This window comes from Citrobacter sp. Ce129, from assembly GCF_030334545.1.
Lineage (GTDB): Bacteria > Pseudomonadota > Gammaproteobacteria > Enterobacterales > Enterobacteriaceae > Citrobacter > Citrobacter europaeus.
Window position 1 is genome coordinate 519,042 of sequence record NZ_JAOWDS010000051.1, and the last position, 57,671, is coordinate 576,712.

The 57,671-nt window shown below is 53.7% G+C and carries 55 protein-coding genes (1 of these 55 only partly in view); 17 read left to right on the top strand and 38 right to left on the bottom strand.

The features are described 5' to 3' along the window. Positions 1–5 precede the first annotated feature (5 nt). Positions 6–1,058, top strand: a complete 1,053-nt coding sequence (locus OGV77_RS04475) for a hypothetical protein (RefSeq protein WP_087051635.1) — start codon at positions 6–8, stop codon at positions 1,056–1,058. A 65-nt stretch (positions 1,059–1,123) separates the two neighbouring features. Here OGV77_RS04475 and thiI read toward each other — a convergent pair whose 3' ends face one another. Then, positions 1,124–2,572: a tRNA uracil 4-sulfurtransferase ThiI gene (thiI, locus tag OGV77_RS04480; RefSeq protein WP_003021587.1), complete on the bottom strand. Its 1,449-nt coding sequence runs from the start codon at positions 2,570–2,572 to the stop codon at positions 1,124–1,126. 208 nt (positions 2,573–2,780) lie between these two features. On the opposite strand from thiI, the gene xseB reads away from it, so the two are divergent. From xseB to yajO, 4 genes are read left to right on the top strand one after another with little or no spacing between them, the layout of a single operon-like run. After that, positions 2,781–3,023 (top strand): exodeoxyribonuclease VII small subunit, encoded by a 243-nt coding sequence (gene xseB, locus OGV77_RS04485; protein ID WP_038638224.1) that lies wholly within the window; start codon positions 2,781–2,783, stop codon positions 3,021–3,023. Continuing rightward, positions 3,024–3,923: a (2E,6E)-farnesyl diphosphate synthase gene (gene ispA, locus OGV77_RS04490; RefSeq protein ID WP_043015390.1), complete on the top strand. Its 900-nt coding sequence runs from the start codon at positions 3,024–3,026 to the stop codon at positions 3,921–3,923. It begins immediately after the preceding gene. Positions 3,924–3,947: 24 nt separating this feature from the next. Next, positions 3,948–5,810 (top strand): 1-deoxy-D-xylulose-5-phosphate synthase, encoded by a 1,863-nt coding sequence (dxs, locus tag OGV77_RS04495; protein ID WP_043015389.1) that lies wholly within the window; start codon positions 3,948–3,950, stop codon positions 5,808–5,810. A gap of 56 nt (positions 5,811–5,866) precedes the next feature. Continuing rightward, a complete protein-coding gene (gene yajO, locus OGV77_RS04500) occupies positions 5,867–6,841 on the top strand; it encodes a 1-deoxyxylulose-5-phosphate synthase YajO (RefSeq protein ID WP_043015388.1) in 975 nt (324 codons plus the stop codon). Between the two features lie 57 nt (positions 6,842–6,898). On the opposite strand, the gene pgpA is transcribed toward yajO, so the two are convergent. From pgpA to nrdR, 6 genes are all read right to left on the bottom strand, one after another. Continuing rightward, positions 6,899–7,417 (bottom strand): phosphatidylglycerophosphatase A, encoded by a 519-nt coding sequence (gene pgpA, locus OGV77_RS04505; protein ID WP_003021578.1) that lies wholly within the window; start codon positions 7,415–7,417, stop codon positions 6,899–6,901. Beyond that, positions 7,395–8,372 carry a thiamine-phosphate kinase gene (gene thiL, locus OGV77_RS04510; RefSeq protein WP_043015387.1) on the bottom strand — a complete coding sequence of 326 codons (978 nt, stop codon included), beginning with the start codon at positions 8,370–8,372 and terminating at the stop codon, positions 7,395–7,397. The genes pgpA and thiL overlap by 23 nt, the downstream gene beginning before the upstream one ends. Positions 8,373–8,449: 77 nt before the next feature. Continuing rightward, positions 8,450–8,869: a transcription antitermination factor NusB gene (gene nusB / locus OGV77_RS04515; RefSeq protein WP_000801129.1), complete on the bottom strand. Its 420-nt coding sequence runs from the start codon at positions 8,867–8,869 to the stop codon at positions 8,450–8,452. A 19-nt stretch (positions 8,870–8,888) separates the two neighbouring features. After that, positions 8,889–9,359, bottom strand: coding sequence for a 6,7-dimethyl-8-ribityllumazine synthase (ribH, locus tag OGV77_RS04520; protein WP_043015386.1), 471 nt, complete (start codon positions 9,357–9,359; stop codon positions 8,889–8,891). A 90-nt stretch (positions 9,360–9,449) separates the two neighbouring features. After that, the gene (gene ribD, locus OGV77_RS04525; RefSeq protein WP_043015385.1) at positions 9,450–10,553 is read right to left on the bottom strand and encodes a bifunctional diaminohydroxyphosphoribosylaminopyrimidine deaminase/5-amino-6-(5-phosphoribosylamino)uracil reductase RibD; all 1,104 of its coding nucleotides are present in this window, start codon (positions 10,551–10,553) and stop codon (positions 9,450–9,452) included. A gap of 3 nt (positions 10,554–10,556) precedes the next feature. Further along, the gene (gene nrdR, locus OGV77_RS04530) at positions 10,557–11,006 is read right to left on the bottom strand and encodes a transcriptional regulator NrdR (protein ID WP_016152032.1); all 450 of its coding nucleotides are present in this window, start codon (positions 11,004–11,006) and stop codon (positions 10,557–10,559) included. A gap of 154 nt (positions 11,007–11,160) precedes the next feature. Here nrdR and OGV77_RS04535 point away from each other — a divergent pair, with 154 nt between their 5' ends. Both OGV77_RS04535 and OGV77_RS04540 read left to right on the top strand, forming a co-directional pair. After that, positions 11,161–11,700, top strand: coding sequence for a SadB/YajI family lipoprotein (locus tag OGV77_RS04535; RefSeq protein ID WP_043015384.1), 540 nt, complete (start codon positions 11,161–11,163; stop codon positions 11,698–11,700). 422 nt (positions 11,701–12,122) lie between these two features. Next, positions 12,123–12,986: a nucleoside-specific channel-forming protein Tsx gene (locus OGV77_RS04540; protein WP_003021561.1), complete on the top strand. Its 864-nt coding sequence runs from the start codon at positions 12,123–12,125 to the stop codon at positions 12,984–12,986. Positions 12,987–13,031: 45 nt separating this feature from the next. Here the strand turns inward: OGV77_RS04540 and OGV77_RS04545 are convergent, their stop codons facing one another. The 7 genes from OGV77_RS04545 to queA form a co-directional block, all read right to left on the bottom strand. Next, positions 13,032–13,724 (bottom strand): helix-turn-helix transcriptional regulator, encoded by a 693-nt coding sequence (locus tag OGV77_RS04545; RefSeq protein WP_087051636.1) that lies wholly within the window; start codon positions 13,722–13,724, stop codon positions 13,032–13,034. A gap of 23 nt (positions 13,725–13,747) precedes the next feature. Beyond that, positions 13,748–14,113 carry a VOC family protein gene (locus tag OGV77_RS04550; RefSeq protein ID WP_005125129.1) on the bottom strand — a complete coding sequence of 122 codons (366 nt, stop codon included), beginning with the start codon at positions 14,111–14,113 and terminating at the stop codon, positions 13,748–13,750. Between the two features lie 168 nt (positions 14,114–14,281). Then, positions 14,282–15,253: a protein translocase subunit SecF gene (gene secF, locus OGV77_RS04555; RefSeq protein WP_003021550.1), complete on the bottom strand. Its 972-nt coding sequence runs from the start codon at positions 15,251–15,253 to the stop codon at positions 14,282–14,284. A 10-nt stretch (positions 15,254–15,263) separates the two neighbouring features. Continuing rightward, complete coding sequence (gene secD / locus OGV77_RS04560; protein ID WP_003021547.1) at positions 15,264–17,111, bottom strand: protein translocase subunit SecD; 1,848 nt, start codon at positions 17,109–17,111, stop codon at positions 15,264–15,266. A 27-nt stretch (positions 17,112–17,138) separates the two neighbouring features. After that, positions 17,139–17,471, bottom strand: a complete 333-nt coding sequence (gene yajC / locus OGV77_RS04565) for a preprotein translocase subunit YajC (RefSeq protein WP_043015381.1) — start codon at positions 17,469–17,471, stop codon at positions 17,139–17,141. 22 nt (positions 17,472–17,493) lie between these two features. Continuing rightward, a complete protein-coding gene (gene tgt, locus OGV77_RS04570; protein ID WP_003021535.1) occupies positions 17,494–18,621 on the bottom strand; it encodes a tRNA guanosine(34) transglycosylase Tgt in 1,128 nt (375 codons plus the stop codon). Between the two features lie 207 nt (positions 18,622–18,828). After that, positions 18,829–19,893, bottom strand: a complete 1,065-nt coding sequence (queA, locus tag OGV77_RS04575) for a tRNA preQ1(34) S-adenosylmethionine ribosyltransferase-isomerase QueA (protein WP_043015380.1) — start codon at positions 19,891–19,893, stop codon at positions 18,829–18,831. 90 nt (positions 19,894–19,983) lie between these two features. Here queA and acpH point away from each other — a divergent pair, with 90 nt between their 5' ends. Continuing rightward, positions 19,984–20,565 carry an ACP phosphodiesterase gene (gene acpH, locus OGV77_RS04580; RefSeq protein ID WP_043015379.1) on the top strand — a complete coding sequence of 194 codons (582 nt, stop codon included), beginning with the start codon at positions 19,984–19,986 and terminating at the stop codon, positions 20,563–20,565. Positions 20,566–20,733: 168 nt separating this feature from the next. Then, a complete protein-coding gene (locus tag OGV77_RS04585) occupies positions 20,734–21,336 on the top strand; it encodes a peroxiredoxin (RefSeq protein ID WP_003021524.1) in 603 nt (200 codons plus the stop codon). Positions 21,337–21,384: 48 nt separating this feature from the next. On the opposite strand, the gene OGV77_RS04590 is transcribed toward OGV77_RS04585, so the two are convergent. From OGV77_RS04590 to OGV77_RS04610, 5 genes are all read right to left on the bottom strand, one after another. Continuing rightward, entirely contained in the window at positions 21,385–22,782 is a 1,398-nt protein-coding gene (locus OGV77_RS04590) for a DUF3999 domain-containing protein (RefSeq protein ID WP_087051637.1), read from the bottom strand. Continuing rightward, on the bottom strand, positions 22,779–25,436 hold the full coding sequence (locus tag OGV77_RS04595; RefSeq protein WP_087051638.1) for a DUF2339 domain-containing protein: 2,658 nt from the start codon (positions 25,434–25,436) through the stop codon (positions 22,779–22,781). Before OGV77_RS04595 ends, OGV77_RS04590 begins: the two co-directional genes overlap by 4 nt. A 136-nt stretch (positions 25,437–25,572) precedes the next feature. After that, positions 25,573–27,441: an amidohydrolase gene (locus OGV77_RS04600; protein ID WP_087051639.1), complete on the bottom strand. Its 1,869-nt coding sequence runs from the start codon at positions 27,439–27,441 to the stop codon at positions 25,573–25,575. A 21-nt stretch (positions 27,442–27,462) separates the two neighbouring features. Continuing rightward, the gene (locus OGV77_RS04605) at positions 27,463–28,008 is read right to left on the bottom strand and encodes an antibiotic biosynthesis monooxygenase (RefSeq protein ID WP_087051640.1); all 546 of its coding nucleotides are present in this window, start codon (positions 28,006–28,008) and stop codon (positions 27,463–27,465) included. Between the two features lie 173 nt (positions 28,009–28,181). After that, on the bottom strand, positions 28,182–28,823 hold the full coding sequence (locus tag OGV77_RS04610) for a hydrolase (RefSeq protein ID WP_003021513.1): 642 nt from the start codon (positions 28,821–28,823) through the stop codon (positions 28,182–28,184). Between the two features lie 273 nt (positions 28,824–29,096). Here OGV77_RS04610 and OGV77_RS04615 point away from each other — a divergent pair, with 273 nt between their 5' ends. After that, a complete protein-coding gene (locus tag OGV77_RS04615) occupies positions 29,097–29,999 on the top strand; it encodes a LysR substrate-binding domain-containing protein (protein WP_047413073.1) in 903 nt (300 codons plus the stop codon). Here the strand turns inward: OGV77_RS04615 and malZ are convergent. From malZ to phoB, 5 genes are all read right to left on the bottom strand, one after another. Further along, positions 29,993–31,810 (bottom strand): maltodextrin glucosidase, encoded by a 1,818-nt coding sequence (gene malZ, locus OGV77_RS04620; RefSeq protein ID WP_087051641.1) that lies wholly within the window; start codon positions 31,808–31,810, stop codon positions 29,993–29,995. The genes OGV77_RS04615 and malZ overlap by 7 nt on opposite strands. Before the next feature lie 138 nt (positions 31,811–31,948). Beyond that, entirely contained in the window at positions 31,949–33,322 is a 1,374-nt protein-coding gene (gene proY, locus OGV77_RS04625) for a proline-specific permease ProY (RefSeq protein WP_016152018.1), read from the bottom strand. 81 nt (positions 33,323–33,403) lie between these two features. Further along, positions 33,404–34,723: a branched-chain amino acid transporter carrier protein BrnQ gene (gene brnQ, locus OGV77_RS04630; RefSeq protein ID WP_043015372.1), complete on the bottom strand. Its 1,320-nt coding sequence runs from the start codon at positions 34,721–34,723 to the stop codon at positions 33,404–33,406. Positions 34,724–35,128: 405 nt separating this feature from the next. Next, entirely contained in the window at positions 35,129–36,424 is a 1,296-nt protein-coding gene (phoR, locus tag OGV77_RS04635; RefSeq protein WP_087051642.1) for a phosphate regulon sensor histidine kinase PhoR, read from the bottom strand. Between the two features lie 50 nt (positions 36,425–36,474). After that, on the bottom strand, positions 36,475–37,164 hold the full coding sequence (gene phoB, locus OGV77_RS04640) for a phosphate response regulator transcription factor PhoB (protein WP_003021496.1): 690 nt from the start codon (positions 37,162–37,164) through the stop codon (positions 36,475–36,477). A gap of 190 nt (positions 37,165–37,354) precedes the next feature. Here phoB and sbcD point away from each other — a divergent pair, with 190 nt between their 5' ends. From sbcD to araJ, 3 genes are all read left to right on the top strand, one after another. Further along, positions 37,355–38,557, top strand: coding sequence for an exonuclease subunit SbcD (sbcD, locus tag OGV77_RS04645; RefSeq protein WP_087051643.1), 1,203 nt, complete (start codon positions 37,355–37,357; stop codon positions 38,555–38,557). Further along, positions 38,554–41,697 (top strand): exonuclease subunit SbcC, encoded by a 3,144-nt coding sequence (sbcC, locus tag OGV77_RS04650; protein WP_087051644.1) that lies wholly within the window; start codon positions 38,554–38,556, stop codon positions 41,695–41,697. Before sbcD ends, sbcC begins: the two co-directional genes overlap by 4 nt. A 192-nt stretch (positions 41,698–41,889) precedes the next feature. Next, entirely contained in the window at positions 41,890–43,062 is a 1,173-nt protein-coding gene (gene araJ / locus OGV77_RS04655; RefSeq protein ID WP_087051705.1) for an MFS transporter AraJ, read from the top strand. Between the two features lie 27 nt (positions 43,063–43,089). Here the strand turns inward: araJ and mak are convergent, their stop codons facing one another. Beyond that, positions 43,090–43,998: a fructokinase gene (mak, locus tag OGV77_RS04660; protein ID WP_087051645.1), complete on the bottom strand. Its 909-nt coding sequence runs from the start codon at positions 43,996–43,998 to the stop codon at positions 43,090–43,092. A 91-nt stretch (positions 43,999–44,089) separates the two neighbouring features. Between mak and rdgC the strand changes: the two genes are divergently transcribed. Then, positions 44,090–45,001, top strand: coding sequence for a recombination-associated protein RdgC (gene rdgC / locus OGV77_RS04665; RefSeq protein WP_032940007.1), 912 nt, complete (start codon positions 44,090–44,092; stop codon positions 44,999–45,001). A 49-nt stretch (positions 45,002–45,050) separates the two neighbouring features. Here the strand turns inward: rdgC and ppnP are convergent, their stop codons facing one another. From ppnP to OGV77_RS04690, 5 genes are all read right to left on the bottom strand, one after another. Continuing rightward, positions 45,051–45,335, bottom strand: coding sequence for a pyrimidine/purine nucleoside phosphorylase (ppnP, locus tag OGV77_RS04670; RefSeq protein ID WP_038638136.1), 285 nt, complete (start codon positions 45,333–45,335; stop codon positions 45,051–45,053). Between the two features lie 71 nt (positions 45,336–45,406). Further along, on the bottom strand, positions 45,407–46,084 hold the full coding sequence (locus tag OGV77_RS04675; protein ID WP_087051646.1) for an AroM family protein: 678 nt from the start codon (positions 46,082–46,084) through the stop codon (positions 45,407–45,409). 247 nt (positions 46,085–46,331) lie between these two features. Beyond that, on the bottom strand, positions 46,332–46,523 hold the full coding sequence (yaiA, locus tag OGV77_RS04680) for a protein YaiA (RefSeq protein WP_043015366.1): 192 nt from the start codon (positions 46,521–46,523) through the stop codon (positions 46,332–46,334). A gap of 26 nt (positions 46,524–46,549) precedes the next feature. Beyond that, positions 46,550–47,095, bottom strand: coding sequence for a shikimate kinase AroL (gene aroL / locus OGV77_RS04685; RefSeq protein WP_008783910.1), 546 nt, complete (start codon positions 47,093–47,095; stop codon positions 46,550–46,552). Positions 47,096–47,280: 185 nt separating this feature from the next. Continuing rightward, positions 47,281–47,736, bottom strand: coding sequence for a YaiI/YqxD family protein (locus OGV77_RS04690; RefSeq protein ID WP_043015365.1), 456 nt, complete (start codon positions 47,734–47,736; stop codon positions 47,281–47,283). 148 nt (positions 47,737–47,884) lie between these two features. Between OGV77_RS04690 and proC the strand changes: the two genes are divergently transcribed. After that, the gene (gene proC / locus OGV77_RS04695; protein WP_016152005.1) at positions 47,885–48,694 is read left to right on the top strand and encodes a pyrroline-5-carboxylate reductase; all 810 of its coding nucleotides are present in this window, start codon (positions 47,885–47,887) and stop codon (positions 48,692–48,694) included. A gap of 17 nt (positions 48,695–48,711) precedes the next feature. Here proC and adrA read toward each other — a convergent pair whose 3' ends face one another. The 5 genes from adrA to OGV77_RS04720 all read right to left on the bottom strand — a co-directional run bounded on the left by adrA (position 48,712) and on the right by OGV77_RS04720 (position 53,544). Beyond that, complete coding sequence (adrA, locus tag OGV77_RS04700; protein WP_087051647.1) at positions 48,712–49,827, bottom strand: diguanylate cyclase AdrA; 1,116 nt, start codon at positions 49,825–49,827, stop codon at positions 48,712–48,714. Positions 49,828–49,918: 91 nt separating this feature from the next. Continuing rightward, positions 49,919–50,239, bottom strand: coding sequence for a phosphate starvation-inducible protein PsiF (gene psiF / locus OGV77_RS04705; RefSeq protein ID WP_003830956.1), 321 nt, complete (start codon positions 50,237–50,239; stop codon positions 49,919–49,921). 97 nt (positions 50,240–50,336) lie between these two features. Then, the gene (gene phoA, locus OGV77_RS04710; RefSeq protein WP_043015363.1) at positions 50,337–51,752 is read right to left on the bottom strand and encodes an alkaline phosphatase; all 1,416 of its coding nucleotides are present in this window, start codon (positions 51,750–51,752) and stop codon (positions 50,337–50,339) included. A gap of 104 nt (positions 51,753–51,856) precedes the next feature. Next, a complete protein-coding gene (locus OGV77_RS04715) occupies positions 51,857–52,099 on the bottom strand; it encodes a sigma-S stabilization anti-adapter protein IraP (RefSeq protein WP_043015362.1) in 243 nt (80 codons plus the stop codon). Between the two features lie 248 nt (positions 52,100–52,347). Continuing rightward, positions 52,348–53,544: a multidrug efflux MFS transporter gene (locus tag OGV77_RS04720; RefSeq protein ID WP_043015361.1), complete on the bottom strand. Its 1,197-nt coding sequence runs from the start codon at positions 53,542–53,544 to the stop codon at positions 52,348–52,350. Positions 53,545–53,845: 301 nt separating this feature from the next. Between OGV77_RS04720 and ddlA the strand changes: the two genes are divergently transcribed. Continuing rightward, positions 53,846–54,940, top strand: a complete 1,095-nt coding sequence (ddlA, locus tag OGV77_RS04725; protein ID WP_047413567.1) for a D-alanine--D-alanine ligase — start codon at positions 53,846–53,848, stop codon at positions 54,938–54,940. 25 nt (positions 54,941–54,965) lie between these two features. On the opposite strand, the gene OGV77_RS04730 is transcribed toward ddlA, so the two are convergent. Further along, entirely contained in the window at positions 54,966–55,187 is a 222-nt protein-coding gene (locus OGV77_RS04730; protein ID WP_019076140.1) for a DUF2754 domain-containing protein, read from the bottom strand. Between the two features lie 263 nt (positions 55,188–55,450). Here OGV77_RS04730 and OGV77_RS04735 point away from each other — a divergent pair, with 263 nt between their 5' ends. Beyond that, complete coding sequence (locus OGV77_RS04735; protein ID WP_043015360.1) at positions 55,451–55,774, top strand: DUF2755 family protein; 324 nt, start codon at positions 55,451–55,453, stop codon at positions 55,772–55,774. Here OGV77_RS04735 and OGV77_RS04740 read toward each other — a convergent pair. Then, positions 55,759–56,862 (bottom strand): DUF1615 domain-containing protein, encoded by a 1,104-nt coding sequence (locus OGV77_RS04740; protein ID WP_087051649.1) that lies wholly within the window; start codon positions 56,860–56,862, stop codon positions 55,759–55,761. The two genes, OGV77_RS04735 and OGV77_RS04740, sit on opposite strands and share 16 nt — an antisense overlap. Before the next feature lie 12 nt (positions 56,863–56,874). Continuing rightward, positions 56,875–57,671, bottom strand: the 3' portion of a protein-coding gene (gene sbmA, locus OGV77_RS04745; RefSeq protein WP_043015359.1) for a peptide antibiotic transporter SbmA. 424 nt of this gene lie beyond the right edge of the window; the window shows 797 of its 1,221 coding nt (coding positions 425–1,221); the start codon falls outside the window, past its right edge; its stop codon occupies positions 56,875–56,877.

Genomic DNA, 57,671 nt, shown 5'->3' on the forward strand with positions numbered 1-57,671 from the left:
TTATAATGAAAGGATATCTGAGCACAGTGGCTTTACTGCTCTTTTCTGGTTACGCCTGTGCAACACAGCTTGAAATAAAAAACCTTGAGTATCGCTATCCCGCAAGCACTGAGATGCAGTATCGCGTGCCGTGGTTTACTTCAAAGGAAAGCCCACAGGTTGCAAAACGCATTAACGATTATATTTTCGCCAGCTTTATCAATCAGCTACCGGGAAATAATCCGCAAACGACAGTGAATCAGTTTGCAAATTCAGAGATGAACCCTACCGCAAACCTTGACTACACGATTGAGTATCGCGATGCCAATGTCCTGACCCTGAATATGTTTGTCGAAGGCTGCGGAGCGTATTGCGAGTCATACAATGTGCCGATCAGCTTCGATTTGGCCAGCGGCGCGGCAATTACCCTTAACGATCTTTTTTCCCGCTCCACGATGGCCGAATTAAACACCCGCATCAGAAAAGATATCCGCAGCCAAATTGATACCTTTGTTACGGCACAGAAGGACGGTGGAGATCCTGGCTATGCCGAATTCTACGCCTCATGCGCAACCTACATTGACGGGTTGTACTACATCGACAGATTCTCCCTGCAAAAAGATCATCTGGCTTTCCTGAACGGACGCTGTAGCAACCATGCCAACCGCGCGGGTGACGAGCTGGGCGATTTCACCACGAAAGTCCCTACCGGTGAACTACATAAACAGTTCACGCCATACGGCCAGTATCTGACTGGTGCAAAGAGTACAACACCGGTTGAGCCCACTCCCGGCATTGACGGCAAGGTCATGTACGGCACGTTGGGAAAAAGCATGCGTATTGTGCTGAAGGTGGACTGCAAATACGGTGATTTTTTTGAAGGGGCTTACTTTTACCAGAAATTTGGCGCACCGATTGAATTAACCGGTAAGTGCGACACAGCCGACAATCGACATTATGAACTGAAGACGTCTGCCGCTGAACAATCGGAAGAGAAGATAACGCTGGAGTTAAAAGACGGTGTCTATCAGGGCGTCTGGGAATCGAACGGAAAGACACTACCCGTGCGTTTTGAATAATATCGTTATATTGCCGGATGGCGGCGTAACCGCCTTATCCGGCTTACAACACGGTGTTTAGTCAATTACGGGCGGTACACCTTCACGTTTTCAAAGCCCTGCTCGCGCAGATAAAGCGCCTGCAGGCGGCTCATCACCCCGCGTTCACACCACAGCAGCCAGGTTTTACTCTGGTCCAAATCGCCGAATTTAGTGCTCAGTTTGTAGAATGGCAGAGAAACGACGTCCACACCGTCAACTTTCAGCGGTTTGTCATCCTGTTCATCCACCGAACGGATATCCAGAATCACATCGTTCGGGCCGAAGCCGCTCACGGTTTCAACTTCCACCACGGTCTGCTGTGTCTGCTGAGCGATATCGCGAATATCGATATTGTTGGCTTCTTCAACCACCTTATCGAGGATAGAGAAATCGAAGTTTTCTTCTTCAGCCTCAATCTTCGCTTTAACCGCTTTCACCGTCGGGCTTTTTGAAATCACACCACAGTATTCCGGCATGGTACGGGCAAAGTCCTCGGTACCAATTTCACGCGCCAGATTGATGATGTGCTCTTTATCATGGGAGATAAGCGGGCGCAGGATCAGGGTGTCAGATACGTTATCGATCAGGCGCAGGTTGGTCAGCGTCTGGCTGGACACCTGACCCAGTGCTTCACCGGTGACCAACGCCTGTACGCCGTAGCGCTCAGCGACTTTCGACGCCGCGCGTACCATCATGCGTTTGAGGACCACGCCCATCTGGCCGTCGTCGACTTTCTCCAGGATCTCGCCAACCACCGGCTCAAAGTTGATTGCAACAAAACGCACGCGATGCGAGCTGCCAAAGCGATTCCACAGATAATGCGCCACCTGGCGAACGCCGATTTCATGCGCTGCGCCGCCGAGGTTGAAGAAGCAATAGTGTACGCGGCAGCCGCGACGCATCAGCATGTAGCTGGACACACCGGAGTCGAAACCACCGGAGATCAGCGACAGTACGTCTTCCTGCGTACCAATCGGGAAACCGCCAATACCTTCATAGCGGCCTTTAACCAGCAGCAGACGGTCGTTTTCGATTTCAAGATTAACCGTCACGTCCGGCTTCGTCAGCTTCACTCGTGCGGATTCAATATGCTGGTTCAGTCCACCGCCAACATAGCGTTCCACCTCAATGGAGCTAAACTCATGCTTACCGCGACGCTTAACGCGTACGCAGAAGGTTTTACCTTCCAGTTGATCGCGATACTGCACCAGCGCTTTCTCGAAAATATCGTGCATGTCGGTAAACGGCACGTCTTCTACTTCGAGAATATGGTGGATCCCCGGAATACGGGTCAACGCGTCGCGTATATCCAGGCGCTGGCTTTCATCTTTAGCGCGAACCTCAACGTGATCCCAGTGACGGACAACGGCAAGGTCTTCATCATAATGCTTTAAAACGTTACGAATGTTCCCTGTCAGAATTTTTATAAAGCGCAAACGCACAGATTGGCTTTTGATGGTGATTTCTGGGAACAATTTAATGATAAACTTCATGGCGGCAATGGTTCTTTGGCAAGTCTGAACGACTTGTAATGGAAAAAAATACAGCAGCCCATACCCTGCGGCTGCATCCAGGCGCGCAAGTATACCACTATCATGGTCATCCTGTGCACATCGCCTTACCATTGCGCGTTATTTGCTTATCAGTACGAGTCCGTTACCATAGTCTTGTGCTGCCAATACAGAGAGTCAGACATTCATTATGCCGAAGAAAAATGAAGCGCCAGCCAGTTTTGAAACAGCGCTGAGCGAGCTGGAACAGATTGTTACCCGCCTGGAAAGCGGCGACCTGCCGCTGGAAGAAGCGCTGAACGAATTCGAACGTGGCGTACAGTTGGCGCGTCAGGGACAGGTTAAATTGCAACAGGCTGAACAGCGCGTACAAATCCTGCTGTCAGATACTGAAGACGCCGCCCTTACGCCTTTCACACCGGATAATGAGTAAATGGATTTTACGCAGCAGCTACAGGCATGCGTTGAGCAGGCCAACCAGGCACTGAGCCGTTTTATTGCGCCATTGCCCTTTCAGAACACTCCCGTGGTCGAAACCATGCAATATGGCGCATTATTAGGCGGTAAGCGTCTGCGCCCGTTCCTGGTGTATGCGACCGGTCAGATGTTTGGCGTCAGCCTGAGTACGCTTGATGCTCCCGCTGCCGCCGTCGAGTGCATTCATGCCTATTCGCTAATGCATGATGATTTACCCGCGATGGACGACGATGACCTGCGCCGCGGTCTGCCGACCTGCCACGTAAAATTTGGCGAGGCAAACGCGATCCTGGCCGGAGATGCGCTGCAAACGCTGGCGTTCTCTATTATCAGCGACGCCCCGATGCCGGAAGTGTCCGATCGTGACCGCATCGCGATGATCTCTGAACTGGCCCGGGCCAGCGGTATCGCCGGTATGTGCGGCGGTCAGGCGCTGGATCTGGAAGCTGAAGGTCATCAGGTTGAGCTGGATGCGCTGGAGCGTATTCACCGCCATAAAACCGGGGCACTGATTCGCGCCGCCGTACGTCTGGGAGCATTAAGCGCTGGCGATAAAGGGCGAGAATGCCTGGCAATACTCGACAAATACGCAGAAAGCATCGGTCTGGCCTTCCAGGTTCAGGATGACATCCTGGATGTGGTAGGCGATACTGCAACATTGGGTAAACGTCAGGGTGCTGACCAGCAGCTTGGCAAAAGTACCTATCCTGCACTTCTGGGTCTTGAGCAAGCCCAGAACAAAGCCCGGGATTTAATTGAGGATGCCCGCGAGTCGCTAAGTTTGCTGGCCGCACAGTCACTCGATACCTCGGCACTGGAAGCGCTAGCGGACTATATAATCCAGCGTGATAAATAAACCAACATATCCCATGAGCTTGCGATGAGTTTTGATATAGCCAAATACCCGACCCTGGCGCTGGTCGACTCCACCCAGGAGTTACGCCTGCTGCCAAAAGAGAGTCTGCCAAAGCTTTGCGACGAACTGCGCCGCTATTTGCTCGACAGCGTAAGCCGTTCCAGCGGGCACTTCGCCTCTGGTCTGGGCACGGTGGAACTCACCGTCGCGCTGCACTATGTCTACAACACCCCGTTTGACCAGTTAATCTGGGATGTGGGACATCAGGCTTACCCGCACAAAATTCTGACCGGCCGCCGCGATAAAATCGGCACCATTCGTCAGAAAGGCGGTTTGCATCCGTTCCCGTGGCGCGGTGAGAGCGAGTATGACGTACTGAGCGTTGGGCACTCCTCAACGTCCATCAGCGCCGGTATTGGTATTGCGGTTGCCGCCGAGAAAGAAGGCAAAGATCGTCGTACCGTTTGTGTGATTGGCGACGGCGCTATCACCGCCGGGATGGCGTTTGAAGCGATGAACCACGCGGGTGATATTAAGCCCGACATGCTGGTTATCCTCAACGACAACGAAATGTCGATTTCAGAGAACGTCGGCGCGCTGAACAACCACCTGGCGCAACTGCTCTCTGGCAAACTCTACTCCTCGCTGCGCGAAGGCGGGAAAAAAGTGTTCTCCGGCGTGCCGCCGATTAAAGAGCTGCTCAAGCGTACCGAAGAACACATCAAAGGCATGGTTGTGCCGGGTACGCTGTTTGAAGAGCTGGGCTTTAACTATATTGGTCCGGTAGACGGTCACGACGTGCTGGGGCTTATCACTACGCTGAAGAACATGCGCGACCTTAAAGGTCCGCAGTTCCTGCACATCATGACCAAAAAAGGTCGTGGTTACGAGCCTGCGGAAAAAGATCCGATTACCTTCCACGCGGTACCAAAATTCGATCCGTCCAGCGGATGCCTGCCGAAAAGCAGCGGCGGCCTGCCAAGCTATTCAAAAATCTTCGGTGACTGGCTGTGCGAAACCGCAGCGAAAGACAATAAGCTGATGGCGATCACTCCGGCGATGCGTGAAGGCTCCGGTATGGTGGAGTTCTCACGTAAGTTCCCGGACCGCTACTTCGATGTGGCGATTGCCGAGCAGCACGCGGTGACGTTTGCTGCCGGTCTGGCAATTGGCGGCTATAAGCCGGTCGTGGCTATTTACTCTACCTTCCTGCAACGCGCCTACGATCAGGTGCTGCATGATGTCGCCATTCAGAAACTGCCGGTCCTGTTCGCCGTTGACCGGGCTGGTATTGTTGGCGCAGATGGGCAAACCCACCAGGGGGCGTTCGATCTCTCCTTCCTGCGCTGCATCCCGGAAATGGTCATTATGACCCCGAGCGATGAGAACGAATGTCGCCAGATGCTGTTCACCGGCTATCACTACAACGACGGCCCAACGGTTGTACGCTACCCACGCGGTAACGCGGTGGGCGTTGAGCTGACGCCGCTGGAGCAACTGCCAATTGGGAAAGGCATCGTGAAGCGTCACGGGAAGAAAGTGGCGATACTGAACTTCGGTACCCTAATGCCGGAAGCCGCGCAGGTCGCAGAGTCGCTGAACGCCACGCTGGTTGATATGCGCTTTGTCAAACCGCTGGATGAAACGTTGATTCTGGAAATGGCAGCCCAACACGAGGTGCTGGTCACCCTCGAAGAGAACGCCATTATGGGCGGCGCTGGCAGCGGCGTAAACGAAGTGCTGATGGCCCATCGCAAACCCGTTCCGGTGCTGAACATTGGCCTGCCTGACTTCTTCATCCCGCAGGGGACTCAGGACGAGGCTCGCGCCGATCTGGGTCTTGATGCCGCCGGCATTGAGGCCAAAATCAAGGCCTGGCTGGCATAATCCTCTCTCCGCTCCTGCTATGCTTAACTCATCACGAGCTAAGCAGGAGTGGATTGATGAAATACAACACCTTAGGAAAAACCGACCTTCGGGTCTCCCGCCTTTGCCTGGGTTGCATGACGTTTGGCGAGCCCAATCGCGGCAATCATGCCTGGACGCTACCTGAAGAAAGTAGCCGCCCGATAATCAAACACGCTCTTGAAGGCGGCATTAACTTTTTCGATACCGCCAACAGCTACTCCGCTGGCAGCAGCGAAGAGATTGTCGGCCGCGCGCTGCGTGATTTCGCCCGCCGCGAAGATGTCGTGGTGGCGACCAAGGTTTTTCACCAGGTGGATGATTTAGCGGAAGGTTTATCCCGCGCACAAATCCTGCGCTCAATCGACGACAGCCTCAGACGCCTGGGTATGGACTATGTGGACATCCTGCAAATTCACCGCTGGGATTACAACACGCCGATCGAAGAAACGCTGGAAGCCCTTAACGACGTAGTGAAAGCCGGTAAAGCGCGCTATATCGGCGCCTCATCCATGCACGCTTCACAGTTTGCTCAGGCGCTGGCCTTACAGAAGCAACACGGCTGGGCGCAGTTCGTCAGCATGCAGGATCACTACAACCTGATCTATCGCGAAGAAGAACGCGAAATGCTGCCGCTTTGCTATCAGGAGGGTGTGGCAGTGATCCCATGGAGTCCGCTGGCGCGTGGTCGCCTGACGCGCCCCTGGGGAGAAACGACCGCCCGTCTGGTTTCCGATGAGGTCGGTAAAAATTTGTACAGCGAGAGCGATGAAAACGACGCGCAAATCGCCGAACGGCTGACCGGCGTCAGTGAGGAACTGGGCGTAACCCGTGCGCAGGTCGCGCTGGCCTGGCTGCTGAGCAAACCGGGTGTGGCAGCGCCGATTATCGGCACATCGCGCGAGGAACAGCTGGATGAGTTGCTCAATGCGGTGGATTTAACGCTGAAGCCGGAGCAGATTGCCGAGCTGGAAACGCCGTACAAACAGCATCCGGTGGTGGGATTTAAATAAGCGCGATTGTAGATTGTAGGCCGGATAAGGCATTTACGCCGCCATCCGGCAAACCCGTTAAATGATCCCTACCGGCCAGTGATGGCCAATAAAGTACAGTATCCCAGCGGACAGTATCCCGGCCACGATATCGTCGATCATAATTCCCGTACCGCCATGTACGTTGCGATCGAACCAACGAATCGGCCACGGCTTCCACATATCCAGAATACGGAAAATCACAAATCCGGCGGCAACCCACTGCCAGTCGTTGGTCGGCAGCGCCATCAGGGTTATCCACATCCCGACAAACTCGTCCCAGACAATGCTACCGTGATCGTGCACGCCCATATCTTTCGCCGTTTGATGGCACAGATAAACGCCGATACAGATAGATAACATCACCACCAGTGAATACAGCTGCCACGGCAGAAACGTCATTAAATACCAAAAAGGGATCGCCGCCAGCGATCCCATGGTGCCAGGAACAATTGGGCTCAGCCCGCTGCCAAAACCGGTGGCTAACAGATGCCACGGATTGCGCATACTCAGGCGGCTTTTGGCGACATCTTTTTTAAGGCGCGGCAAAATGGTCATATCCTTTCCAGTCGAACGTGACGGATTTTCCATCGCGCGTAAAGTGAATACCTTCCACGTCCGCGCTCATCTGTCCTATGCAGGTAAACGTTGCGCCGAGATTTCCCAGCGCTACGTCCAGCGCGCCACGATTAATTTCCGGTACGGTAAAGCATAACTCATAATCTTCACCACCCGAGAGTGCCCAGCGCAGGGCCTGTTCCGGCTCCACGTGCCGGGCAAACGCCGCGGAGTAAGGCAGCGCATCAACGTTAACCCGTGCGCCGCAGCCGCTGGCATTAACGATATGCCCCAGATCGGAAATCAGACCGTCGGAGATATCGATAGCCGCACTGGCCAGATCGCGCAGGGCTTGTCCCTGCAAAATACGCGGCGTGGGACGCAGATGGCGTTTCAGCAGATAGTCTGCGTCTTTTACCTCTGCAACCTGCAAGCGATCCTGCAAAATCGCCAGCCCGGCAGCGCTGTCGCCCGGCGTGCCGGTCACATAAATCCAGTCACCCGGTTTCGCACCGGAGCGTTTTAAGGCACGCCCAACGGGAACGTAGCCATGAATACCCAACGTCATCGACAGCGGTCCACGCGTGGTATCACCGCCAATCAGCTGCATATCGTAGTAATTAAGGAGTTCAAACAGGCCATCGCTGAAAGCTTCAAGCCAGGCTTCATCGACGTCAGGTAACGTGAGCGCCAGCGTCAGCCACGCAGGATCGGCTCCCATCGCCGCCAGATCGCTCAAATTCACCGCCAGAGCTTTCCAGGCCAGATCGGTAGGATCAATGTCAGGGAGGAAGTGGTTACCAGCCACCAGCGTATCGGTACTGATCGCCAGCGTCTGTTTTTCAGGGATGTTCAGAAGTGCGCAGTCGTCACCAATACCGGTTTCGACATCAAGACGAGACGTTCTTACGCGGTCAAAATAACGGGCAATCAGGGAAAACTCGCCGCATGCCATACGTTATGCCTCAGCAGAAAAAAAAGAAAAAGCCGGGGACAGCGGAAACAGGTTCCACCATCCAGCCGGCCTCGGGATTACTTTTTGTTGGGGCGAATCACAGGTGCTGCTTTATCCAGTACGCCGTTCACGAACTTGTGGCTGTCTTCAGCGCCGAAGGTTTTCGCCAGTTCAATCGCTTCGTTGATGGCCACTTTGTACGGCACATCACTACGTTTAGACAGTTCAAACAGCGCAATACGCAGCACGGCTTTTTCTACCTGACCCAGCTCTTCCAACAGACGAGACAGGTAAGGCTTCATTAATCCATCCAGGTACGCGCTGTTAGTCGCCACCCCGGACAGCAGTTCACGGAAATACAGAACGTCAACATCTTTCACGTCCTGTTCCGCCAGGAACTGGTATTCAACATCAGCGATGTCGTTCTGGGACAACTGCCAGGAGTAGAGCGCCTGGACGGCACACTCACGGGCGCGGCGACGAGCAGCAGGTTTCACGGATTTCCCCTTACAAAAATCAGGCCTTGATGGCTTTCAATACATTAATCATTTCAAGCGCAGTCAGTGCAGCTTCTGCGCCTTTGTTGCCGGCTTTAGTGCCAGCACGTTCGATGGCTTGTTCAATACTTTCGGTGGTCAGAACACCGAAGGCTACCGGAATGCCACTGTCCTGAGCGACATGCGCCAGGCCATTGCTAGCACCGCCAGCCACATATTCGAAGTGCGCAGTACCGCCACGGATCACCGTACCGAGCGCAATCACCGCGTCGTATCTACCGGTTTTCGCCAGCGCGTCAGCCGCCAGCGGCAGCTCATATGCGCCTGGAACCCAAACGACGGTAATGTTTTCATCTTTTACCTGGCCAATACGTTTCAGGGCGTCAATCGCACCTTCCAGCAGGCTGTCATTGATAAAGTTGTTGAAACGCGCAATGGTGATGGCGACGCGAGCGTCCGGGGTAGCAACGTTAGCTTCAATAATGTTCATATTCTTCCTTCGGGTTCGATTTATGGCCCCGTAAGGGGGGCGGATTTTATCATAATATTCTGTGCGCTGCTTGCTCTAATTCAGAAAGCCTCACGCAGTGGTTAAATGCAGGCAAACGTCCGGGCCCACCTGGCGTATCTCGTTGAATTTGAAATGGGGCGCGTCGGCCAGTTTCTCAAGCCCTGGCAGCACACATAATCCTCGCGCATCACTGCCTAACAGTTTAGGCGCAACATACACGATTAGCTCATCAACCAAACCGGCCTGTAATAACGCGCCCGCAAGCGTAGGGCCAACTTCAACCCAAATGCTGTTAATTTGCTGTTTGCCCAACTGCATCATCAGCACCACCAGATCCAGATGCCCGTTATGTTCCGGCACCTTCAGGCTGCGTACCGCCTCCGGCCAGCTACGAGAATCGTCTTCAGTCCGGACAATCCAGGTTTCTCCTGGCTGTTGCACAATACGATGCTCCGGCGTGACCTGATTCTGGCTATCAAGAACAATGCGGATTGGCTGGCGCAGATTTTCCTGCGGGTAACTCGCCTGGGTTGACTCCCCAAGCTCCGACCAACGCACGGTAAGCAGAGGATCGTCGGCCAGCACCGTCGCGCTGCTGGTTAAGATGGCATGGCTTTGCGCCCGCAGACGTTGCACATCGCGGCGCGCCTGCGGCGAGGTTATCCATTGACTTTCACCACTGGCCATCGCCGTACGCCCATCAAGCGACGCGCCAAGCTTAAGCTGCAGATACGGGAATCCGGTACGCATGCGCTTGAGAAAACCTTTATTAAGCTGCTCAACCTCGCTCATCATCAGCCCGTGGCTGACATCGATACCCGCCTGCTGCAAACGGTAGAGGCCACGACCTGCTACCTGTGGATTGGGATCCTGCATCGCCGCAACCACACGCGTCACACCCGCGGCAATCAACGCATCGCAGCATGGCGGCGTACGACCATGATGGCTGCAGGGTTCAAGCGTGACATAGGCGGTTGCCCCTTGCGCTTTTTCTCCAGCCATCCGCAGGGCATGGACTTCAGCATGCGGTTCGCCCGCGCGGTGATGATATCCTTCACCGACGATCTCCCCATCTTTCACAATCACGCAGCCCACATTGGGATTGGGATGCGTGGTAAAACGTCCGCGCGCAGCAAGCTTCAGCGCGCGCGCCATGTACAATTCATCCTGCATGGCTTAGTCCTGTAGGCGAGCAATCTCTTCGCCAAATTCTTTGATATCTTCGAAGCTCCGGTAAACCGAGGCGAAGCGGATGTAGGCGACTTTATCGAGTTTTTTCAACTGCTCCATCACCAGGTTGCCGATCATCTTGCTCGGCACCTCACGCTCGCCAGTTGCACGCAGTTGTGATTTGATATGGTTCAACGCCATTTCGACGTCATCAGAGCTGACCGGGCGTTTCTCAAGCGCTCTGAGCATGCCGCTGCGCAGCTTATCTTCATTAAAGGGTTCACGCACATCGTTGCTTTTCACAACGCGCGGCATAACAAGTTCAGCCACTTCAAAAGTGGTGAAACGTTCATTACAGACCAGACACTGCCGACGGCGGCGTACTGAGGAGCCCTCGCCTACAAGACGAGAGTCAATTACCTTAGTGTCTACGGCGAAACAGAATGGGCAATGCATACGGCGTCCTGTACCTCAGTGGTTAACAGAAATCTATTTTACCCTGAACTGGCGTGACAACAAAGGCGCAGCGCTTTTGAGACAAAGGATCGATGCCTTCGTGCTCAGTGCGCACTACCATTATGCTATCGCGACAATGAAGGAAGTAATCACAATGACAAGACGTTACCTAAGAATTGTCCTGGTGGGAAGTCTCTTTAGTCTTAGCGCCTGCGCACAGCAAAGCGAAGTACGTCAGATGCATCAAAGCGTTAGCACGTTGAACAAAGAGATGACGCAGCTCAATCAGGAAACGGTAAAAATTACACAACAGAATATGTTGAATGCAAAATCAACCAGCGGCGTCTATCTGTTGCCGGGTTCCAAAACGCCTGCCCGACTGGACAGCCAGATTGGCACGCTACGTATGTCGCTAATCAATATTGCGCCAAACGCCGACGGCACACGTCTGACGCTGCGGATTCAGGGTGAATCCAACACACCTTTACCCGCCTTTAGCGCCACCGTCGAGTACGGACAAATTCAGGGCACCACAGATAACTATCAGGAAGTGAACGTTCAGAATCAATTGGTCACTGCCCCCGCGAGTATCCTTGCACCCAGCGACGTCGATATTCCGCTGCAGTTAAATGGCCTTTCTGCGGACCAGTTAGGGTTTGTTCGCATCCACGACATCCAGCCTGTTAACCAATAAACTTTTTTGCGGGACGTTTTGTGCGTTCCGCAACATCACTTCGCCTTATTTTGTTACTCCCCTGACATAACCAATATTTCTGTTAAAACTTGGCAACATTCATGGGAGCCAGTACAATTCGCCGCCTAAAGTACGCAAACGTGAACGCAATCGATTACGCAAATGATAGAACTGTGAAACAAGACATATTTTTGTGAACAATGATTTTTATAATAGGCTCCGAAGAAACACGAAATATTTCTACACAAAATCATGCAAGATGCATCGAGGCGGCAACTGCGTGAATCCTTGGAGCTTACATCAGTAAGTAACAGGGGTGAGCAAAGGCAGCCAACAAAGAGGCGTCTTGAAGGATGAAGTGTATAGAAACGCAAATTGCGCATTTTTCTATCCCGAAAGGGATTTCAAACAGTGGCATACATATGAAAAAAACATTACTTGCAGCCGGTGCAGTGCTGGCGCTCTCCTCGTCTTTCACTGCCAATGCAGCAGAAAATGACAAACCGCAATATCTGTCCGACTGGTGGCACCAGAGCGTCAACGTGGTGGGCAGCTACCACACCCGTTTCTCCCCGAAACTGAACAACGATGTGTATCTGGAATACGAAGCTTTTGCTAAAAAAGACTGGTTTGACTTCTATGGCTACATCGATATTCCGAAAACCTTCGACTGGGGTAACGGCAACGACAAAGGCATCTGGTCTGACGGTTCCCCGCTGTTTATGGAAATCGAACCGCGTTTCTCCATTGACAAACTGACCGGCGCTGACCTGAGCTTTGGCCCGTTCAAAGAATGGTATTTCGCCAACAACTACATCTACGATATGGGTGACAACAAAGCCAGCCGCCAGAGCACCTGGTATATGGGTCTGGGTACCGATATCGATACCGGTCTGCCGATGGGGCTTTCCCTGAACGTGTATGCTAAATACCAGTGGCAGAACTATGGCGCATCCAACGAAAACGAGTGGGATGGCTACCGTTTCAAAGTGAAATACTTTGTGCCGATCACCCAGGTTTGGGGCGGTCAGTTGACCTACATCGGCTTCACCAACTTCGACTGGGGCTCAGATTTGGGTGATGATCCGAACCGCACCAGCAACTCTATCGCTTCCAGCCACGTTCTGGCGCTGAACTACGATCACTGGCACTACTCCGTAGTCGCGCGTTACTTCCATAACGGCGGCCAGTGGAAAGGTGGAGATACTCTGAACTGGGGCGAAGGCGACTTCAGCGCGAAATCTACCGGTTGGGGTGGTTACCTGGTCGTAGGTTACAACTTCTAATCCAGACAATGTTTCGCAGACAAGCCAGCTTAACCGCTGGCTTTTTTATGGCTGGTCTTCACAGCGTACTTTACGTAAAAAGTCACTTAGCGAGCGATCCGCCGATTCGCGAAAGTGCCTGTCGAGCAGCGTGATCTTCAGACATCGATCAACGCGAAAGCAGCGATAATCGTCACGCTTCTCGCACCAGGCAACCAGCAGCCAGTGCTCGCCCCAGAAAAATAAGCCCAACGGTTGAACGTCGCGCCAGGAGAGGTTCCCGGACTCATCGCGATAATGCAGCGCCAGCGCCTGCTGCGCCGAAACCGCGCGATGTATGAGATCGAACGCACTGCGTGAATGCGGCTGATTACCAAAATCTGGCGCGAAAATCCGCGTTTGCTCGGCTCTGCGCCGACTCTCTGGCGGCAATATCGCCAGCACTTTTTCCTGCGCGGATTCCAGCGCCTGTGAGAGTGAATCTCCGCCCCATGTTTTCAGCAACCGAATCGCTACCATCAATGCTTCTGATTCGTGATGCGTTAACATCAACGGCGGCAGATCAAACCCGGCCATCAAGCGGTATCCGCTGCCCACTTCTCCTTCAATGGGCACGCCGGATAAAGAGAGATCGCGGATATCGCGATAAATCGTCCGTTCAGAAACTTCAAGGCGTTCTGCCAGCAGCGCCGCCGTTGTCACTCGCCTGCCACGCAGGATTTGTACAATCTGAAACAAGCGGTCGGCGCGTCTGCTCATGTTAATCCTCAGTCCTGAAAGTATTACGCGGGTTGATGTAAACCAACACGATTGCCTTCACTGTCAGTAAATAGCGCAATCGTACCAATGTCCTGCCCCAATTCGAGTGGGCCAAACACGCATTGACCGCCAGCAGTGGCGACGCGTTCAAGCGTGGCTGCCAAATCGTCCGTATGCAGATAAATAATAGCGCCCTGCGCTGAAGGCGTAATACCGTCAAATTTAGCCAGCGCCCCGCCGGGAGCGGGATCCTGATACGGGAATACGGCAAGCTCGGCGCAATCCATATTCTCCCGACGCAACGAAACCTGCATCACTGGCTCATAAAAAGCGATGGCGCGATCCATTTGTGCCACGGGGATTTCAAACCAGTTAATTACGTTCTTCATACTTCCTCCTGCCTGTGTGGGTAATCTCAGAAGGACTATAAGACAGGGCTACTGACAGCATACTGTCAGTAGTGTGTCGAGAGAAAAAGATAATGGTTTGCTGCTAAATCGCAGGCAAAAAAAATCCCGACCTTGCGATCGGGATTCCAGTATCTTCACTCTTAATGGTTAAGGCAGAATCGACGGTTGATCCGCCCCTTCTTTCTCGACCTTCTGCTGCAGCATGTGTTCACGCTTCATACCCAGCTTCAGCGCCAGCGCCGATGCCACGTAGATAGAAGATGCGGTACCGATGGAAACACCGATCAGCATCGTCAGCGAGAAGCCTTCCAGTACCGGACCACCGAACAGGAACAGCATCAGAATAACCATCAACGTCGTACCGGACGTAATCAACGTACGGTGCAGCGTCTGAGTCAATGACACGTTAAAGATTTCGTAAGGCGTACCGCGACGAATTTTGCGGAAGTTTTCACGAATACGGTCAGATACTACGATACTGTCGTTCAGCGAGTAACCGATTACCGACATCAGCGATGCGACGATAGTCAGGTCAATCTCGATATGGAACAACGACAGGATCCCAAGTGTGATAATCACGTCGTGCGCCAGCGCGATAACTACCCCAGCCGCCAGTCGCCATTCAAAGCGAAAACCGACGTACACCAGGATGGAGATCAGCGCCGCCATCAGCGCCATCGCACCGGTTTGCGCCAGGTCTGCACCCACGCTCGGCCCCACGAATTCAATTCGTTTCACCGCGGCGTTTTGGTTGGTGGATTCGTTAATCACACTCAACACTTTGCTGCCCAGCACCTGACCGCCGTCTGCGCCTTCAGTTGGCGGCATACGTACCATAATGTCGTGGCTGCTGCCGAAGTTCTGCAGAAGCGGATCAACAAAGCCCGCTTTCTCCAGCGCATCGCGCATCACGTCCATATCGGCCGGTTTTTCCAGCGTGATTTCAATAACCGTACCACCGGTGAAATCGAGACCCCAGTTAAACCCGCGTACGCCCATCACCACGATGGCCGCAATCAGCAGGAAACCTGAAATGCCGAAAGCCCAGTAGTCCCAGCGCATAAAGTCCCAGACTTTACGGCCGTGGTTCAATTGTTCAACAGTATATTCCTGTGCCACTTCGCACTCCTCAGATTGACAGCTTTTTGACGCGCTTGCCGCCATACAACAGGTTTACGATGGCACGTGTACCGACAATCGCGGTAAACATCGACGTCGCCACACCAATACCGGTAGTAATCGCGAACCCTTTAATTGCCCCAGTGCCAACTGCGTACAGGATGATGACCTTGATCAGCGTCGTAATGTTCGCATCAAAGATGGAGCTAAATGCGCCCGCATAACCTTCATTGATCGCCTGCTGCACCGAACGCCCGTTACTCAACTCTTCTTTGATACGTTCGTTGATCAGTACGTTCGCATCGACCGCGACGGCAAGGGTTAAGACGATCCCCGCAATCCCCGGCATACTCAGCGTAGCACCCGGCAGCAACGACATAATACCGACAATCAGCACCAGGTTAGCAATCAGCGCACTGGTCGCAATCAGACCGAACTTCTTATAGAAGAAGATCATGAACAGGATAGACACCACCAGACCGGCCAGACATGCTTCCAGACCCTGTTTAATGTTCTGCATACCCAGGGTTGGGCCGATGGTACGTTCTTCAACAATCTGAATCGGCGCAATCAACGCACCGGCACGTAACAGCAGAGAAAGCTGACGCGCTTCGTTCGGGTTGTTGATACCGGTGATACGGAAGCTGTTGCCCAGGCGAGACTGAATGTTGGCGATGTTAATCACCTCTTCCTGTTTCACCAGCACTGCGCGACCGTTAGCATCTTTCTTACCGCTGTCTTTGTACTCCACGAACAGGGTCGCCATCGGCTTACCGATGTTGTCCTTAGTGAAGTTGGACATGATGTTACCACCCGCGCTATCCAGCGAGATGTTAACCTGCGGCTGATTGTATTCGTCCTGGCTGGAAGTAGAGTCGGTGATATGGTCACCGGTCAGAATCACGCGTTTGTACAGCACAACCGGCTGGCCTTCACGAGACTGTTTCACTTCCGAATCACCCGGAACACGACCCGATGCCGCAGCGGACTGGTCAACGTTGGTGTTTACCAGACGGAACTCCAGCGTCGCGGTTGCGCCCAGAATTTCTTTCGCACGCGCGGTATCCTGAATACCCGGCAGTTCGACCACAATGCGGTCAGCACCCTGGCGTTGTACCACCGGCTCAGCAACACCCAGTTGGTTAACACGATTACGCAGAATGTTGATGTTCTGCTGTACCGCGTACTCACGGGCTTCGCTCAGGCGCGCATCGGTCATTACCGCACGCAGAGCATTGCTGCCCTGGCTGGAAATAACCAGATCCTGGTGACGCTTGCTCAGGTAAGAGATAGCTTCATCACGGGCGCTGCTATCACGGAAGGTGATGCTCAGACCGTAGTTATCTTCTTTACGAACGGTAGTATAAGGAATGCCTTTTTCACGCAGATCGCTGCGCAGACTATCGATATTTTGTTCCTGCAACTTACTCAGCGCGGTGTCCATATCCACTTCCATCAGGAAGTGAACGCCGCCACGCAGGTCAAGACCGAGTTTCATCGGTTCTGCGTGAATGGCTGCCAGCCAGCGCGGGGTTGCCGGAGCAAGGTTAAGCGCCACGACATACTGATCGCCCAGTACGCCCATTAACACTTCACGTGCGCGCAGTTGGGTATCAGTGGAGTCGAAGCGCGCGAGAATAGCACCCTCTTCCAGAGCCACAGACTTAGGTGTGATTTTATCTTCTTGTAACGTTTTCTGGACCTGGATCAGCGTTTGCTCACTGGCGGCGGCACCGCGCACGCCAGTGATTTGAACAGCCGGATCCTCACCATACAGGTTGGGAAGCGCATAGAGCAGACCGACGACAATAACGACGATCAGCATGACATACTTCCACAAAGGATAACGGTTTAACACGGCAGTTCCCTTTGGGAAAACAATAAATTACAGCGCCTTCATGGTGCCTTTCGGCAGAACGGCAGCTACGAAATCACGTTTAATAACCACTTCAGTGGTGTCGTTCAGCGCGATAGCGATGTAGCCAGATTCTGCTACTTTGGTCACGCGACCCACCAGACCACCGTTAGTCAGCACTTCATCGCCTTTCGCAATGGAGCTCATCAGATTTTTATGTTCTTTGGTACGCTTTTGCTGCGGGCGCAGGATCATGAAGTAGAAAATCAGACCAAACACCACCAGCATCAGAATCAGAGACATCGGGCTGCCCTGCGCCGGAGCACCTGTTGCCGCTACCGCATCAGAAATAAAAAAGCTCATTCAAATTCCCTCATTATTAAAATTAATCAACGTTCACAGGTGGAACTGGTCTACCCTGACGTTGGTAAAAATCGGTCACGAAGCTCTCTAATTTACCCTCTTCAATAGCCTTGCGTAAACCCGCCATCAAACGCTGGTAGTAGCGAAGGTTATGAATCGTGTTGAGACGCGCGCCCAATATTTCGTTGCAACGGTCGAGATGATGCAAGTAAGCGCGCGAATAATTGCGACAGGTGTAGCAATCACACTCAGCATCGAGCGGACTGGTGTCGCTTTTATGTTTCGCGTTACGAATTTTTACCACGCCGTCAGTCACAAACAAATGACCATTACGGGCATTTCGCGTTGGCATCACACAGTCAAACATATCGATACCGCGACGCACGCCTTCAACCAGATCTTCTGGTTTGCCGACGCCCATCAGGTAACGCGGTTTATCTGCCGGAATCTGTGGGCATACATGCTCCAGGATGCGGTGCATATCTTCCTTCGGCTCACCGACAGCCAAACCGCCGACAGCGTAGCCATCAAAGCCGATATCTACCAGACCTTTAACAGAGATATCACGTAAATCTTCGTAAACGCTGCCCTGAATGATGCCAAAAAGCGCATTTTTGTTGCCGAGACTATCAAAACGGTCGCGACTGCGCTTCGCCCAACGCAGAGACATCTCCATCGAGCGTTTAGCATAGTCCCAGTCGGCCGGATACGGTGTACATTCGTCGAAGATCATCACGATATCGGAACCGAGATCGTATTGAATCTCCATCGACTTCTCGGGATCGAGGAAAATCGGATCGCCGTTGATCGGGTTACGGAAATGCACGCCCTGCTCGGTTATCTTACGGATATCGCCCAGGCTGAACACCTGGAAGCCGCCGGAATCGGTGAGGATCGGCCCTTTCCACTGCATAAAATCGTGCAGATCGCCGTGCAGCTTCATGATTTCCTGACCCGGGCGCAGCCACAGGTGGAAGGTGTTGCCGAGGATGATCTGTGCGCCGGTCGCTTCAACTTCTTCCGGCGTCATGCCTTTTACGGTGCCGTAAGTACCGACCGGCATAAAAGCAGGCGTTTCTACTACGCCACGATCAAAAACCAGGCGGCCGCGACGCGCGCGACCGTCTGTGGTATCCAGTTCAAATTTCATTTTTTCTCCTGCATCAGAGAGACAGTCTGATGATTAAACTTTCCCCATGAATTCACTCCACGGAGTAAAAATATCTTAACCCACTGGCGAAGGCGCAATCGGCGCAGCCAGTTTGGGGCGACCAGCGCACAGCCACCGGAGCGTACACGCAGTACGTGAGGATGGCGAGCACTGCCCGCCATCAAAATGGCAAGTGAGATAGCCTTCTCACGGTCGCTCAGAAATAGCCTGCGGATTGTACGTGATAAACATCGCATCACCGTAACTAAAAAAGCGATATTCCGCTTTTACCGCTTCATGATAGGCGTGCATGGTGTTTTTATAACCAGCAAACGCGGAAACCAGCATGATCAGCGTCGATTCCGGCAGGTGGAAGTTGGTTACCAGGGCATCAATCACCTGATATTTATAGCCTGGATAAATGAAAATTTGCGTATCGCCGAAGAATGGCTCGATAAGGTCGTTTTTGGCAGCCTGCGCTGCGCTTTCCAGTGAACGTACGGAGGTGGTGCCCACCGCAATCACGCGGTTGCCGCGCGCTTTCGCCGCCAGCACCGCGTCCACCACATCCTGCGGCACTTCCGCATATTCAGAGTGCATAATGTGGTCTTCAATGGTGTCTACGCGCACCGGCTGGAAAGTACCCGCGCCGACGTGCAGCGTGACGAACGCCATTTCAATACCTTTATCGCGCAGTTTAGCCAGCAGCGGATCGTCAAAGTGCAGACCCGCAGTCGGCGCGGCGACGGCACCCGGTTTTTCACTATACACGGTCTGGTACAGCTCGCGGTCGGCGTCTTCATCGGGACGGTCGATATACGGCGGCAACGGCATATGGCCGATGGCGTTGAGGATATCCAGCACGCTGCGTTCGTCGTTAAACTCAACTTCAAACAGCGCGTCATGGCGGGCGACCATCGTCGCGTTAATACTTTCGTCGTCGCCCAGCAGCAACTCAGCGCCCGGCTTCGGCGCTTTCGAAGCACGAATATGCGCCAGAATACGTTTGTCATCCAGCATACGCTCGACCAGTACTTCAATCTTGCCGCCGCTGGCTTTACGGCCAAACAAACGCGCAGGAATGACGCGAGTGTTGTTAAAGACCAGCAAATCTCCAGGGTTGAGCTTATCGAGCAAATCGGTGAAAGTACCGTGCGTCAGCGCGCCCGTCGGCCCGTCCAAAGACAGCAAGCGGCAGCTACTGCGCTCAGCTTGCGGATAGTGGGCAATCAGGGATTCGGGTAGTTCAAAGGTGAAATCGGTAACGCGCATGACACTGACTCAGACTAAAATAAGAGGCGGGTAGTCTAGTGCCGGGGCGTTCTCCCTGCAACCTTTACCCCTCTGGATAAACGTTTAACTATGAATTTTCTTGCACATTTGCATCTCGCTCATCTTGCCGACAGCTCGCTTTCCGGCAATCTGCTGGCCGATTTTGTCCGGGGTAATCCGGAAACGCACTATTCGCCTGACGTGGTGGAGGGCATCTTCATGCACCGTCGTATCGACGTGATGACCGATAACCTGCCGCAGGTGCGTGAAGCCAAAGAGTGGTTTCGTAGCGAAACGCGCCGCGTCGCACCGATTACGCTGGATGTTATGTGGGATCATTTTCTGTCGCGCCACTGGTCGGAAATCTCCCCTGACTTCCCGCTGACGGACTTTGTGCGCTATGCCCGTACCCAGGTAACCACTATTTTACCGGAATCGCCGCCGCGCTTTATCAATCTGAACAACTATATATGGTCAGAGAAATGGCTTGAGCGCTACCGGGACATGGATTTTATCCAGAACGTCCTGAACGGCATGGCCAGCCGCCGCCCGCGACTCGATGCCCTGCGCGACTCATGGTATGACCTCGATACGCATTACGATGCGTTAGAAGAACGTTTCTGGCAATTTTATCCGCAAATGATGGACCAGGCGCGGCGTAAAACCCTTTGATTGCAGCCCGCATTCCCCGCCGGATAAGCCGTAGCCGCGATCCGGCAAAAGATTGATAGACAAAACCTGTCTCATTGATTGCCAACGCCTCTTTGTCTTATTCCCGAACACTCTCTATACTGGCCCGCGTTGCGTTCCAAAAACCCCTTAACATTGCAGGAGAATTATATGGTACTGGTAACTCGTCAGGCTCCGGATTTCACAGCAGCTGCGGTACTGGGTAGCGGTGAGATCGTTGAAAACTTCAACTTCAAACAGCATACCAACGGTAAAACTACCGTTCTGTTCTTCTGGCCGATGGACTTCACCTTCGTTTGCCCGTCTGAACTGATCGCATTCGACAAACGTTACGAAGAATTCCAGAAGCGCGGCGTTGAAGTTGTTGGCGTTTCCTTCGACTCTGAATTTGTCCACAACGCATGGCGTAACACCCCTGTCGACAAAGGCGGCATCGGTGCAGTGAAATACGCAATGGTTGCTGACATCAAACGCGAAATTCAGAAAGCCTACGGCATCGAGCACCCGGAAGCGGGCGTTGCTCTGCGTGGTTCTTTCCTGATCGACGCTAACGGCGTTGTTCGCCACCAGGTGGTTAACGATCTGCCGCTGGGTCGTAACATCGACGAAATGCTGCGCATGGTTGACGCGCTGCAGTTCCACGAAGAGCACGGCGACGTTTGCCCGGCACAGTGGGAAAAAGGTAAAGAAGGTATGAACGCGTCTCCGGACGGCGTGGCAAAATACCTGACCGAGAACGTTTCCAGCCTGTAATTGGCATGAATCGACAAAAGGCCCGCAATGCGGGCCTTTTTTATTGGTTTATGTCGGATTACCCTTTTTCACTTCTCGCCAGATTCTCCACGCCATCAGAGCCAGTACGGCGACGCCAAGTATCAACGCACCCCATACCAACAGCGTTTTCCACTGGCTTTGTTGCTCAGCGACGGACGTTGCCGTCAGCCTCGCCTCGCCACCCAGGGTGACCCGTTCATCCTCAAAAGCCTGCGACATTTTGTCGGGGTCGTTATGTTTGCGTAACGCCTCCGGGATCAGCATCGCCAGACTGATGCTCGCCGGTTCCGCCGCTTTGTTTCCCCATGCCAGGATAAACGGGCTTTGGCCTTGCGCGTTAAAAATCACTTTATAGCTGTCACGCTCCCCTCTGAGCACGGGTAAGGTGGCAGGCAAACGCGCCTGAAGCGTCGTCATCCGGACAGCCTCAACCAATTCACCGGAGAGCGGAATATCATCCGAATACTGATTTTCCAGATTGTAGAGAACCGTTCGGGTTAAAGGCTGCCAGGCCTCTTTTTCTGCCTTGCGCCATTCAAGCTCAACCGGCAACACGCCTTCGTTATCCAGTGAAACCTGTAATGAGGTCAACGGTTGCGGCCTGGACCACCGCCAAATCGCCTGGTTTTCGGCGATTCTCTCCACTTCAGCATTCATCGAAACAGGCTGGATAAGCGAAGGCTCCTCACGGGTTATCCCACTCACCCCGCTCAGATTCAGCGCAGGACTTTGCGAATCAAGAATCAGCAGCAGCCAGGGGACGCCATCAGCGGACATTCGCAAGTCATCAACGCCTAAGGTGTCCATTTTCAACCGGTCGTCGCTATGCGTCAGATCCATCAGCGGCGCATTTCCTGTAATCAACCTCCAGTCACGCAAATCGCGGCTGTAATAAAGCGATGCCGTTCCCTGCCAGTTTTTCGCAGGCGCATCCCAGATCAAACGTAACTGGGACAGCGATGGCGTCTCTTTCACATCGTCTGGCAAAGCGATTAAATAACTCTGCCCGATGGATTGCTGGTTTTCACTTTCGAAGCGAATTTCTATGCCATTTTTAGAACGCAGCAGGACCGCGGGTCGTTCATTATCTTGCGTTGGCGTCACCTGCTGCGCCGTAGAATCAAACGGGAAAAGGCGCAGAGGAATGGTTTTCGGGGACGTTGCCTGCGCTTTTTCTGCCAGCAGAGTGAAAGGCACTACGTCACCCTGACGGTTGAACACCCTGATATCACGTAAGTCCGGCCAGACTGCCTCGTGGTATACCGCTAAAGGCAGAGGGAGGCTATACCATTGCTCTGACCCAGGCGTAAAGAGCTTCACTCCCGTCGCGTAGTCTGCTGGCGCATCCGTAGCCGTATTACTGCCCCACGCAGCGCCGGTTGCTCCTAACAGAGCACTCCAGAGAACCGCTTTCATCCATTTCATTTTTCTTCTCCAGCTTTGGGCGGTAAGGGTGAAAAATAGCCAATAATCAGCACCAGAATGGCCACGCCAATAAACGCGACCGCGCGCGCCAGGCCGCCGCCTCCCGCGCTGTCCACCAGCATCAGTTTAACGATGACTATCCCCAGCAAAACCGCGCCACACAGCCATTCCTGGCGCGAGCGACGCCGGGTCGCTCGCAGCATCACCACCAGCGCCGCTAACATCCAGAACAGAGCAAAACAGGTTTGAATCAGCCGCGAATCCCATAGCGCCTGGACATTCCACGCAACTTCGCCATACCAGGACAACGCGCGCAGCAGCAAACCATTAAGCCACCAAAAGCTGAGCGCCATCAGCGCCACAACCGGCCATGGGCGACATACGGAAAGCTGAACCGGGAAATAGCGTTGAGACACGCGATAAAACACCACCAACCCCAGCAGGGCAAACGCTGCGCCCTCTTCCAACGGGTTGAGCAACGGCAGATACGTCTGACGATAAACCACGCCATCCTGTAAATTCGTCAGCACGAGCAAACCGACCAGTGCCAGCGCAACGGGAATCATCGCCTGAACAGAATAGAGGGCCGGCCAGATGCGAAACGGCCAGAGCTTGCGATGAACAGCTTGATAAACCATGAAAATCAGCAGCCCACCAGCCGCCATCATCAGGCCGCTTCCCCACGCAGCCCTGCCCCACGGCAGCGCCTGCGCGAACCAGAACAGCTCAACCGCCAGCGCCAATAAAATCATCCAGAAGAACGACAAATGCGCCAGCCGGGAAAGCGCTGGCGGTAATATCTGCGCGTCACGCCAGAGCAGCGCCAGCGCAACAACTAGCGCCGCACACCAGGCCAGATTCGGCCAACCCGCCGCAAAAATCTGCTGCAAAGAGATTTGATACATCAGCACCACGAGCATCATCGGCCACAGCAGCCATTTACTGGCATCCAGCTCCCGCCATGCCAGGCGACCAGCAATCGCTCGCCAGCCCCAAACCGATACCGCCATTAATGCCAACACGCCAGACAGCACCCACCGATCCTGTTTCAGGATGAGTTGCGATGCCGCAACAAGTGCAATAATCCAGAAAAGCAAACCACCCGCGAGAATCCCCCAACTGCCCTGTATCCGAATGTTGCGCCATAGCCATGCACCAGCCAGCCAGCTAAGGCTAAGCACGGCAAAAATCAGCATCATCGAAAGTGCGGTTGTGCCGTTCGTCAGCGCCCATAGCGCGCTGCCCACGGCCAGCACGAGCAGCGCCGTACCGCTATAACTCATGCGTCGTTGCTGTTGTTGCACGCCCAACCAGAGGATACCCAGCCCCTCCAGCGACCAGGCCATCGCCGTCCAACGGGCTGAAAGCGCCAACGGAATGGCCAGGGTGGTAAATGCGCCGCCGAGCGCCAGGGCAGCTAATACCAGAGGTCTCCCCAGAGAAGACGAACGCCGCAAGGCAAGCGTCGCCAACACCAGATAGAAACCACCGTAGCCTAGCGCGCTGAGCGCCGGACCATATGCCATATGTCGGGTAATGGCATACTGCATGCCAAAACCTATCAGTGGAGGAGCAAACAGCAGCACGCCGTCAATAATCTGTTTGCCTTTTTCCTGCGCCCGAAGCGATAGCGCCACGCTCAGCACGCCAAAAATAATGGTGTTGGCGATCAGGAAAAGTTGGCAGCTCAGGTAATACTCAGGCCGATAGTCATCCAGTCCCCACAAACCACCAACGCCAAAGGTAAACAGCAGGCCGAGCAGATTCAGCTCCCGCCAGTGCTGCCAGATGCTGATGGCGAGAATGCCCACCGAGAGCAAAAGATAGAAAGAGAAGAGTGCGACATGACTGCCGCCGCCGGTGGAAAGCAGCAGCGGCGCGAGATAGCCGCCAAGGCTTGCCAGCATCGCCAGGCTGAGTGCCTTTTGCAAAATAGCCAGACCCACACTGGCCGCGCAAATCGCCACCAGCAGCGCAAATGCCAGCGTCATGGGCAGCATTTGCCACAGCCGGAACGCGCCAAAGACGGTGAGATAGAGTGCCCCCGTAGCCCCGCCCTGTAGGATCAGCGCATAGACCGGTTGCTTATGCCTTAACCGCCAGCCCAGTGCCAACAGGACAATAGCAAACAATGCGGCAGCCACCAGGCGCAGCTCAAGCGGAAACAAAGAATGTTCGACGGTGTAACGCAACAGGAAAGAAAGCCCCAGGAACAGGAGCAAAATACCGAGCTTTGCCAACGGGTTGCCCTGCATAAACCAGCGCACCAGCGATGACATCACCCCACCAAAAGCAGAAGGGCGCTCGACGTTGGGCGTGGATACCGCCGCTTTCTCCGGCTTCGGCTGCGAAGCCCACGGGTTAACAAGTTCCGGCGTCGGCTCAGTGACAGGTTCCGGCACCACGTTGCTAATCGCAGACGTTGGCGCATCAGAAAGAATACTCTCTGTTGCAGGCGTCGGCTCAATGGCTGTTGCCTGCGCCACAGACTCTGGCACCACGCCGCGCAGCTCAAGTTCCTCTACCCGACGGCGCAAGGCCACCAGTTCGGAACGTACCGCCGCACTGCGTCTGTATGCCACGATCGCGAGGCAAGGTACCACTACCAGCGCGAAGAATAAAACAATGCAGCCAAGGGTTAGCAGCTCATCCATGTTTCCACCTTCACTGTATAAAGACAGACCAGAATGACACAATTTGTTGCAGTTACGCCATATCTGTTAACACTATGACCCGCTTTTCAGAAAATACAATCAGCCCCTGCGTTTGGCCAGGGGCTGTGAGGAGGGATTAAAACGCGAAGCAGGAGCAACCAAGTGCGCCCCAGAAAGCCCGATCGTCCGACACCGGAATCCCCGACTTACGCGCAATATCATGCTGGTGACCGTGTACGCCGCAGCTGCCGCAGCACTGGTGCATCTGCACCATTGCGCCAATTTTCGCCGCAGCAGGTGGCGCTGAGCGATAGTGCCCCGGCACCTTCACTACCGGCGACCAGTCCGGCACAACCGGAATGGCTGGCGGTGCCAGCGGAGTGAAATACCCTGCCGCGTACACCACTTTGCCATCGACAATGGTCATCACCGACTCGATGCCTTTGATCTCTTCTTCCGGCACGCTGAAGTAATCTTTAGACAGCACCACCAGGTCGGCCAGTTGATCTTTCTCGATGCGCCCTTTCTTACCCTGTTCGCTGGAGAACCAGGCGCTACCGGCCGTCCACAGTTCCAGCGCCACATCGCGTGGCAGGCGATTGTTATCATCGTACATCGCCATACCACCAACGGTACGGCCCGAAACCAGCCAGTAGAGCGCGGTCCACGGGTTGTAGCTGGCCACGCGGGTGGCGTCAGTCCCCAATCCGACCGGAACGTCAGCCGCCAGCATTTTCGCCACCGGCGGTGTATGTTTGACCGCATCTTTACCATAGCGATCGACAAAATATTCGCCCTGGAACGCCATACGGTGCTGAACCGCTATCCCGCCCCCCAGCGCTTTTACACGCTCGATATTCCGTTCGGTAATCGTTTCGGCGTGATCGAAGAACCAGTGCAGACCATTGAACGGGATATCACGATTTACCTTCTCAAACACGTCCAGCATTCGGCTGATGGATTCATCGTAGGTAGCATGCAAGCGGAACGGCCAGCGGTGCTCAACCAGGTGTCGCACCACGCGCTCCAGCTCATCTTCCATACCTTCCGGCAGATCCGGGCGTGGCTGGAGGAAGTCTTCAAAATCCGCGGCCGAGAAAACCAGCATTTCCCCTGCCCCATTGGCACGATAGAAGTCGGTTCCCTGCCCTGGCTTGAGCATATCGGTCCAGCGTTCAAAGTCTTCCAGTTCCTGCTTCGGACGCTGGGTAAACAGGTTGTAGGCGATACGCACCGTCATCTGTTTATTGGCGTGTAGCTGCTCAATTATCTCATAATCTTCCGGGTAGTTCTGGAACCCGCCGCCCGCATCGATGGCGCTGGTCAGTCCCAGACGGTTCAGCTCGCGCATAAACTGACGGGTCGAGTTAACCTGCATTTCCAGCGGCAGTTTTGGTCCTTTTGCCAGCGTCGAATAAAGGATCATGGCATTGGGTTTGGCGATCAACATTCCGGTCGGGTTGCCGTTGCTATCACGCACAATCTCACCGCCCGCCGGATCCGGCGTCGCTTTGGTGTAACCGACGGCTTTCAGCGCGGCGCGGTTGAGCAAAGCCCGGTCGTAGAGATGCAGAACAAAAACCGGAGTATCGGGAGCAGCTTCATTCAGTTCTTCGAGGGTTGGCATGCGACGTTCGGCAAACTGGAATTCACTCCAACCTCCCACCACGCGTACCCATTGCGGCGACGGCGTTCTGTCCGCCTGCTCTTTAAGCATACGTAGCGCGTCCGCCAGCGACGGCACGCCTTCCCAACGCAATTCCAGATTGTAATTCAGACCGCCGCGAATGAGATGCAGGTGCGAATCGTTCAGACCCGGGACCACCGTATGTCCTTGCAGATCAACAACCTGCGTCCCTTCGGTGGCAAAGCTCATTACCCGCTCGTGGCTCCCGGTCGCCAGGATTTTACCATTGGCGATCGCCACCGCCTCAACCTGCGGGTTTTGTTTTTCGAGAGTATGAATTTTTCCGTGAGTCAGAATTAATGTGGCAGTTTGCGACATATCAATCTCCTGAGAAACCGGTCAGGCTTTTTTCAGCCATCCGGCAAACAGACGGGTTACGATGGGCATCCAGAACCAGACCACCAGCGCAACCACAAAGGCATCATTGATGAGATGCAGGAGTAACGAGCCCTTCATTGCAGGCAGCACCATGCCGGTCAACCACGGCACCAGATTGGTGCTGGGAAATATCACCAGCAGGGTTATCAGAAACTGTTTCCAGCGTTTGGGCTGGCGTACATGGGGCGCGGGCGGCGTAAACCAGAATGCCGCTTCGGTGCGAATTTCGGTTTTGTCACCTTCCGCCAGCAGTGGAGCAATCTCTTCGACCAGCACGCGGCGCGTATCGGACTGGGTCCAGTTATACAGATGCTCAAGCGTGTCGAAGCGGATAATGATGTTCCACAGGTTGTTGCCATCTGCTGGGCGAATCACGTTCGCGCCGAGATGACCGGGAAATTCAGCCGCTACAGGCATGATTTTCCCCAACCACTGCTCATACCGCTGCGCCTGCTGAGGTAGCAAGGTGTGGGTAATCACCAACGTCACATGTTTGCTCTGCGCCATGAAGGGTTCCTTGTTGAGAGGAAACAGGCCGCTTAGGCCAGGAAAGCAATACACAAAATCATTCATGGTGCATCGAGGCGGCAAGGTTGTGGATCCCCGGGAGCTTACATAAGTAAGTGACCGGGGTACGCAAACGAAGCCAACAAAGATGCAAAATGAAGGATGACGTGTATTTAAGCTTTACGTTCCGGCGCGCCATGCACCATGGTATAGGCATAATCCACGCCCATACCGTAAGCGCCGCTGTGCTCGCGCACCAGATCCATAACGGCGTCGTAAGTTTCTTTGCGTGACCAGTCGCGCTGGTACTCAAGAAGAACCTGTTGCCAGGTCACTGGAACGGCGCCCGCCTGCACCATACGATCGATAGAACGTTCATGGGCATCTACGGACGTACCGCCGGAAGTGTCGGTCACCACATACACTTCGTAGCCCGCTTCCAGCGCCATCAGCGCAGGGAAAGTCAGACATACCTCGGTCCACAGCGCGGAGATAATCAGTTTTTTACGTCCGGTCGCTTCCACGGCTTTCACAAACGCCGCATCTTCCCAGGAGTTCATTGAGGTGCGTTCAATGGGTTTTACATCAGGATGAACCGCTAACAATTCTGGCCAGATATATCCGCTAAAACTTTTTGTTTCCACAGAAGTATAAATCACCGGAACATTGAATATTTTCCCGGCTTTCGCTAATGCCACGGTATTATTTTTTAAAGTCTGGCGATCAATATTCGCTACACCAAATGACATTTGCGGCTGATGATCAATAAAAATAAGCGTAGAGTTTTGAGGGTCAATCAGTTCCCGAATAGACATATCACACCTTCTTAATCAATAAGTTAAAAGGCAACGGTCTGTATCTGCCGTCAGCAGCAGGATCCTGAATCAGAAAGCTTGTTGAGTATAGCGGGAAATTTCTAACGAGTTATTAAAGAAAACTTACCATCCTGTGAAACTATTAATTTTGTATTGCGATATATCCTAAACAACCTCAAAAAAATGCGCATAACTCATCTAATTTATTCACTGGCATTGTTTTTCTTCATTCGGTACAACAGAGGGGTTCAATTTTCAGGATATTTTCTGCTTATGCGCATCAATCTGGATGTTTTGCTCATTCTCGACGCACTCGACAAACAGGGTTCATTTGCCGCGGCGGCCGAATCGCTGTTTAAAACCCCTGCGGCACTCAGCTATATGATTCAAAAGCTGGAAAGCGACCTGAATATCGAGTTGCTTGACCGTTCCGGACACCGGGCTAAGTTTACCGACACCGGACAGATGATGCTGGAAAAGGGACGTTTGCTGCTGAGCGCGGCAAAAGATCTCGAAAAGCAGGCAGTGCAGCTGAGTTCAGGCTGGGAAAAAGAGCTGGCAATTGCGCTGGACGATTCCTTTCCCCTCGCCTCGCTGTTGCCGATTATCGATGAATTTCACGCGCTGAATAAGCAAACGCGCCTGAGCTTTACCCACCATACGCTGGCGGGTTCCTGGGAGGAACTGACCCATAATGGAGCAGATATTATTCTGGGGGCGATTAATGAACCGCCAACGTCTGCGGCCTGGTCCTACAAAATGCTCGGTACGCTGGACAATGTGTTTGTCGTTGCGCCTGAGCATCCGCTGGCCGCAGCAACGGACGGCCTGACCAACGAGCAGTTGTGCCTGCATCGGGCGATTGTTATCAGCGACAGTGCGCGCTTTTGTCATCCGTTACAAACCAATCTGATGGAAGAACAAGCGCAGATCCGCGTCGATGACTTCCACAGTAAAGTGATGCTACTTCGGGCCGGCATGGGCTGCGGATTTCTCCCACGTCATATTGCCAGCCCGTGGCTTGCCACGGGCGAGCTGGTGGAAAAAACGGTTATCTCATTTCGCCAAAAAGACGTGGCCTATATGGCCTGGCGCAATAACCGTGATGGGCTGGCACAGCGCTGGTGGCGAGACGCGCTGCTGGCAAGCCGGGAGGTTGCGCGCTTATATCAATGACCTGACCACACCGAGGCGGTAATCGCCGGCAGCGTCAGGACATCATCAGCAAGCAGGCCTTTACCCTCTTTGTGCTGCCATTGGCTGACGCTCAGTAATGGCGAGGCTGGCAGGACCACTTCACAGGCGTGGCCACGGTTAATCGCCACCAACACGCGCTGACGGTTTAGCACACGGACAAACACCACCACGTTATCCTCGGCGTAAATCACCTGACAACCGCCATGGCGTAACGCCTGGCTTTGATGGCGTAATTTAGCCAGCCGCCGGTACAACGCCAGCAGGTTAGCGTCCTGTTTTTCAGGCTGCCACGGGAACGGTTTGCGACAAAATGGATCGTTGTTCCCATCCAGCCCCACTTCGTCACCGTAGTAAATACAGGGCACGCCAGGCCAGGTAAACAGCCACACCACCGCCAGCGGTAACCGTGCAACGTCTTTACCAAGCAGAGATTTAAAACGGGCGGTATCGTGGCTGTCGAGCTGATTAAACATCCGCAGTTGCTGCTGATGCGACAAACCCGCACGGTAGTTGTCCATCCACGCCATACAGGTCTGGGCATCAATAGATTGCGGATCGTATGAGATATCAGTATTGGCGAGGAATCCCCAGAGGGGGAAAGTAAAGCCGCGATAGTTCATGGCGGCATCTTCGGCATCAGCCTGCAACCACTGGCGCGCATCGCCAAAATGTTCGCCCACCACATACGCCCCTGGCTGGGTTTCTTTTGCCGCCTGCGTAATACCGGCCACGTGCTGCAGGTTGTTGCGCGCGCCACCGGTCTCTCCCAGCATGTGCACCACATCCAGACGCCAGCCGTCCATACTCCACGGCGCTTTCAGCCAGTGGCGGACGATACTGTCTTCGCCGCGATAAATTTCATTCACCAGGCTTGCGGAGGAAAAGTCCAGCTTAGGCAGGCTGGCATACCCCAGCCAGTCGAGCGCGACACCATCATCTGAAAAATGATACCAGTCGCGCCAGGGAGATTGCGGATTATGGCACGCCCCGTCGGTTCCCCGATTATGCCGGTCAAACCAGGCGTGCGAATCGCCGCTATGGTTAAAAACACCGTCGAGAATCAGCCGTATGCCCTGCCGTTGGGTGTTGTGACGCAGGCGCAGCAGTGCTCTGTCGCCGCCAAACTGTGGATCAACATGGCGGTAATCTTCGGTATCGTATTTATGCACGCTCGGCGCGGTAAACACCGGATTCAGATACAGCGCCGTGACCCCTAACGTTTTCAGGTACGGCAGCTTTTCACTGATGCCATCCAAATCACCGCCATAAAACGTGGAGCCGCCGGCCTGAGCCATAAGCGGCTCGTCCCACTCGCGCCGCACAATATCGTGCCCGGCCGCGTGGTGGTAATAGACATTATCCTGAGCCGCTTCACGCGACTGGCTGCGGGCAAAACGGTCCGGGAAAATTTGATAGAAAATCTGATCGGCGACCCACTGCGGACCGTTATCCGGCACATCAATCGCAAACTGCTCCAGACGCGCAGGCGGAAAACGGCTGAAACCCTGCGGGGTAAACCACAGCTGACGATCGAGCCAAAGTAATTTAAAGCTATAGCGTCGACGAGGCTGCCCGCTGGAGAGATCGATTGCCGCTCGCCACGCGGTCACGCCCGGCTGCGGCTGGCTGCGCTGCTTGCGCATAGCCAGCGAAATCTCTTCGTTATCGTTTTCTGCGCGTAGCGTCACCCGCTGGGGTGGATTCTCCCCCGCCAGCCATAATGTAATCGTCAGTTGATCTTTGTTTTGCTTAACAAATGGGGCAACCGGAAGGTGCCAGGCGTTCAACATCACGTATCCCCTTTGATGATAATGACGTCAGCTTGCCATAGCGAAGTGCAGGATCACTCCTCATCTTAACGTTTATTGGGGGAGGAGCTCGGGGGAGGAGAAAATTGCCGGGTAACATCAGGCTACCCGGCAAAAATATTACTGCGCTTCAGCCAGTTGACGCTCGCGACGGCGCTTGAAAACCCAGCCGGCCAGCAGCAGGATAATCCACGCAAAGCCGACGTACAGCGAAATACGGGTATCCGGATGATAGCCGATAAGCGCGATGATAAAGACCAGGAAAATCAGGCCAATAACGGTCGTCACAACCCCACCCGGCACTTTAAATTTCAATGCCTTGACCTCTTCCGGCGGCAGACGACGACGGAAGGCAATCTGCGACAGCAGGATCATAATCCACACCCATACCGTGGCGAAGGTCGCCAGAGAGGCGATCACCAGGAAGACGTTTTCCGGCATGATGTAGTTAAGATACACCGCAAACAGCAGCGCGATGGTCATCACCATCACCGTGACCCACGGCACGCCACGACGCGAGGTCTTAGCGAACATTTTCGGGGCGCTGCCCTGCTCTGCCATACCGTGCAACATACGACCCACGCCGAAGACGTCAGAGTTGATGGCCGACAGCGACGCGGTCAGTACGACAAAGTTGAGGATCCCGGCGGCAAAGGTAATGCCCATATGCTGGAACGTCAGAACGAACGGGCTACCGTCGGTGCCAACCTGGTTCCATGGGTAAATGGACATGATGACGAACAGCGTCCCCACGTAAAACACGAGGATGCGCATCGGTACGGAATTGATGGCGCGCGGAATAGATTTTTCCGGGTCTTTGGCTTCACCTGCGGTAATCCCGATAATCTCAATCCCGCCGTAGGCGAACATCACCATTTGTAACGACATCACCATGCCGAGCCAGCCGTTGCTGAAGAAACCGCCGTTGCTCCACAGGTTATGGATACCGGTCGGTTGCCCGCCGTTGCCAATCCCCCAAATGATGATGCCGAAACCGGCGACAATCATGATGATAATGGTGGCGACCTTAAAGAACGAAAACCAGAACTCCAGCTCGCCAAACACCTTCACGCTCATCAGGTTGATGGCGCAGATAATCAGCACCACGCTGAGGACCCAAATCCAGTGCGGAACGGCAGGGAACCAGACCCCCATGTAAATACCAAAGGCAGTCACGTCGGCAATAGCGACAATCAGGATTTCAAAACAGTAGGTCCAGCCGGTGATGTAGCCTGCCAGCGGTCCAAGGTTTTCCTGCGCGTAGCGCGAGAAGGAGCTGGCAGCCGGGTTATGAACGGACATTTCGCCCAGCGCACGCATAATAATATACGCCGCTACACCGCCGATAATATAGGCCAGCAATACGCTTGGCCCCGCCATTTTGATGGCATCGGCCGAGCCGTAGAACAGCCCAGTGCCAATTGCTGAACCTAATGCCATAAAGCGGATGTGCCGGGTGCTCAGCCCACGCTTTAGCTTGTTATTACTTTCCATCGATTCCTAACCTGTTAACACAATAAAAAAACCACGGGGCCATATTAATAGCCCCGTGGTTAAAACTTATTGTCAGTGATATTAGTGTGCGCTGGAGGTCACTTGTCGACCCGCTGCGCGATCCCAGATAACTGCCAGGATCACCATCACGACTGTTGGCATCAACCACGCCAGCCCCTGCTCCGCCAGCGGTAAACGCTGGGTCCAGGCCGGTAACACGTCGCCAATTGCAGAAGCTTTAATGCCATCAAGGATACCAAAAATCAGGCTGATAAACATCGCAGGTGCAATGACGCGGGAAGAATTATGCCACCATGAGCGGGTAAAGCTTAATACAACCAGTGCGATACATGGCGGATAGATAGCCGTCAGCACCGGAATAGAGATCTGAATCAGATGGCTCAGACCCAGGTTAGAGACCACCATCGAGAAGCCGCCGAGGATAAATACCAGCGTACGATAAGACAGTGGAACATACTGGGCAAAGAACTCTGCGCATGCGCAGGTCAGGCCAACCGCGGTGACCAGACAGGCGATGAAAATCAGCGCCGCCAGCAGGAAGCTTCCCGCGCCACCAAAGGTGTGCTGAACATACGCATGCAAAATTGCCGCGCCGTTAGCAGACTGATCGACCAGAATCGCGCTATCTGAACCCAGACGGAACAGCGCGAGATACAGCAGCGTTAAGCCCACACCTGCCATTAAACCCGCCCAAACGGTGTAACGGGTCAGCAGACGCGCTTCAGTAACGCCACGCGAGCGAGCAGCGTTAACGATAACAATACCAAATACCATCGCGCCCAGCGTATCCATGGTCAGATACCCGTTCACGAAGCCATTAGAAAACGCCGCAGTTTGATAGGCCTCCATCGCATTACTGATCGGGCCCGCTGGCCAGACAATTGCAGCGACAGACAGTACCACCAGCGCCAGAATTTTCAGCGGCGCCAGGAAATTACCAACCGTATCCAGCAGTTTACCCGGATACAGTGAAACCAGAATGACAATCGCGAAATAGATAACGCTATAGATAAACAGCGGCAACGCAGAGTCACCGGTCAGCGGTGCAATCCCGACTTCGAAAGAGACCGTCGCGGTACGTGGAGTAGCAAATAACGGCCCAACTGCCAGATAGCAAACGGTCGCCAGCAGCAGACCGGCGACTTTACCGATAGGCGTGCTCAGTCGGTCAACACCACCACCGACTTTCGCCAGCGCGACAACGGTAAGCACCGGCAAACCAACGGCGGTAATCAAAAAGCCAAAAGCCGCAGTCCAGACGTGTTCACCTGCCTGCAAACCAACCATTGGGGGGAAGATGATGTTACCTGCACCAACGAACAGTGCAAATGTCATAAATCCCAAAGCGATAATATCGCGCGATTTTAACTGATGGGTCATAAAGTCTTACTGCCTGTGGATGTGGTGTTGAAAATAATAAATTTTTGCCTTTCCCTGGGGGACAATACAGCGGCATTTTTGCTCAATTCCAGCGGGAAACACTCCCGAGCTGGCGCGGCGAAGAATAGTTTTTCGATTTACCGCGCAAATGCAGTCGGTATGACAGCACCTGGAGCGCAATTTAAACGCTTATAACGTTTTAAAGCAAGGTGGGATCCAAAAACCAGAACAATATAGCGATATGAAAAATTGGGTTAGCACAAAACACCATTTCATGGAAAAAGGTATGGGTAATAGTTCGAACAAAAAACAATCAAACGTCGTAAAATTCAGGAGTCATATATTGACCGCATGGAAAAAGCCAGCTTGTGCTGGCTTTTGGAAAGTTAATCTTACGAATGTGCTTTAACCGTTACTTTTGGCAATCAAACGTTCCGGGATCACGAAACTAAATCGCGTCCCCTGACCTGGTTCGCTTTCGATATTCAAGCGGCTGTCGTGATGATGCAGCGCATGCTTCACGATGGCCAGACCCAGCCCGCTACCGCCTGTTTGCCGCGATCGCGCTTTATCCACTCGGTAAAAACGTTCGGTCAAACGTGGAATATGCTCGGCGGCAATGCCCGGACCGTTATCTTCCACACAAAACTCCGCCCCCGACGCCACATGCTGCCAGCGTACGGTAATGTGCGTTCCCGCAGGCGTGTGGTTTACTGCGTTGTAGACGAGATTCGAGATAGCGCTACGCAACTGTTCCTCGTTACCCCGCACGTTCAGGCTGTTATCAACATCAAAGGTAAACGTATGTTTTTGCTGGCTCAGCGTCTGCGCTTCATGCTCAACTACGCGCAGCATCATGGGTACATCGACCTTCTCATTCAGTTGCAGCGTCGGTGCAGCCTCAATTTTTGACAGCGTCAGCAGCTGTTTCACCAGTCCTTCCATGCGGTACGTTTGTTCACGCATGGTATGCAGTGCTTTTTCACGCGTCGTCCCTTCCAGCGGATGCTCCTGCATCATTTCCAGGTAACCCTGTAACACCGTCAGCGGCGTACGCAGCTCATGGCTGGCGTTAGCAAAAAAGTTACGTCGTGAACCTTCAAGTTGGTGCATCTGGGTAACGTCGCGCGCCACCATCAGCAGTTGCTTATCGGTGTAGGGCATCACGCGAATTTCCAGATGCCGTCCGGTATTGAGCACCAGATTGATAGGCCGGCTAAAGTCGCGCGTTTTCAGATATTGTGTGAATTCCGGATAGCGAAGCAGGTTAAGAATATTTTGCCCGCTATCGTCCGGCCAGCGCAGTCCCAGAACCTGCTGAGCCAGTCCGTTACACCAGAAGATACCGCCTTCTTCGGTGGTCAACACCACCGCGTCGGGTAGCGATTCCGCCCCGCTGCGAAAACGTTTAATCAGGTTACCCAGTTCTCGACGGCGCTTTTTGTTGCGAAGCTGCATTTGATGCAGCCCATATAACAGCGGCTCCCAACTGCCTCGCCCCGGCGGCGGCGTCATGCTTCTGTCGACCCATAGCCACCAGGACAAACGTAATAGATTCCAGAAATGCCAGATAAGCAGGCCCGTTACCGACGCCAGTAAAAACCAGGGCAGGTAACCGAAAAAAGCGCTAAGGATAAATGCCGGTATGCAGCACAGGATCAGCTCCAGTACCAACCTTTTCCATGACAATCGTTCTAGCAAACGTCTTACTCCATTTACGGCCTAATCCATCAGGCCATGATTCTTGTCAGTCAGAAGCGGGTCGAAAAACGATATCCCGTCCCGCGAACCGTCTGCACCATACGATCGTGTCCGCTGTGCTCCAGCGCTTTACGTAAGCGGCGGATATGCACATCCACTGTCCGGTCTTCCACGTAGACATTGGTTCCCCAGACATGATTGAGGAGTTGTTCACGGCTGTAGACACGCTCAGGGTGAGTCATAAAGAAGTGCAACAGTTTGAATTCGGTCGGCCCCATATCCAGCGGATCCTCGCCGGTCATCACGCGATGCGAGGTCGGATCAAGGCTTAGCCCCTGCATCTCAATAACCTCTTCCACCGCCATCGGGGAAATACGACGCAGAACCGCTTTAATACGCGCCACCAGCTCCTTGGGAGAAAACGGCTTGGTAATATAGTCATCCGCGCCGGTTTCCAGACCCCGAACGCGGTCTTCCTCTTCACCTCTCGCCGTCAGCATCATCACAGGGATGTCCCGCGTCATCGCTTCGCGCTTGAGATGTTTAATAAACTGCAGACCCGAGCCGCCGGGAAGCATCCAGTCAAGTAAGACGAGATCCGGCCAGGGTTCATTGAGTTGGTTCACAGCACTGTCATAGTCTTCGGCTTCAACGGGTTGAAATCCGTTTTGCTCGAGCACGAAGCAGACCATTTCACGAATTGGAGCTTCATCTTCTACGACCAGAATACGTCTCGCCATGATTTGCCCTGTTTATAATTAAATCGTTTGCCATCAATACAGTGCCATTATGCGTCAGTTTTATGACAGATTTATGAAAAGATAGCCCAGGTTTAACGCAGCCCGGCGAATTATGACAGCCCGGAGACAAGATATTAACGTCCTTACAGGGTTATAATCCCCGCCATTGTTTTATCGTCATGGAACTCTTATGCGCATCCTTCACACGTCTGACTGGCATCTGGGCCAAAATTTCTACAGCAAGAGCCGCGCCGCTGAACATCAGGCCTTTCTCGACTGGCTGCTGGAAACGGCGCAATCCCAGCAGGTGGATGCCATAATTGTGGCAGGCGATATTTTCGATACTGGCTCACCGCCAAGCTATGCCCGAGAGCTGTATAACCGCTTTGTCGTCAATTTGCAGCAAACCGGCTGTCATCTGGTGGTGCTGGCAGGTAACCACGACTCCGTCGCCACGCTCAATGAATCTCGCGACATTCTGGCATTTCTCAACACCACGGTCGTTGCCAGCGCCGGCCATGCGCCGCAAATTCTGCTGCAACGCGACGGCACCCCGGGGGCAATCCTGTGTCCGGTTCCTTTTTTACGTCCGCGCGACATCATCACCAGCCAGGCTGGACTGACAGGACAAGAAAAACAGCAGCATTTGCTGGGCGCGATTACTGATTATTACCAGCAGCAGTATCAGGACGCCTGTACGCTGCGCGGCGATCGGAATATCCCCATCATTGCGACCGGACATTTGACCACCGTCGGCGCCAGTAAAAGTGACGCCGTACGTGACATTTATATCGGTACGCTGGACGCCTTCCCGGCACAAAACTTCCCACCAGCGGACTACATCGCGCTGGGACATATTCACCGGGCGCAGGTTATCGGCGGCACGGAACATATCCGCTACTGCGGTTCGCCGATTGCGCTCAGTTTTGACGAGTGCGGCAAAAACAAATGTGTACATCTGGTGAGCTTTGAAGCGGGGAAACTCAGCGCCGTCGAAAATCTCACCGTCCCGGTCACGCAGCAGCTTGCAGTACTGAAAGGCGATTTAGCCGCCATTACCGCCCAGCTTGACCAGTGGCGCGACATGCAGCAAGAGCCGCCGGTGTGGCTGGATATTGAAATCACCACCGACGACTATCTGCATGATATGCAGCGCAAAATCCAGGCCTTAACCGAAGATTTACCGGTAGAGGTGTTACTGGTGCGCCGCAGCCGGGAACAGCGCGAACGTATCATTGCCAATGAACGGCGTGAAACGTTAAGTGAACTGAGTGTGGCGGAAGTTTTTGACCGCCGTCTGGCGCTGGAAGAACTCGAAGAACCACAGCGTGAGCGGCTTAACCAGCTGTTTAGCGCAACCTTGCACACGCTTGCCGGGGAGGCTGAAGCATGAAAATTCTCAGCCTGCGCCTGAAAAACCTCAACTCCCTGAAGGGAGAATGGAAAGTCGATTTTACCGCCGAGCCTTTTGCCAGCAACGGGCTGTTTGCCATCACCGGGCCAACGGGGGCGGGGAAAACCACCCTGCTGGACGCGATTTGCCTTGCGCTGTACCACGAAACGCCACGTCTGAATACCGTGTCACAGTCGCAAAACGACCTGATGACCCGCGACACCGCAGAGTGCCTGGCCGAGGTCGAATTTGAGGTGCGGGGCGAAGCCTACCGCGCTTTCTGGAGTCAGAACCGGGCACGCAACCAGCCTGAGGGCAACCTGCAGGTCCCGCGCGTAGAGCTGGCCCGCTGCGCCGACGGTAAAATCCTCGCCGATAAAGTCAAAGACAAGCTGGAGATGACCGCCGAGCTTACCGGACTGGATTACGGTCGTTTTACCCGTTCGATGCTGCTGTCTCAGGGGCAGTTTGCCGCATTTCTTAATGCCAAACCGAAAGAGCGCGCCGAGCTGCTGGAAGAGCTAACCGGCACTGAGATCTACGGCCAAATTTCCGCGATGGTGTTTGAAAAACACAAATCAGCGCGTACGGCGCTGGAAAAACTGCATGCCCAGGCCAGCGGCGTTGCGCTATTAGCACCAGAGCAGGTGCAGTCCCTGACGGAAAGTTTGCAGGTACTTACTGACGAAGAAAAACAATACATTACCAGCCAGCACGTCCAGCAACAGCACCTCAACTGGCTTATTCGGCAAAATGAGCTACAAACGGACATAAATCGCCACCAGCAGGCATTACAGGCTGCTCTTCAGGCGCAAGAAGACGCGCAGCCACAACTGGCGGCGCTGAGTCTGGCGCAACCGGCCAGAGCGTTACGCCCACACTGGGAGCGAATTCAGGAACAAACGGCTACTATCGCGCGCACGCGGCAGAAGATTCAGGAAGTGAATGCTCGCTTACAAAGCAGCTTAGCGCTGCGCGGGCGCATCCGTCAGCAGGCGCACACGCAATCGACCGCGATGCTCGCCGGACAACAGACGCTAACCGACTGGCTGAACGAACATGACCGCTTCCGCTTGTGGAGTAGCGAACTGGCAGGCTGGAAAGCACTGCTGGCCCAACAGTCCGATGCCAGTGCCCAGCTACGCCAGTGGCAGCAGTTGCGAGAGAACGACATGCGTAAGCTCGATGCGCTGGCGCTTCCCACGCTGACCCTTTCGCCGCAGGAGGTAACACAAGCGCTGGCGCAACATGTGCAGCGTCGTCCGTTACGCCAGCGACTGAGCAACCTGCACGGACAAATCGCCCCGAAGCAAAAGCAGCTGGCGCAGCTACGCGCCACGCTTGTACAGCGTCAGCATGAGCTGACTCAACGCAACGCGGTACTTGCCGAAAAACGTCAACGTTATAAAGATAAAAATCAGCAGCTTGCCGATGTGAGAATCATTTGTGAGCAGGAAGCCCGTATCAAAGATCTGGAAAGCCAGCGGGCATTACTGCAATCCGGCATGCCTTGCCCGCTTTGCGGCTCCACCGCACATCCGGCGATTGAGCGCTATCAAACGCTCGAACTGAGCGTGAATCAGACGCGACGTGAGGCGCTGGAAAAAGAGGTTAAAACGCTGGCCGATGAGGGTTCAACGCTACGCGGACAGCTCGAGGCAATAAGCCAACAGCTTCAGCGGGATGAACGCGAAGTACAGACGCTTTCTCAGGAGGAGCAAGCACTTACTCAAGAGTGGCAGACGGTCACCGCCAGCCTCAACGTGACGCTGCAACCGCAGGATGACATCGCCCCATGGCTTGCCACCCAGGAAGAGCATGAGCAGCAGCTTCACCAATTGAGCCTGCGCCATACCCTGCAGGCGCAAATCACCGCGCATACAGAGCAAATAACTCAGCTCCAGCAGCATATTGACCAGCGTCAGGCGGCGCTAACCGCCGAGCTGGCCCGTCATGGCCTGTCCCTTCCGGCTGAGGATAACGTCGCCTCATGGCTAAGCGAACGGGCGAACGAAGCCCAAATGTGGCAACAACGCCAGAGCGAACTGAGCGCTTTACAGACCCAAATAGCTCAGCTTGCGCCGCTGCTGGAAACGCTGCCAGAAACCGAGGCGCTTCCTGAAAACAATGAGGGTCTGTCGCTGGAAAACTGGCGGCAGGTGCACGACGATTGCCTCTCTTTACAGGGGCAGTGGCAAACTTTGCAACAGCAGGAGGCGCAGGACGTTCAGCGCGCCGCAGAAATTCAGGCACAGTTTGATGCCGCATTGCAGGCCAGTATTTTTCCCGATCGCGATGCCTTTATTGCCGCCCTGCTGGATGAAGAGACCTTCACCCGTCTTGAGCAGTTAAAGCAGTCACTCGAAGGTCAGCAGCAACAGGCGCAAACCCTGCTTAATCAGGCTCAGCAGGCGCTGGCGACTCATCAACAACAGTTGCCAACTGGGGTGGCTCTCACACTCACGGCACAACAACTGCACGACGCGCTGGCAAAACTCACACAGAAGCTACGGGATAACACCACTCGTCAGGGCGAAATTCGCCAGCAATTGAAACAGGATGCTGACAGCCGCCAGCAGCAGCAGGCGCTGATGCAGGAGATGGAAAAGGTCGCGCAGCAGGTCGAAGACTGGGGGTATCTGAATGCGCTGATCGGCTCGAAAGAGGGAGATAAGTTCCGCAAGTTTGCCCAGGGGCTAACGCTGGATAATCTGGTCTGGCTTGCCAACAACCAGTTGACCCGTCTGCACGGCCGCTATCTGTTGCAGCGCAAGGCAAGCGAAGCGTTGGAGCTGGAAGTGGTTGATACCTGGCAGGCCGATGCCGTGCGTGACACGCGCACGCTCTCCGGCGGCGAGAGCTTCCTCGTGAGTCTGGCGCTGGCGCTGGCGTTGTCCGATCTGGTCAGCCACAAAACGCGGATTGACTCCCTGTTCCTCGACGAAGGTTTCGGCACGCTGGACAGCGAAACGCTGGATACCGCCCTGGATGCGCTCGATGCGCTCAATGCCACCGGCAAAACGATTGGCGTCATCAGCCACGTTGAAGCGATGAAAGAGCGCATTCCGGTACAGATCAAGGTTAAAAAAATCAACGGACTGGGCTACAGCAAACTCGACAAGATGTTTGCGGTGGAGTAATCGACCAGCGGATGTTGTTTCACAGGACGGATAAGCGCTGGCACCCTCCGGCACTCTATGTAGCACAATATTGCATACTCAGGGACGGATATGAAATGGCATTCCACTTCGCTTATCCGCAAGCTATCGCTATTGGCGGCGAACGTTCGCCGCTATGACGCACGTCCTGCGTCTTTCTTGTTGGCAGGTGGTATGAAAAAAGTCATTTTCTCTTTAGCGCTGGGGACATTTGGTCTGGGCATGGCCGAATTTGGCATCATGGGTGTACTCACCGAGCTGGCGCGGGACGTGGGCATTTCCATCCCTGCTGCCGGCCATATGATTTCGTTTTACGCTTTTGGCGTGGTGCTGGGCGCGCCCATTATTGCGCTCTTTTCCAACCGCTTTTCGCTCAAGCATATTCTGCTGTTTCTGGTCACGCTGTGCGTGATTGGCAACGCCATCTTCACCCTCTCCTCCTCTTACTCCATGCTGGCGGTAGGCAGGCTGGTTTCCGGCTTCCCGCATGGCGCGTTTTTCGGCGTAGGCGCGATTATCCTGTCGAAGCTGGCCCGTCCGGGAAAAGTCACCGCCGCCGTCGCGGGCATGATTTCGGGGATGACCGTGGCCAATCTGGTTGGCATTCCCGTCGGCACCTGGCTGAGCCAGGAATTTAGCTGGCGTTACACGTTTCTGCTGATAGCCGTCTTTAATATTGCCGTAATAGTCTCGGTCGCTTTTTGGGTCCCCAATATCAGCGATGAGGCAAAAGGGAAACTGCGCGAACAATTTCACTTTTTGAAAAGCCCCGCCCCGTGGTTCATCTTTGCCGCCACCATGTTTGGTAACGCCGGGGTATTCGCCTGGTTCAGCTACGTCAAACCGTACATGATGTACATTTCCGGCTTTTCCGAAGCGTTGATGACCTTCATCATGATGTTGGTGGGATTAGGAATGGTGTTGGGAAACCTGCTGAGCGGTCGGCTGTCTGGCCGCTATACGCCGCTGCGCATTGCGGTAATAACCGACTTTGTGATTGTGCTGGCTCTGCTGTTGCTCTTTGCCTGTGGCGGAATCAAAGCCGCGTCGCTGACCTTCGCTTTTATTTGCTGCGCAGGCCTGTTTGCCCTGTCGGCGCCGCTGCAAATTTTACTGCTGCAAAACGCTAAAGGAGGGGAGCTGTTGGGTGCGGCTGGCGGGCAAATTGCCTTTAACCTCGGCAGCGCGATTGGCGCTTACTGCGGTGGCATGATGCTGACGCTGGGCTTTGCCTACAACTACGTGACGCTGCCGGCGGCACTGCTGTCGTTTTCTGCGATGTCGTCGCTGCTGCTATACGCTCGCCTGAAGCGCGCAGTCCCCCAGATGACACACGCTGCCGGATAGCATCTGCGCTACCCGGCTACGCGAACATTACTCCTGCGGCCACAGCCAGGCCGCACCGCGAACGCCGCTGGAGTCACCGTGTAGCGCTCTGCGTAAAGGCGTTTCGCATTCGACGCCAAAGACAAACTGCTTAATCAACGTCGGAACATTTTGATACAGTCGGTCGACATTGCTCATTCCGCCGCCCAGCACAATGACGTCCGGATCGAGAATATTTACCACATGCGCCAGTGATTTCGCCAGACGAAGCTCATAGCGGCTCAACGCCTGCTCCGCCAGAGCATCCTGCGCATTAACGAGGCTGATAATTTCACTGCCCTTGAGCAGCTTACCGCTCAGACGCTGGTAGTCGGTGGCAAAACCGGTCCCGGAAATGAAAGTTTCAATGCAGCCTTGTTTGCCACAATAACAGGGGACTTCCTGTCGAAAACGCAGCTCATCTTCATCCATCCACGGCAGTGGATTATGCCCCCACTCCCCTGCGGTACCGTTGCCGCCCGTGTGCGCCCGACCATTCAGCGCCACGCCAGCGCCACATCCGGTGCCGATGATCACCGCAAACACGGTTTGCGCCCCTGCCGCCGCGCCATCCACCGCCTCTGAAACCGCCAGACAGTTGGCATCATTTGCCAGCCGAACTTCACGATTCAGACGCGCACTCAAGTCTTTGTCAAAAGGTTGCCCGTTAAGCCAGGTCGAGTTGGCATTCTTCACCACCCCGGTGTAAGGAGAAATTGAACCAGGAATGCCCATCCCCACGGTTCCCGTCTGCCCGGTGGCTTTTTCCGCCATCTCCACCAGCGCAGCGATGGTTTCTATCGTTTGCCGATAATCATCGCGCGGCGTGGGCAGGCGATGGCGAAAAAGCTGTTCGCCCGCATCGCCAAGCGCGATAACTTCCGTTTTCGTACCGCCCAAATCGATACCTATACGCACTGTTTACTCCTCTTCCCGATTAACAATGCAAGCATAGCGACAATTCGCTATCATGCCCGCTGGATTTAACGACAAGGCCGTGGAAATTATCATGCTGTGGTTCAAAAATTTAATGGTTTACCGTCTTAGCCGCGATGTTTCTTTGCGTGCCGAAGAGATGGAAAAACAGCTGGCATCAATGACGTTCACCCCTTGCGGTAGCCAGGATATGGCAAAAATGGGCTGGGTTCCGCCGATGGGATCGCACAGCGATGCATTAACGCATACCGCCAATGGCCAAATTATTATCTGCGCCCGCAAAGAAGAAAAAATTCTGCCGTCGCCGGTTATCAAACAGGCTCTGGAAGCCAAAATATTCAAACTGGAAGCTGAGCAAGGTCGCAAACTCAAGAAGACCGAAAAAGACTCGCTGAAAGATGAAGTTCTGCACTCATTGCTGCCGCGCGCCTTTAGCCGTTTCAGTCAGACAATGATGTGGATCGACACCGTCAACGATCTGATCATGGTTGATTGCGCGAGTGCGAAGAAAGCCGAAGATACGCTGGCGCTGCTACGTAAGAGTCTCGGTTCGCTGCCGGTCGTTCCGCTGACGATGGAAAACCCTATTGAGCTGACGCTGACCGAATGGGTTCGCTCCGGCACAACGGCTCAGGGATTCCAGTTGCTTGATGAAGCCGAACTGAAAGCGATCCTTGAAGACGGTGGTGTGATCCGCGCGAAAAAGCAGGATCTGGTCTGCGACGAAATCGCCGTGCATATCGAAGCGGGCAAACTGGTCACCAAGCTGGCTCTCGACTGGCAACAGCGCATTCAGTTCGTTATGTGTGACGACGGCTCTGTTAAGCGTCTGAAGTTTAGCGACGAGCTGCGCGATCAGAACGAAGATATCGACCGCGAAGATTATGCTCAGCGTTTTGATGCCGATTTTATCCTGATGACGGGTGAACTGGCGGCGCTGATTAAAAGTCTGGTGGAAGGATTAGGCGGCGAAGCGCAACGTTAAGCCGTGTTTACCGAATGGCGGCTCAATGTCGCCATTCGTCATTTTACGCTTACAGATAGCGGCAAAGATAGGATGTTGGCTCTGCCACCTGCAGATGAAACTCGCTGCTGCCCGGCACGTTAAACACGTCCCCCGCGGCATACACTTTCCACTCGGTTTCCCCTGGTAGCAGCACGTTCAGTGCGCCGCTGACGACCGTCATCTCTTCAGGCGCCGCGGTACCAAAGGTATATTCACCTTCAGCCATCACGCCAACACTGGCGCGGCCAGTACTGCTGCTGGTAAAACCGATCGATTTTACTTTGCCGGAAAAGTATTCATTACTTTGAAGCATACAACTGGCCCTATCTCGTGATTAAGTTAACAACCAATATAGGGGGGTGACGTTCCACCTGTCACGCAAAATTACGTCAGCAGCTCCGAAGCCAGCCGGGCAATCAGCACATTGGACAGAAGAACCGGGACATCCAGCGATTTTTGCAGTAAATCGCGATGGCGTTGATTGAACCCCAGGCAGTCCAGCATGATGACATCCGCACCTTGCTCCAGCAGTTCTTTCCCGGCATCAATCAATTGTTGTTCGCTACCGTGGATCGGATTCGCCACGGCATACACTGGTGGGGTTTGTAGCACCTGCCATTTTTGCGCCTGGGCTTTAAGCAATTCAGTGACGGGAACAATAACCCCGACCTGATGCCCATCGACAATCGAGGCCACCAGCGGTGGGATAATCCGTAACGGTTCCAGCAAAATGCTGTTGCGGGCGGTCAGGCGAGCGATTGAGGCGGTACTCATCAGCAGGATCACGTCAAAGCCCTGGTTATCCAGCACCTCCACGATACATTGCAGCGAGCGTTCTACCTTCTGGCGTGAGACATGCGCGAGTTGGTGGTCGCTGAGCAGCGTTAATAAATGCTCGTCACCGGGCGAAACGCCGTACTCAGCCATCACATCCTCTCGCCGCATCTGTCCCAGCAGACTGTGGTGAGTGATGTGCTGTTCATCGATATATTCCGTCAGGAGCGGTAACACCTCACACATCGGCACAACGCCAATCGTGAGGATAGCCAACGACGTACTCATTTGTTGCTCCACCGTCTTCTTACTTTGCTGTGAAATCCCGGACATGTGCCGGGCGCTGACCTGCGCTACAAATGCTCAAAAGCGTAGCAGCAGATCGGCGGTGTCTTGTGTAAAGATTCCAAATCATTCCAGTAATGGATTGTTATTGTTTAATTTTCAATTTTTACTGTATACGGCGAAATTTAAAAAAATGTGATGCACGCCCGTACTGGCACTTTTCAGAATCGTGCCAGGGCGGTGATTAAGATCAGGCTTTATCGGGGTCTTCGTAGCGCTTTTTGGCATCCATAGCTTCCTGCGCAGAAGGATGCTCACTGATCAACGAATTCGGTTTAGGGTGATCGGCTCGAAGCTGATACCAGGTTACCGTCTGGCCTGGCGTCCCTTTTTCAACCGTAACAATCGTCGCTTGACGTGGGTAAGGTGGTTTTGTCGGCATAGTTCTTCCTTTTCACTGGATGAACATTAAGTATAGACACCGCCCTGCAACCGTGGCGCTGCCTGCGCCAGTATCCCAAGAATGTCTTCCACCACCTGTGAAGGCGGATTGGTGGCATCAACGATATAGTGCGCAGCCTCACGATACAGAACATCGCGCTGGGCGAGCACTTCCTGCACCTCTTCAGTCAACGGTTTACCGGTTAAAGTTGGGCGCAACCCCTCTTCAGGCGTCGCCTCCAGACGATCGACCAGTACTGATACCGGTGCGCTTAAATAGATAACCACGCCGTGGCTGCGCATGTAATGACGATTAAATTCGGTAAGTATGATACCGCCGCCGGTCGCAACAACCGTTGCCGGGGCTGTGACGGCCTGCAGAGCGGTCGTCTCCTGGGCACGAAACCCTTCCCATCCTTCTCTTTCGACGATCTCCGCCACGGTCATCTGCACGTGCGATTGCAACCAGCGATCGGTATCAACAAACTGGAAATCGATAGCCTTCGCCAGCGCCATACCGGTAGTTGTCTTACCACACCCCCGGGGGCCAACAAGAAAAAGAGGTTGCGTCATTACAGAAATTCCCCAGAGAGCCGCGAACGAGCGGGATCTGATGCGGTTAAAGATATAATCATATCATCAAACTAGTACATCGCCAAAGCGTAAAGAAAAAATTACAGGTGGAGTGGCGATATCTATTAATTCCTACTATAACAAGAATTCACAATGAATAAAGTGTAAATAATAAATTACACATTTTATTTTCTACGCTGTACTTCCAGCCACCACTTATCAAGCTCAGCCGCAAAATGCTGCCTGTCACGCGGTGAAAGGCTGTCCGGCCCTCCGGTCTGAATACCGCTGGCGCGTAGCGTATCCATAAAATCACGCATCATCAGACGCTCACGGATCGTGGCTACGGTATAACGCTCCCCGCGCGGGTTAAGCGCCGCTGCACCTTTTTCAATCACTTCAGCCGCCAGCGGGATATCTGCCGTTATCACTAAATCACCGGCGCTACACTGGCGCACAATCTCATTGTCCGCCACGTCAAACCCGGCGGGAACGCGTAGTGTACGGATAAAACGCGAAGCAGGAACGCGCAAGCTTTGGTTTGCGACCAAAATAAGCGGCATCTGCATGCGCTCTGCAGCGCGGTACAAAATATCTTTAATCACATTCGGACACGCATCGGCGTCCACCCATATTGTCATAACCTCTCCCCACTGATGTGCAGTCGCACATTGTCTCGTGCTTTTACTTTCAGGCAAAGTGCTGTTTCTCCTTCTGCACATATTCATTCCGCGCTAAGCTTAGCTTTCCCAGGTAAAACAATGAATATCACGCATAGGGAGTGACAAGATGGACAAAAAAATTGGTTTTATCGGCTGCGGTAATATGGGCAAAGCAATTCTTGGCGGCATGATCGCCAGCGGCCAGGTTCTCCCGGGACAAATCTGGGTCTACACCCCTTCCCCCGATAAGGTCGCTGCCTTGCACGACCAGTACGGTATTAATGCGGCGCAGTCTGCGCAAGAAGTCGCGCAAATCGCCGACATCGTTTTTGGCGCCGTAAAACCAGGCATTATGATTAAGGTGCTGAGCGAAATTACCTCCAGCCTGAACAAAGACTCCCTGGTCGTCTCGATTGCTGCTGGCGTCACCCTTGACCAGCTCGCCCGCGCGCTGGGCCATGACCGAAAAATCATTCGCGCAATGCCAAACACGCCGTCACTGGTGAACGCCGGAATGACTTCCGTCACGCCGAACGCCTTAGTCACACCGGAAGATACGGCCGACGTGCTGAATATCTTCCGCTGTTTTGGCGAAGCTGAAGTCATTGCGGAGGCAATGATTCATCCGGTCGTTGGCGTTAGCGGTTCAGCACCGGCATATGTCTTTATGTTTATCGAAGCGATGGCGGACGCCGCCGTGCAGGGCGGCATGCCTCGCGCGCAGGCTTATAAATTCGCGGCGCAAGCGGTTATGGGTTCGGCGAAGATGGTGCTGGATACGGGTAAACATCCTGGAGAATTGAAGGATATGGTGTGCTCGCCTGGCGGAACCACCATTGAAGCGGTACGCGTCCTGGAAGAACGCGGTTTCCGTTCATCAGTGATTGAAGCGATGATTAAGTGCATGGAACAGTCGGAAAAACTCAGCCGCTCCTGAGTTAACACCGCCGGACGTCAGGCCGCAGCTTCAGTGCGGTTACGTCCGGAATTCTTTGCTTTGTAGAGCGCCATATCCGCCGACTTTAACCATTCTCGGTAATGCTCGGTTTCTGAGGTCAGCGGCGCAACGCCCACGCTGATACGCAGAGCAACCTGCGGCGCGCAGGATAAACGCAGTTGGCTAAGTCGTTCATGAACACGAGACATCGCCGCAATCGCGCTGGTTGCTGGCGTGCCGCACATAATCACCGCAAACTCATCTCCGCCAAAGCGCCCAATCACATCGCTACCGCGTAAGGTCATCTGCAACTGGCGGGTCAGCGCGACAATCGCCTGGTCCCCAACGTCATGACCCCAGGTATCATTAATGCTCTTGAAATGGTCAATATCGATAATCAATAACGTGGCGTCACGCTGATAGCGACGGCAATTATCAAATTCATTACGCAGCAACAGTTCCCAATGGCGGCGGTTGTACACCCCGGTCATGCCATCTCGCGTACTCATCACCTGTAAGCGGCGTTTATGTTCCGCCAGTTTGATGACCGTCTGGTAGCTGACCCAGGCAAACAGCAGCGGATAAATCACCAGCACCGGCAGCGTCAATAGCACGCTAAGTTGAGTACTGCTTAACGCGACGGAGATATCAGTTAGCTGTAACGTCACCAGGCATGAAACCACCATCAAAACGGCACCTGCGATGAAAATTCGCATCCCTCCTGCGCCCATCAGGTTGATGCAGGTAATCATCAGCAGCGCCGTGGATGGCAACAGATTCACTCCCATAATTCCTATCCACATACCGGCGAGAATGGCATCGGCTTTTAAGTTGGTAAATTCGCTATGCAGAGGATCGTCAGCTTTGCTTGCCCACTGCCAGGCCAGGTGCGGCCAGACAAACGCCCATCCCACCAGTAACAGCCACCAGCCACCGGTAATGGGCTGAGCAACGAGTACCGACGCGATAGGGAAAAACATTCCCCCCAATCCCACCGCTCGCGGCAGCCTGATCCGTCGGGCGAATCGCAGACCGGAACGCTGGTGGTCATTCTGATGGAGCGATAAAAACGCTTCATTCGGGACGACCTTCTTTTGATAAAAGTTTTCATCATTCATCGTATTTGGGAATATTCTGAAACAAATTTCCCAAATTATAGGAAGGGGTATGGCGGCGGAAGTATGATATTTCGGGTGAGCGATTTTACCTGCTCACCCGTAAGTGCTACGCAGATTTTTTCAGGCAAGCGCTCATAAATTTATTACGATCATCACCTTTCAGAGACTGCTCCGTCGCCTTGACGTTGCATTCACGCATTTTCTGCTGCTGCGGCGTCAGGCTCTTTTCCTCAGGCGCAGATTTACTGTTTTTCAGGCAATCACTCATATATGTTTTACGCGCGTCCCCTTTTAAGGTCTGCGCCGTTGCCTGCTGATTGCAGGTGGTCATACGTTGTTGTTGCGGGGTTAATGTCTTCTCGGCAGCACCGACGGTAGTTAAAAAAATAAGACCAAAAAGCAACGTCATTAATAATGTAATTTTCATAGCACCATCCTTTTCTGAACGACGACACACAGGTAAGTTTGGCTGCTAACGATAAAAATACCACCCGGCGGCAAAAGTATTGCCGCCGGGTGTCGGGTTATTTCAGTCCTAACGCCGCTTTCATGGTGTAAAACAGGTCGGTTTGATCGGTCAGACCAACCACATTCGCCGCGTGCGGGCCATAGGCTGCAATTCGCAGCTGGCTGCCGGTATGCTCCTGCGATTCCTCTTCAGAGTTGCCATAGCTGATAACCATGACCGCGCCATCTTTGGTGTTCAGCGCCTGGGTCAGGCCTGGCGCTTTAGTATCCGGCGCGACTATCTGGCTGGCATGCGCGTGGTCAGCGGTTACTACCACCAGGGTATTGCCATCTTTCTTCGCAAAAGCAAGCGCGCGCTGTACCGCTTCATCCAGATCGACCGTTTCGCCAATCTGTCCGCACGGGTTGGCGGCGTGGTCCTGTTTATCGATTGACGCCCCTTCCACTTGCAGGAAGAAACCTTTCTCATTTTTGCTTAACAGCTCAATCGCTTTATCCGTCATCTGCGCCAGCGTTGGCACGCTGTCGTCACGCTTTGGATTGGGGGTACAGGTCACTACCGGTTTATCCAGATTGCCGTGATAAGACGCTTTCGGCCCTTCCCAGCGTACCGGCATATTGCCGTCAGAGAACAGACCCAGCAACGGTTTATCCTGATTAGCTTCGGTAATCGCTGCCAGCGTCGCGGCATCGCTCACCATCTGATAACCGCGGGCAAGGGCTTGTTCACGCAACGTTTTACCCTGCCACTCGCCTGCCGCAGCGGTTTCCGCAAACGTTTTGGCCCCGCCGCCCAGCGTAACGTCAGCCCGGGCATTCAGTAATTGTTCGGTGATGGATCCTTTGCCGCCTTTTTCCAGCGCATTGGTTGGGCATTTTTCACGGGTCACGTCGGGACCATAGCACTTACGCGAGGTCACATGAGCAACCAGCGCCGCCGGGGTAGCATCCTGCAATTCAGCGGTAGAAACGTTGCCTGTCGCCAGACCCGCCGCTTTTGCCATTTCAAGAATTGTAGCGTGATCTTTTTCATGTATATCAACGCCCAGAGCACCGTTATAGGTTTTCACGCCGGTGGTCCACGCCGTTGCGGATGCCGCAGAATCCGTCACATAATCGGGTTTACCCGTTTTTTTATCCAGCGCATAGTGCGTGTATTGTCCGGTCAATGGTAAAGCATCAATACCTTTAAAAAAGCCGCCCGCGCCTTCGGCATAATTTCGCGCTGCAGTAATTTCTGAGTCCCCCATACCATCGCCAATCAGTAAAATAATATTTTTGGCAGGTTTATCGTTCAGAGATTCGCGCAGAGCCGCAGTTTGATCGGCTGACAATCGACGGGCGCCGCCCGGCGTGGTGATATCACCCTGAGCGGCACGATTATCCATAACCGCTACGGTAGAAGTTTCTGCATTAATAACTGGGGTAAACAGCAAAGGTATCAGGGCAATAGCGAGTGCGCTTTGTTTCACTTTATTTTCTCCATGTATAAATACGGTAAAATTAAAACAAAGCGACTATAAGTATTTGATGTGACACTTTTATGATAATTTGTGGATGGAACGCCACAGATTACTCAAAACGCTTTTGGCACGCTCTCGCCAGCGTTATGTACGTTCGCCAGAAACGCAGGCATACGGCCAGCTCCAGCCAGGGCATCCTCGATTTGGCGAATGAGTATTTGCCGATCGCTCCACGTCATATTGCGCAGCATTTCGATGATTACCTGCTCCAGCGTTTCAACCTGCGCCGCAAGGTCTTGCGACTCTTCTTCTTTTTGGGCGAGCTTAAGTAACAACTCAGTGACGAGATTTTTCATTTGCGTATTCCCTTAACAAAATATAGGCCACGTTATCATTAAGACTCACAACTGCCTAGAGGATGAAAGTTGTATTTTTATAAGTAATAAAACGTTTTGCGAAAACAATCACAACACAAAATAAGGGGAAAAGAGTCGTAGCGCAGAATTATTCAATATAAAAGGGTAAGGGGATTAATAATCACACAGATATATAATGCACATTTATGGATTAACAACGCTGACGGGCAGCGTTGTTAATCAGCAATTCAGCGTGCGCGGCGCCGACGTCGCAGCGCGATAGCCAGTTGCCAGATATTGATAAGCACAATGCTCGCGGTGGCAATAAACACCCAGCGAAAGCCTGCCATTGCTGAAACCGTCGCCCCCATTAATGGCCCGGCGACGTTGCCGAGGTACATAAATGACTGGTTATAACCAAAAATGCGCCCGGTTATCTGGTCGCTGGAGTATTTCACCAGCAGCGTCTGCACCGCAGGCAACATCGCGCCGTCGGCAAAGCCGAGCAGAAAACGCAAAATTCCCAGTTGCAACGGCGTGGTAACCCACGACATGGCGAAAAACAGCACCACCGCGAAGATTAAGGTCGCCATTAAAATCCGCTCGGTCCCAATACGGTCGCCTAATTTACCGAGTCGGGGGGCTGAAATCAGCGCCGAGATGCCCGGAACCGACGCAATCAGTCCGCTGAGAAAGGCAATATTCGAACTGTCTGGGACCATCGATTTAATAAACAGCGCCAGAATTGGCCCAATTGAGCCGTTACACAGTTGGATCACCATCGTCGTAAAAAACAGGCTGATCACCAGCGCCGGATAAGGCAGCGAGGCAAACACGGCCTTTCCGCTCAGACGCTCGCTTTTTTTGATTGTCGGACGCACGCCCTCTTTGATTAAGAACAGCGTGACCAGGAAGCTCACGACCAGCAAGGCTGCGGTAATACAGAATACAGCCCGTAAGCCAACGTGGTCAGCAATAAATCCCCCCATCAGCGGCCCGCCAATGACGCCGCTAATTTGCGCCGTTGAGAGCGTACTCAGCGCCCACCCGCTACGTTCACGCGGAACCTGTGAGGCGACCAGCGCCATCGCATTGGGAATATAGCCTGACGTTAACCCCATCACCCCACGCAGCAGAAAAAGCTGCCAGACGTTTGTCGCAAAGGCCTGCAGTAAAATCGCAATCGCCATACCCAAAGAGGCCCGTAGCAGCATCAGCTTGCGTCCTTTACGGTCGGCTAAACTGCCCCACATCGGAGAGACAATGGCTGAAATCAGAAAGGTGACGCTAAACGTTAAGCCGGACCACATTGAGAGCGCTTCATGCGAGGTCACCCCCAGTTGGGAGATATAGAGCGGTAAAAAAGGCAGGATTTGGCTAATTGCCAGGCCGGTGAAAAAGCAACCGAACCATACGGAAATAAGGTTTACTCTCCAGGATTCCATAGGGACTCATAACGATAAGCAGCTGAAAACTGCGAGCAGCTTAACAAATTACTTAGCCAAATAAGGGTTCACAGGTGCGATAAATCACAGTTCAGGATTTTATCTTCCCGCTCATCGTATTTGTGATACGTCTCACATCAAAGCCACAATACTAGCAGGGAATTATGCTTCACAGGCGAAACGCACGTTTGCGCGAATCTATTCCCTTGTGGCCCAGCAAAACAATCTGCCAGAAGCCGAGGAAACCTGCGTTTTGTCGTGGTAATGTATGTGCTTTGCATTCATGGAATGGGTTTTTAAGATGGCAAAGTTGCGGGTAGGAATCGTATTTGGTGGTAAATCAGCGGAACATGAAGTGTCATTGCAATCGGCAAAAAATATTGTCGATGCCATCGACAAGACTCGCTTTGACGTTGTGCTGTTAGGTATTGATAAACAAGGGCAATGGCACGTCAGCGATGCCAGTAACTATCTGCTTAATTCAGACGATCCGGCGCATATAGCGCTGCGTCCTTCCGCGACCAGCCTGGCTCAGGTACCGGGTAAACAAGCGCACCAGTTGATCGATGCGCAAAACGGTCAGCCGCTGCCAACGGTTGATGTTATTTTCCCGATCGTTCACGGCACGCTGGGTGAAGATGGCTCTCTGCAGGGCATGCTGCGGGTGGCGAATCTGCCGTTCGTCGGTTCTGATGTCCTGGGGTCTGCGGCCTGTATGGATAAAGACGTGACCAAACGTCTGTTGCGCGATGCCGGATTAAACATCGCGCCATTTATTACGCTCACTCGCGCCAATCGCAACAGCATCAGCTTTGCCGAAGTCGAATCTCGCCTCGGTTTGCCGCTGTTTGTGAAACCAGCCAATCAGGGATCGTCCGTTGGGGTCAGTAAGGTGACCAGCGAAGCGCAATATGAACAGGCCGTCGCGCTGGCATTTGAATTTGATCATAAAGTCGTGGTGGAGCAAGGGATCAAAGGCCGCGAGATCGAATGCGCGGTGCTGGGCAACGATCATCCGCAGGCCAGTACCTGTGGCGAGATCGTGCTGAACAGTGATTTTTACGCTTACGACACCAAATACATTGACGATAACGGTGCCAAAGTGGTGGTTCCGGCAGCGATCGCACCGGAAATTAACGATAAGATCCGTGATATTGCTATTCAGGCCTATCAAACGCTGGGCTGCGCCGGCATGGCGCGCGTGGACGTGTTCTTAACCGCAGAGAACGAGGTTGTGATCAATGAGATCAACACGCTGCCTGGCTTTACCAACATCAGCATGTATCCAAAACTGTGGCAGGCGAGCGGCTTAGGCTATACCGATTTGATCACTCGCCTGATCGAACTGGCGCTGGAACGCCATGCGGCGGATAGCGCGCTGAAAACCAGTATGTAATCCCGCCAGGATGCCTGATAGACCTCTATTGGGCATCCTTTGCTTCTTCTTCATCTTCCACGCGGCGACGGATAATTAATCCGGCCAGCCAAAAGCTAATCACCCAGGTGACCAGCCCTACCGCATAGGTTTGCCACCCCTGCGCTTCAAAACCGAGTAAGCCCACCACGCCGTTGAGAATAAAGATAAGCCCAATAGCGAAGGCATAATAGTGCCAGTCTCGGCGGATTTTAACAGGCAGGTTCATAACGGCTCCGGTGGATATACAACATGACAACGCATCCTCGCACATTTCCTCATACACGTCTGTGGCCTGTGCGGAATTTCTGAAATGTAAATTAATTTCACTTAAGGTTGCGTAATTGTGACGATCAGCAAAAAACCGAAATCCAGGAATAATCTCTACCTGAAATTACCATCATTCTGATATTGACATTGCCGATCACCTGTCAGACTCACTGTCAGTTCCAGGCAATACGTCAAAAAAGCAGGTTATTTCCGGAGGTCTTTATGGCTGATTTTACGCTCTCAAAATCCCTTTTTAAGGGCAAGCATCGGGATACCTCCTCCCTGCCCGGCAATATTGCGTATGCCGTTTTTGTGCTGTTTTGCTTCTGGGCGGGCGCGCAGATTTTAAATCTGTTGGCCCACGCTCCCGGCATCTATGAGCAGTTGATGCAGTTGCAAATGCAAGAGACAGGGCGCCCGCGAGTTGAAATCGGCCTGGGCGTCGGAACCCTTTTTGGACTGGTCCCTTTTCTCGCCGGAAGCCTGATTCTTGGCGCCATCGCGGCATTCGTGCGCTGGCGCCGCCGTCATCATAACGATGACTGACCCATACATTTCGCCCGACGGTCGTCCACGCGTTTAGCAAACCACGCGGTAGTCAGATTACGTGTGATCTTCGGGCTTTCAAGTTGAATGCCAGGCAGCATTTCACGGGGAAGCGTTTTCCCGGCCTTCGCTTCCGCCAGCTTATAGACTTTCTCGTACAGCGCGGTCTCTTCAAAGGCCAGGCTGTCGCCTTTTTGCAGCTGACGGCGGATCTCACTCTCGCTCATGTCCAGCTTCCCGGCCAGTTTACGTACCGCCAGCTCCGTTTTGCCCGGCTCGCTGCTGCCATAGAGAATTAAATCACCGTCCATCGCCAGCTTCACGCCGGTGGCTTTACTGACCGCATTCTGGAAAGCTGCATTGCGGCTGGCATACCACCCGGCATTGAAATCGGCGAAGCGGAAAATTGGCGCACTGTAATTCGCCGGGTAGTTAAGCAGATGATACGTACCGAACCACAGCCCACCGCGGCGGCTAAATACTTCCTGGCGCACGGTTCCCGCCATTTTCCACGGGTAGCCGCTGGCATGCTGCTCAGCAAAGGCGATGCTGACCTGCATCGGCCCACCGGTATGCACCGGATTAAGCGAACCAAATAACGTCTGCCCCATCGGTACCATGTTGATAAAATCATCAAAGATCGCGCTAAGCTGTTTTTCCGTCTTCACCGTATCCAGGCGCTCGCTGTAGCTTTTCCCCGTTGGCGAGTTAATCTTCAGCGCGGTATGCACCACAAATAGCGGGATGTGCATACGCTCGGCACGACGATCGATCTCTTTCCAGGCGATTTTACTTAAGTTCGGCACGGCTGGATCCGCCTGGTAATTTGACTCCTGTTGCGCGACCGCCAGCACCGAACAGATATTTTCAACCGTCGGCGCCAGCTTCTGGCTTTCAAAGGTCTTCGCCAAATCCTGCGCCCACGCGTCCCGGTCTTTTACGCTGGCGGGCATTTTCTGGCGCACCACGCTCGCCACATCGACGGCTTTCTCCCCTTTTTTTAGCGGCTGCGCGGGTTGGCTACTACATCCCACCAGCACCAGTGCAGCAAGACCAGACAAGGGGTAAAGACGGGAAACCGTCGACATAACATCTCCTTATTAACTAAGCGTATGGGTAACTTCCTGAATATCCTGACCATCAAGCTCTCGTTCAAAGCTGCGCAGACGCTTATAAATAGACATCAGTTCCACTAACGTTGTCCAGGAGTTAATCAGATACTGGAACGAACCGCGCACCTGGCCAAACACGTTGGTGATTTGCGTCATCAGGCCGAGCGTAATCGTACCGGCAACAATCGACGGAAACAGCAGGAACAAGCCGAAAACGTTATCAACCTGCAGGTAAAGAATACGGGCGATATTGAAGTACATATAGTGAAAATAGAGGCGGAAGTAGTTCTGGCGCACCGCATGAAACAGCTCACGCACCGTCGGCGGTGTCGCACGATTAGCGTCATCTTCGCCGTATACCAGTTCTTTACGGTAGGCCGCTTCCACACGCTGGTTTTTAAACTCCAGTCCCGGAAGTTTGATCCCAACGACCGCCAGCAAGCCGGTTCCCATCAGCGACCAGACAATTGCGGCAATCACCAGGCCATAAGGAACATGCCCAACAATCGGCAGGTCCGGAACATGGGCAGAGAGTGTGACCAGTACAGGTAAGAAGGCGATCAGCGTCATAATCGCATTGATAAAGCTGACCCCCATATCTTCCAGCGTGGAGGCAAAACGCATGGTGTCTTCCTGCACACGCTGCGCCGCACCTTCGATATGGCGCAGATGCTGCCAGTGCGCCATATAATGTTCGTTCATTGCTGTACGCCAGCGGAACACATAGTGACTAACAAAGAAGTTGTTCATCACGCCGATGACCACGGCAATCAGCGCGATGCCAA

Excerpts from the sequence above, each read along its gene's own strand:
- OGV77_RS04720 (WP_043015361.1), bottom strand. The coding sequence starts at position 53,544 with ATGGAATCCTGGAGAGTAAACCTTATTTCCGTATGGTTCGGTTGCTTT.
- araJ (WP_087051705.1), top strand. The coding sequence starts at position 41,890 with ATGAAAAAAGTCATTTTCTCTTTAGCGCTGGGGACATTTGGTCTGGGC.
- thiL (WP_043015387.1), bottom strand. The coding sequence starts at position 8,372 with ATGGCATGCGGCGAGTTTTCCCTGATTGCCCGTTATTTTGACCGCGTA.
- proC (WP_016152005.1), top strand. The coding sequence starts at position 47,885 with ATGGACAAAAAAATTGGTTTTATCGGCTGCGGTAATATGGGCAAAGCA.
- yaiA (WP_043015366.1), bottom strand. The coding sequence starts at position 46,523 with ATGCCGACAAAACCACCTTACCCACGTCAAGCGACGATTGTTACGGTT.
- xseB (WP_038638224.1), top strand. The coding sequence starts at position 2,781 with ATGCCGAAGAAAAATGAAGCGCCAGCCAGTTTTGAAACAGCGCTGAGC.
- OGV77_RS04545 (WP_087051636.1), bottom strand. The coding sequence starts at position 13,724 with ATGAGCAGACGCGCCGACCGCTTGTTTCAGATTGTACAAATCCTGCGT.
- OGV77_RS04690 (WP_043015365.1), bottom strand. The coding sequence starts at position 47,736 with ATGACAATATGGGTGGACGCCGATGCGTGTCCGAATGTGATTAAAGAT.
- OGV77_RS04540 (WP_003021561.1), top strand. The coding sequence starts at position 12,123 with ATGAAAAAAACATTACTTGCAGCCGGTGCAGTGCTGGCGCTCTCCTCG.
- ribD (WP_043015385.1), bottom strand. The coding sequence starts at position 10,553 with ATGCAGGATGAATTGTACATGGCGCGCGCGCTGAAGCTTGCTGCGCGC.
- dxs (WP_043015389.1), top strand. The coding sequence starts at position 3,948 with ATGAGTTTTGATATAGCCAAATACCCGACCCTGGCGCTGGTCGACTCC.
- ppnP (WP_038638136.1), bottom strand. The coding sequence starts at position 45,335 with ATGCTTCAAAGTAATGAATACTTTTCCGGCAAAGTAAAATCGATCGGT.
- ispA (WP_043015390.1), top strand. The coding sequence starts at position 3,024 with ATGGATTTTACGCAGCAGCTACAGGCATGCGTTGAGCAGGCCAACCAG.
- brnQ (WP_043015372.1), bottom strand. The coding sequence starts at position 34,723 with ATGACCCATCAGTTAAAATCGCGCGATATTATCGCTTTGGGATTTATG.
- sbcC (WP_087051644.1), top strand. The coding sequence starts at position 38,554 with ATGAAAATTCTCAGCCTGCGCCTGAAAAACCTCAACTCCCTGAAGGGA.
- OGV77_RS04735 (WP_043015360.1), top strand. The coding sequence starts at position 55,451 with ATGGCTGATTTTACGCTCTCAAAATCCCTTTTTAAGGGCAAGCATCGG.
- aroL (WP_008783910.1), bottom strand. The coding sequence starts at position 47,095 with ATGACGCAACCTCTTTTTCTTGTTGGCCCCCGGGGGTGTGGTAAGACA.
- yajO (WP_043015388.1), top strand. The coding sequence starts at position 5,867 with ATGAAATACAACACCTTAGGAAAAACCGACCTTCGGGTCTCCCGCCTT.
- malZ (WP_087051641.1), bottom strand. The coding sequence starts at position 31,810 with ATGTTGAACGCCTGGCACCTTCCGGTTGCCCCATTTGTTAAGCAAAAC.
- OGV77_RS04730 (WP_019076140.1), bottom strand. The coding sequence starts at position 55,187 with ATGAACCTGCCTGTTAAAATCCGCCGAGACTGGCACTATTATGCCTTC.
- rdgC (WP_032940007.1), top strand. The coding sequence starts at position 44,090 with ATGCTGTGGTTCAAAAATTTAATGGTTTACCGTCTTAGCCGCGATGTT.
- tgt (WP_003021535.1), bottom strand. The coding sequence starts at position 18,621 with ATGAAATTTGAACTGGATACCACAGACGGTCGCGCGCGTCGCGGCCGC.
- ddlA (WP_047413567.1), top strand. The coding sequence starts at position 53,846 with ATGGCAAAGTTGCGGGTAGGAATCGTATTTGGTGGTAAATCAGCGGAA.
- OGV77_RS04675 (WP_087051646.1), bottom strand. The coding sequence starts at position 46,084 with ATGAGTACGTCGTTGGCTATCCTCACGATTGGCGTTGTGCCGATGTGT.
- OGV77_RS04595 (WP_087051638.1), bottom strand. The coding sequence starts at position 25,436 with ATGGATGAGCTGCTAACCCTTGGCTGCATTGTTTTATTCTTCGCGCTG.
- OGV77_RS04615 (WP_047413073.1), top strand. The coding sequence starts at position 29,097 with ATGCGCATCAATCTGGATGTTTTGCTCATTCTCGACGCACTCGACAAA.
- sbcD (WP_087051643.1), top strand. The coding sequence starts at position 37,355 with ATGCGCATCCTTCACACGTCTGACTGGCATCTGGGCCAAAATTTCTAC.
- OGV77_RS04535 (WP_043015384.1), top strand. The coding sequence starts at position 11,161 with ATGACAAGACGTTACCTAAGAATTGTCCTGGTGGGAAGTCTCTTTAGT.
- nrdR (WP_016152032.1), bottom strand. The coding sequence starts at position 11,006 with ATGCATTGCCCATTCTGTTTCGCCGTAGACACTAAGGTAATTGACTCT.
- proY (WP_016152018.1), bottom strand. The coding sequence starts at position 33,322 with ATGGAAAGTAATAACAAGCTAAAGCGTGGGCTGAGCACCCGGCACATC.
- OGV77_RS04740 (WP_087051649.1), bottom strand. The coding sequence starts at position 56,862 with ATGTCGACGGTTTCCCGTCTTTACCCCTTGTCTGGTCTTGCTGCACTG.
- psiF (WP_003830956.1), bottom strand. The coding sequence starts at position 50,239 with ATGAAAATTACATTATTAATGACGTTGCTTTTTGGTCTTATTTTTTTA.
- OGV77_RS04715 (WP_043015362.1), bottom strand. The coding sequence starts at position 52,099 with ATGAAAAATCTCGTCACTGAGTTGTTACTTAAGCTCGCCCAAAAAGAA.
- ribH (WP_043015386.1), bottom strand. The coding sequence starts at position 9,359 with ATGAACATTATTGAAGCTAACGTTGCTACCCCGGACGCTCGCGTCGCC.
- OGV77_RS04610 (WP_003021513.1), bottom strand. The coding sequence starts at position 28,823 with ATGTCTATTCGGGAACTGATTGACCCTCAAAACTCTACGCTTATTTTT.
- yajC (WP_043015381.1), bottom strand. The coding sequence starts at position 17,471 with ATGAGCTTTTTTATTTCTGATGCGGTAGCGGCAACAGGTGCTCCGGCG.
- thiI (WP_003021587.1), bottom strand. The coding sequence starts at position 2,572 with ATGAAGTTTATCATTAAATTGTTCCCAGAAATCACCATCAAAAGCCAA.
- OGV77_RS04550 (WP_005125129.1), bottom strand. The coding sequence starts at position 14,113 with ATGAAGAACGTAATTAACTGGTTTGAAATCCCCGTGGCACAAATGGAT.
- phoB (WP_003021496.1), bottom strand. The coding sequence starts at position 37,164 with ATGGCGAGACGTATTCTGGTCGTAGAAGATGAAGCTCCAATTCGTGAA.
- OGV77_RS04600 (WP_087051639.1), bottom strand. The coding sequence starts at position 27,441 with ATGTCGCAAACTGCCACATTAATTCTGACTCACGGAAAAATTCATACT.
- OGV77_RS04585 (WP_003021524.1), top strand. The coding sequence starts at position 20,734 with ATGGTACTGGTAACTCGTCAGGCTCCGGATTTCACAGCAGCTGCGGTA.
- OGV77_RS04475 (WP_087051635.1), top strand. The coding sequence starts at position 6 with ATGAAAGGATATCTGAGCACAGTGGCTTTACTGCTCTTTTCTGGTTAC.
- acpH (WP_043015379.1), top strand. The coding sequence starts at position 19,984 with ATGAATTTTCTTGCACATTTGCATCTCGCTCATCTTGCCGACAGCTCG.
- pgpA (WP_003021578.1), bottom strand. The coding sequence starts at position 7,417 with ATGACCATTTTGCCGCGCCTTAAAAAAGATGTCGCCAAAAGCCGCCTG.
- queA (WP_043015380.1), bottom strand. The coding sequence starts at position 19,893 with ATGCGCGTTACCGATTTCACCTTTGAACTACCCGAATCCCTGATTGCC.
- OGV77_RS04605 (WP_087051640.1), bottom strand. The coding sequence starts at position 28,008 with ATGGCGCAGAGCAAACATGTGACGTTGGTGATTACCCACACCTTGCTA.
- OGV77_RS04590 (WP_087051637.1), bottom strand. The coding sequence starts at position 22,782 with ATGAAATGGATGAAAGCGGTTCTCTGGAGTGCTCTGTTAGGAGCAACC.